Raw genomic sequence first — 56596 nt, forward strand, 5'->3', positions numbered from 1 at the left:
GCAGAGCGTACGACGCGCCAGCCGCCATGTCATGATCGAGGGCATCGACTGGTGGAGAAGTGTCGGGGCCAAAGGACCGCCACTCCGTCAGCCGGAGACAGCCCGTCAAGACCGTCGGTTCGAGAAGAAGATGACCATCCTGTCCGACAGATACATGCCTAAAGAGCCGTGTGGACAAATCGCAAAATGCGACTCGGAACAAAACAGGATCATTGTGGTGGACGCGGCCCGCGCATGCTGTCATGATTGGCAGGCATTTATCGTCCGAATCCATTGCCGAACTTCTGGGTCGCCCCATGTCCCGCGCCGAGCGTCTTCTCACCTTGGTCCAGGCCTTGCGCCGTCGTCGCCGTCCGGTCGCCGGGGCCGAGCTCGCGGCCGAGCTCGGAGTATCGCTACGCACGCTTTATCGCGACATTCAGGCGCTGATCGGCCAGGGCGCGCCGATCGACGGAGAAGCCGGCATCGGCTACGTGCTGAGGCCGGGCTTCATGCTGCCGCCGCTGATGTTCACCGAGGACGAGATCGAGGCATTGGTCTTCGGCGCGCGTCTCGCTGCGACGAGAGCCGACGAGCGGCTGGCTTCGTCCGCCGAGAACGCGCTCGCCAAGATCGCCGCGGTGCTGCCGCCCGACCTCGCCGACCGGATGGACGCCACCGGCCTGATCGTCGCTCCGGCCTGGAACGCCAATCGAGACGGGGTCGACCTGTCGCTGGTGCGCGCCGCCATCCGCAACGAGACCCGGCTCGAGTTCTCCTATGTCAACGAGAAGGGCCTCGCGTCCCGTCGCGTCGTCTGGCCGATCGCGGTCGCCTTCTTCGAGCGTGTGCGCGTTCTCACCGCCTGGTGCGAACTGAGGGCCGACTACCGCCACTTCCGTGTCGATCGCATGTCGGACGCCATCGACCTCGGCGTCCGCTATCCGCGCCGCCGTCGCGTTCTCCTCAAGGAGTGGCGGGAAATCGAGAGCGCCGAGCCCGCCTGGAGAGAGGTGGCCGACGCGGCCGACCCAGTGGCGGTGCCGCGCCGGAAGTCGGCCTGACAGCGCGCTTCAGTAGCCGTTGTAGCGCCCCGGCTTGTGATTGACGGCCAGAACGAGGTTGAGCACCACGGCGCCCAGCACCGACAACGCGACGTTTTTCCAGTCGAGCACGAGGAAGGACGTCGCGAGGATCATGAGATCGGTGGTCAGCTGGAACTTGCCGGCCCGCCAGCCCAGCTTTTCCTGAACGAAGGCGGCGAGGATGCCGATCCCGCCCAGGCTTGACTTGTGACGGAACAGCATCAGCATGCCGACGCCGGTCAGCGCGCCTCCGGTGATCGCGGAGAACCAGGGGGCGCTGTAGCCGATGGCGAAGGCGTCATGCATGAAGTAACTCTCGACGGCGAGCAGGGCCACGGCCGCGAAGGTCTTCAGCGTGAACTCCTTACCGAGCGTCACCCATCCGAAGGCGTAGAACGGCAAGTTCAGCAGGAAAATGACCGGGCCGATGCCGAACTGGGTGACATAGTGGATGAGAAAGGCGGCACCGGCGGTGCCGCCCGTGCCGAGATGAGCGTCACGGAAGAACTCGATTCCGACAGCGGCGAAGAACGTTCCCATGGCAATGGCCTGCACGTCGTCCCAAATCCCGTGCTTGCCGTCGTCGCTTCTGTCGATGCTCACCATATGAATGCCAGCCTTTCCCGAACCCGCCTCTCGCTCTCTGTCACATCCTCTCGGTCGTTGCCAGTGGCGTGACGGACGCGGAGCGCCGCGGCATGCCTGCCCCGGCCAGAATTGCGCAACCGCTGTGCAAATGCCGCGCCACTGGCGGCGAGATGCCGCCATTCTGACATTGCGGAACGCGGACCGCGGCTTATCCTTCCTCTCGCGCGCGTCTCTTCGACGGCGCAACGCTGCCGGCGGCAATGCCGACTCGAACAGGGGTGTCACCATGAAGATTTCGGCGCGCAACGTCCTTGAGGGCAAGGTTGTCAAGGTCACCAAGGGCGCCACGACCGCCCATGTCGTTCTGGAGGTCGTCGGCGGTGCCACGGTCACGGCGGCGATCACTAACGAAGCGGTCGACGATCTGGGCCTCAAGGTCGGCGATGCGGCGAAGGCGGTAGTCAAGGCATCGGACGTGCTCGTCGCCATCGACTGACCCACCGGCACTGCCGGCGGACTCACATGAGCCTTCGTGAGTCTCCATGACTCACCATAACCGGCGTACCGCCTGGCGCACCCTACGCCCGGCGGCGTCGCTTGCGGCCCAAAAGACCCGGCAACCGCGTCGGCCATGTGACGATGCGGTCCTGCCAGTCTTCCACAGGCCAGTCCTCCTCGCGCACCGTCTTGCCGCGAACCGACACGCCGGCCCGATGAACGCTGTCCGGATCTCCCGAGACGAGCGGGTGCCAGTCGTAGAGATCGCGCCCTTCGGCGACGAGACGATAGGCGCAGGTGGTGGGAAGCCAGGTGAGCGTGCGCACCTCATGCGGCGTCAGACGGACGCATTCCGGCACTTTCTCGGAGCGATGGGCATAATCGCGGCAGCGGCAACTTTCGCCGTCCAGCAGCGAACAGCCGATATCGGTGTACACGACGCGGCCGGTGTCCTCGTCCTCCAGCTTGTTGAGGCAGCAGCGAGCGCAGCCGTCGCACAGACTTTCCCACTCCGCGTCGGTCATTTCCTCGAGGCTTTTGGTGCGCCAGAAAGGCAGCTTGTCGTCGTTGCCGGTGTCGTCAGCCATCTTTTTCTCTGCGATCTGGTAACCGGGGCCGGAAAAGGTTAGTTTTCGGCTTCCGAACATTCCTAACGCTTGGGCTCTACCGTGCCGGAATTCAAGAGCAATCCGCGCTGGCGCCTCTGGCTTCTCCGAATCGATGCCTTCGTCGACTCGGCTGCCTGGAACGCCTCGAAAGGTTTCTCGCGGTTCTGGGGCGGCCTTGTCGACTATTCCGGCCTGATCCGCCTGCGTGGGTGGAAGCGCGCCTTCTTCGAGCTGGCGTCCGAGGGAACGACGCTCGGCGCCGCCGGTTCCATCGTCCTGCTGCTGTTCGCCATTCCGGCCTTCAAGGCGACGGAGGGCGATTGGCGCGCCCGCGGCGACTATGCCGTCACCTTCGAGGACAAGACGGGCGCCATCATTGGTCGGCGTGGCATGTTTCTCGATGACAGCGTTCCACTGTCGGCAATGCCGCCCTACCTCATCCAGGCGACGCTGGCCACCGAGGATCGACGCTTCTACGACCATTTCGGCATCGACCCGCTCGGCACCATGCGCGCCATCGTATCCAACGCCAAGGCCGGCGGCGTCGTCCAGGGCGGCTCGACCATCACCCAGCAGCTCGCCAAGAACCTTTTCCTTTCGAACGAGCGCACCCTCCAGCGCAAGGTCAACGAAGCCTATCTCGCCCTTTGGCTCGAAGCGCAGCTGTCCAAGGACGAGATCCTGAAGCTCTATCTCGACCGCGCCTACATGGGCGGCGGCACGCACGGCGTCGCGGCGGCTTCGGAGTATTATTTCGGCAAGTCGGTCAGGTCGCTGACGTTGGCGGAGGCGGCCATGCTGTCCGGCCTTTACAAGGCGCCCACCAAATACTCGCCCAACAACAACCTCGCCGCCGCGCGCGCCCGCGCCAACCAGGTCCTGTCCAATCTCGTCGAGGGCGGTTTCATGACGGAGGCGCAGGTTGCCTCGGCGCGCCGCAATCCGGCGACGCCGGTGCCCTCGGCAAGCGGCAACGCTCCGGACTGGTTCCTCGACTGGGCCTTCGAGGAGGTGAAGCGCATCGCCCCGCCGGGTGATCGGACCATCACCGTCCGAACGACGCTCGACCCTTCGGTCCAGAAGACCGCCGACGCCGCCATTGCCGAAAGCCTCCGGAAGTATGGTCAGCAATACAAGGTGAAGCAGGCCGCCACCGTCGTCCAGAGCCTGGACGGCGCCGTCCGGGCCATGGTCGGCGGCAGCGACTACGGCGAAAGCCTGTTCAACCGCGCCGTCTACGCGTTGCGCCAGCCAGGTTCGTCGTTCAAGCCCTTCGTCTATGCCACGGCCTTCATGAACGGCTACGCCCCGGAAGACATGATCTCCGACGCGCCGATCACCATCGGCAACTGGAGCCCGCGCAACTACGGCCGCTCCTATGCCGGCCGGATATCGCTCAGAACCGCCATCGCCAAGTCGATCAACACGGTTCCGGTGCGGCTCGCCGAGAGCCTGGGACGTGGCAAGATCGTCGATACCGCGCACAAGCTAGGTATCCGGACCGAGCTCAAGATCACGCGCGCCTTGCCGCTCGGCGTGGCCGAGGTCACAGCCCTCGACATGGCCGGCGCCTATTCGGGGTTCGCCACCGGCGGAATCAAGTCGACACCCTACGCCATCGAATGGACCAAGACGCGTGCCGGCGTGACCACCTATGATCGGGCGCGCGACGAGTCGCCGCCCGAACAGGTGTTGCCCGAGGAGATCGCCTACGAGATGAACAGCGTGCTGTCGACGGTGGTGAACGCCGGCACCGGGGGGCGCGCAAGGTTTCCCGGGCAAATGCAGGCCGGCAAGACCGGCACGACACAGGCCTATCGCGATGCCTGGTTCGTCGGCTACACCGGCTGGTACGCGGCCTCGGTGTGGTTCGGCAACGACGACTACACCTCGACCGCCAACATGACCGGCGGCAGCCTGCCGGCCATAACCTGGCACTCGATCATGGAACCTATCCACGCCGGCCTCGCCTTCAAGCCAATCCCCGGCGTCCCCGTGTCGGCCGACGTCCTAGCGTCGGTCGGAAAACCGGCCGAAGTGGCTGCGGCCGCGCCGACGGCAACCGTTTCGCCGCAAGCCCTGACGCCGGCGGCGGCGGCGGTGATCCGCGATGTCGGCGACAGCATGCGTGCCCGCGTTCCGGCGGCGAAGGCTCGGGAAGCGGCCCTCGTACCCGCTGCCGGCGACGAGTCGATCAGCCTCCGGACGCCATCGGACGCCGGACGATCGAACAGTCTTCTCGACGGCCTTTCGCTGCTCGGCGCGTCCGACGCCGCTCTCCCTCGCTGACCGGTCGCGCCAGTGTTTGCTACCATCCGCCTCATTCTGGTCACGCTTGCCGGCGTCTTTCTCGGCCTTGCTTCGGCCTGGTGGGCCGTGGCCAACATCCATTTCGATGGCGCCCAGACCATCGGGCAGTGGTCGATGCTGGAGGACGACGCCAAGGCCAACCCTTACGAAGCGGCAAGGGCGGCCCGGCGCGGTGGTGGTGGCCTCGGGCCGAGCGAGGGGATCGAGCTCATCACCGAGACCTCCGCCGACAACAAGCCTCTTCAGGCGGCGTGCGCCTATCTGGTCACCGGTCCGATGCCCCAGGGCGTGCTCTGGACGCTGACGGTCTCCGATCGCGACGGTCATTTGCCGGTCAATCCGGCCCGCCGCTTCGGCTTCACCTCGCTCGACGCCATGACGTTCGGTCCCGCGCGTCAGGTTCGCATATCGATCGGACAGGAGGTTCGGCCGGGCGACTTCGTGGCCACGACCGGGCTTTCAAGCCTGCGATTGACCCTTCGCCTCTATTCGCCGACGCTGGCCGCGCGCGCGCCAAGCCGCGACCAGTTGCCATCGGTCATGCCGCTCGGCTGCGATCAGAGGGGAGCGTCATGATCGATACCGGTCTTCGCTGGTTCGCGGCGACGCTCTGCATCGCCGGGCTGACCCATATCGCAGCCATCCTTCTCGCGCCCAGCCATTCCCGCGACATGGCGTTCACCGGCGTCGATTTCAGCAAGACGGACGGCACGCTCGTTCTCGTCGACAACCGCAATACGTCGGCCGATCTCGATCCGGCTTTCCTCAACGCCGTCTGCCGCTTCGATGACGAAACCGGACCGGTTCGCCTCACGGGCACCATGCCCGGCAGATACTGGTCCGTCGCGGCGATGTCGGAGGACGGTCGGATTCTTTCGACCCTGTCCCGAGAAGATTTGCGCGGCACCGACATGGATCTCCTCGTCGGCCGCACCGCCACGCTCGACGCCGTCAGGCAGTCGGCCGGCCTTGAGTCCATCGAGACGATGTCATTGCCGGTCGATCGCGGTTTCTTGCTGCTCCGCCTGTTTGCCGGCAGCCTCGACGATCGTGGCCGCGCCGAAGAAGCCCTCAAGGATCTTCGGTGCCGCCCCGCCCTTTCGGAGTGACTGCGGCGTTTACTTCTGCGGCACCGGCTCGTCGAACGGATCGGGTGCGTTCAACAGGCGAGAGTGTCGGTGCGGACCACTCGGAATCGCCGTCCGTATCGGCGGAGCTCCGACGCACTTCGAAAAGACCAGCGTGTCATAGGCGCGGTTGGCGGCGAACAGTTGATCGGAGGGCGCTTCCACCTGGAAGTGGTCGATGGCGTATCGATAGGATGCCGCCCGATAGCCCAGCGCCTGCCAGACCCATGAAATGGCCTCCTCATTCTCCCATACACGCGCCTCGGCCCCCTCATGGAGCCGGGCCTCGACGAGACGCTGACGCCTGAGGGCGCCGAGTCGCTCGACGTCGGCGCGGCGTACGCGGGCCGCGACCTGGCAGAAAGGCGGGATCAGGGCGGTATCGGAACCGGCGTCATCTATGACCCGCGTCCAGAGCGTCTCGGTCGACGTGCGGCCGTCCGAGAGCAGATAGCGATGATAGCGACCGCGATCGTAGGCCGGCTCCAGGAGCGGCAAGGCGATCTCCGGGAACATGGCGGCGGTCTCCGCCGATATCGAGGCGCCCCCCTTCAGGATCGGCAGGATACGCGTCCGCTCGCCTTCGACCAGGCTGTCGAGCCACCAGTCCCGCACATGCGGCGCCCGCACGAAAGCCCAAACACGATTGCGCAGCTCGATCTCGTCATCGGTCAGCGGGAAGCCGGACACCGGTTCCTTTCGCACATGCTCCGCAACCAGATTGCCGGCCGTCGGCAACAGCGTATCGTGCAGGAAAGAGGGCTCGGCACGCCCGAAGTCACCCGTCGGCCGGCCGCAGGCGGTGACCGCAAGCACAACCAGAGCCAGCGCACCGCCAGCCCTCATGTTACCCAACCGCGCGGCCAAAATGCTTCTCCGGTCAATTCGGCCGGAGTCTTCCGGATTCGCGCGGCGGGCGCAAGCCCACCCATTTCCGGACCTCCCAGCCGGATGCGGTTTCACTTGCCGGATTCACTCGAACGCGATGGATGTAATCCGCCCCTTCCAGAAGGGGTAGGTCTTGCCGCCCGCCGCGCGGGCAATCATGAACGCGTGGGGGATCATCATGCCCGCCACCGGCCGATAGTCGTCGCGGCTCACATGCTCGCCAGACCCATGGTAGGAGGTGGTCAGATCGCCGTCCTGCTCCGCATCGAACCCGGCAAGGCTGCCGTCCGGGCGGAACGTCGCAACCAACGCCGCTTCGAGGCCGAAACCGGAGACGATCGCGCGGGCGTGCGTATCGTCGATGCCTTCCCAGCGAACAGGGCCGCCCGGCAGCAACGCCATCGGGTAAAGCGGGCTTTCCAGAAGCCAACGGCGCAGCGAGGTGCGATTCAGCTCGTCGGTCGCGCTTTCGTCGACCACGGTCAGCGTCGAGGCGATCTTGGCGCGCATCTCCATTCGTCCATCGGCGAAAAAGTCATAGGCGCGCGCCCAAACCCCAGGCACGATGGGCGTCGTGGCGGCGAACAGAAGTGCCGGCGTCCTGACGGCGATCGTCTGGGAGGCCGTCGTCCGGGCAAAGTCCTCCGTGAGAGGCCGCCGGAAGTCCCCCTCCTCTGCGATGTTCACGACGCGATAGCCAAGCGTCGCGTCCGGAACTGCGAACTCGAGATAGCGCCTCACCGGCGCAGGCAGGGCTTGCATCGCGGCCGGGTCTACCGACGCCGGCTGGAAGGTCCGGGCTATTCGGCCGACGGTCACCCTGTGCCCCTCGATCTCGCGTTCGGTCAGGAAGGACGAGATGCCGACGATGGTCACGGCGCCCACGGCGACGGTGACAAAGGCTGCGAGCGCGAGAAAGCGAGGCCGGATCATCCTATTTCCCCTTTCTGTTCCAGTCGCTTGTCGGCTTTGACGCTCCCTGGGAAGACATCCGCCGACAAGAGGCGTACAGATATGTACGTCTTTACCGATCCGTATAGAAGTGTACGGTAAAAGTAAAGCCTGCGAGGAGAGACATGGACGACGGGACAAGGCGGAAGCGGGAAGTCGAAATCTACGAGGCGGCCTACGAGCTGTTGTCGCAGAACGGCTACGGCGGCGCGTCGATGCTGCGCATCGCAAAGGCGGCGAAAGCGTCCAACGAAACCCTTTATCGCTGGTATGGCGACAAGGACGGTCTGTTCAAAGCCATGGTGCGCGAAAACGCCGCGGAAACAAGGCGGCTGCTCGACGAGGCGTTGAGCAGCCGCACCGATCCATGGACGACGCTTGAGAGCGTTGCCCCGGTGTTCCTCCGCATGATCCTGGGGGAGAAGGCGATCCTGCTCAACCGCGCGGCCGCGGCCGATCCAAGCGGAGCCTTGGGAGCGGCCATTTCCGGAGGCGGCCGCAACGAAGTTATGCCCCTTCTGGACGAGCTCATGCGGCGGCTTTGTCTCGATACGGGCAGCAACCCGAAAGATGCCACCGACTGGTTCCTCAGCCTTTTGGTCGGCGATCTGCAGATCCGCCGCGTCATCCACGAGCGGACCGCACTGTCGGAACGGGACATCGACAACCGATGCAAGGCAGGTCTGGCGGCCTTCCGTCGCCTGCTCGGCAGTTCGCAGGCTTGAGGTTACTTCGCTCCGACGCCGGCCGGACGCTTTGGGCCGTCCGGCTTCCGGTCCGAGCCGCGCTTGGGCGATCGGTGGGATTTCATGGCGTCACGCTCATCGGCGAGGCGGGCAGGCAGAACAGTGACCTCACAGAAACCGCTCGTGGGCTTCCGACGCGCGCGCAGAACTGGCAGGCCGAATGCGATCACCTCACCCACGGCACCCTCCAGGGCCGGAACGGTTCACTGCGAACAGCATTGCTCGGGCGGCTTTAACGCCCGTGTACTTTCGCTCTTAAAACCATCTTTCAGCCCTCAGAGTTAACAAATGGTTTACGATTTCGGCGGCATTCTCATCACGTGCGCCGCCGACCGTCATTGCAGGGACCGGCGGGCGAGACAATTACGAGCGGGATGGGTTCGAAATGGCGTCGCCCCCCTTTTCAAGTGGCATTTTCGGCCTCGTCAAGGGCACCGATGGCGCACGCTCCCGCTCGCTTCTCAAGGAAGCCACCGAACTCTACGTGTCCGAACCCGTGCACACGCGTTCCGAGGTTGCGATGTACGAAGAACTGGTGGCGCAGCTCCTCAAGGTGACGGCGCTTCAGGACCGGGTTCGCATCGCGACGCTGCTCGCCGACTACGACGAGGTTCCCGCTTCCGTCATGCGGGCTCTGCTGCATGACATCTTCCCCGTCTCATCGGTGATGATCGAGAAGTCGAAGAGCATTTCCGAAGGCCAGTTGCTGGCGCTCGTCGCAACCACCTCGCCGAGCCATCTCGAGATGATCGCGGCCAGAAGGAACCTCCAGCCGGCCGTGGTGGAAGCCCTGCTTGGGCGTATGCGCGCCGACGGCCTCTCGGCGCTGGCCGCCAACCTGAGCATCAGCCTGCCGCCCAGCGCCGTCCGCCTGCTGGTGGACAACGCCCACGACAATCCCAGGCTGGCGCGACAGCTTGCCGCGCGCATGGATGACGTGCAGGACACGGACCTGATCGACCTGTTCCTCGACCTTGACGGTCGCGGTCGCCGCCGCGTCATCCAGGCATTGGAAATTGCCGCCCTCAGGGAGTTCGCCGCTCGCCGGCCGCTACCGCGCGTACCGATGCCCGATCCCGACAAGGTGGCGACGCTGGCGCGCGCCTGCCTGCAACGCAACACCGAGGCCATGTCGCGCATCCTGTCGGACTTCACCGGTCTCGAAGCCCCGTTTCTGGTTCGCCTGCTCGCCGATCCCGGCGGAGAACCGCTGTCGATCTGTCTGAAGGCCGCCGGCCTCGACAGCGGTATTGCCACCCGAGTCATCCTGTTCTCCGGCGTCGACGACACGCGCAACTACTTCAACGTCAAGCGCCTCGTCGATCTCTACGAGATGGTGTCGCTTCGCTCCGCTCTACTGCTTGTCGACCGTTGGCGCGGCGCACTCCCGTCCGCCAAGCGGACACCGGTCCATGTGCCGCAGACCCAGGCCGGCACCCCCGTCCGGTCGACCGCAACCGGGGCCGGCCGCGACCAGACCCCGGAGGCCATGCCTCAGGCCAGGCGCGATCGCGCCTGACGCAGGGAAGGCGTCATGCGCCTGCAAGTTGATCGGGTCGACTCCGATCTCCGTTCCGGCGGACCGTTCGAACTCGTTCGCCTCCCGGCTTCCCTGGGTTGGTAGCGGAATCCTGTCCGAAATGGAGCGTCGATTCGTCCGCCCCCCGTGCGGAAGGCCGTCTTCTCTCCAAGAGCGTCAGAGTCTCCGTTCCTCGCCTCCTATCCAGCCACAGGCAACTTTGATGTGCAGCAAGCGTCTTGTGTGGCTTTTCCTAGCATTCGCAGGGCATGAACTCGATTTGCATCGTATTGGTGTTACTCTTTTCCAAGTTCCACTTGTTTTCATTTTTGAAGCGCTGTAATGACATGTCCGACAGCAGATCATGGGTTTGTTGCAGCTTCACACGTAGAAATCTTCAAAAAATTCTCCGATGGTGGAGCAGTTAACGAGACGCAACAGAAATATCCGAATTCAAGCAGAACAGGTACAAAGATGAGCGAGATGGAAGACGACCTGACGATAATCGACCTTGCCGCGCATATCGTCGCCGCATATGTCGGCAACAATTCCGTTCCGGCCGCGGAACTGCCGAACCTGATCTATGACGTCGTGGGCGCTCTCAATCGCGTGCAGGGCGGTGCACCGCAGGAAGTCGAAGCCGAGCCGGTTCGTCCGGCCGTTCCGGTCAAGAAGTCGGTCACCAACGACTACATCATCTGCCTTGAAGACGGCAAGAAGTTCAAGTCGCTCAAGCGCCATCTGCGCACCCACTACAACATGTCGCCGGAAGAGTATCGCGAGAAGTGGAGCCTGCCGGCCGACTATCCGATGGTCGCCCCCAACTACGCGGCCGCCCGTTCGGATCTCGCCAAGAAGATGGGCCTCGGCCAGCAGCGCCGCCGCACCCGCTGATCGGCTTTCGCCTTACCAGTCATGACAAACCCGGCCGCGAGGCCGGGTTTTTCTTTGAGCGGTGCCGCTTCGATCCTGCCGAGGGGCGATGTCTCAGGCTCTGGCTTGCTCGGCAATCTTGCGCAGGCGCTCAACCATCGATCTCAGTCCGTTCGAGCGCTGCGGCGTCAGGTGCTCGCGCAGGTTCAGCTCATTGAAGATGGCTTCGGGATCGATGGACAGGACCTCCGAGGCCCGCTTGCCCGAGTAGGTGGCGTGCAGGATGGCGATCAGCCCCCGAACGATCAGCGCGTCGGAATCACCGATGAACGTCACGACAGGATCGGCCTTGTCGTCGGAGAGACTCGGCTTGAGCCACACCTGACTGACGCAACCGCGCACCTTGTGCTCTTCGTCATGATCGTCATCGGCGAGCGGTTCCAGCTCCTTGCCGAGCTCGATCACATAGCGGTAGCGATCCTCCCAATCGTCGAGAAGCGAGAAGTTGTCCCGAATTTCGTCGAGGGTCGTCGCCACGTCCGGTCTCCATGTCTGCCGTGCGGCTTCGGTATAGACCGCGATCACCCGTAAAGAAAGAGACCGCCGGACCTGAGGTCGCGGCGGTCGAGTTCCCGGCGGGCTTGCCGTCGGGCAGGGAAACATCGGCCACCGGTCTTGGCCGGAGTGGCCGTATCAAATGCCCTGCGGCGCCTTGCCCGGTCCGCGCCAGGCGGGGCTGAGGTCGGTGGCAGTGAGCGTTCCATGGTCGACATTCGCCCCGGCCGGATTGTCGGCGAGCGACTGATCGATGAATTCGTAGACCATGCGGGCGCCGGTCTGCGCCTTCAGCATGAACGTGGTGGCCACGCGTCCGCCGATCTCGCAAGCGGTCGGATTACGGCCGCAAAACCCGCTCATGTCGGAAATGGTCGCCTGGGCCGCACTCGCCGCTTCCAGCGCGCCGATCGGCTGCACTCTCGCGGCTTCGGCCTGCTGCTCGGCAGAATGGTCGACGGGAATGAGAAAGATGACAACGGACAGCCAGAATGCCGTCCTCAGGAGAAACATCATAATGCACTTCCCTGTTGTTCATCGCCCTTGGAGGGCGTCCGGATCTTTCGCGGCCGAAACCGTCGCTGTCCGTTCGATGTTCCCGGTTCTAGCAGGGACGTTTTAGGATCGAATTAGGCCGATCATTCAAATCGCAGGGAAATTCGACGAAAATTTGAGTCGAATTTTATCGATCGGCCGCTTTCGTCGAGCAGCACGAGAGATTCGTCAGCTTTATCGTGAACTTCCAAGCACAGCGTGCGCCTGTTCACCTGCGCTTAACCGTGAATTCGATCTTTCCGACCAAATCCCGTTTTGAGGGCGTCTCACCCCCTCGCGTCATGTCTCCCATCAACATTCCATAAAGGGGCGCATGGCACCGTGGCGTCAGAAAAGACAAATGGTCCGTCCCCGAAGCGTAGCCGGCACAGCCGGCAACTTTCGGAAACTCAGGACCAGCATGTCGGAGGTACCCCCGGGCGATTCCCGTGGCGGTGCCGGCCCGCCTGCGATGGGGATGCGTGTTGCGTAACTGTGAGTTCAGAGCCGCGCTGGAGCGCTCGTTTGATCACCTCGTGCACAGCTCGGTGGTCGACGATCCGGTCGAGGTCGACAGGCACAGAGGATTCATCGGCTCCCATCTGGTCAGCGGCTTCTCCGCCTTTGGCCTCATTCCGCCGGCACTCGCCGTCGACCCGTCCTCGGCCGGCTTCACGGCGACGGCCCTTTCCATTCTCGGGCTCGAGATTCTCGTCGCCCTATTCGTCTCCCGCACAGGCCGATTGGCTCTGGGCTACCTTCTGTCCGCCTCCATTCTGACCAGTCTGGCCGTCTGGGTTGCGCTCCATACCGGCGGCCTGGCCTCGTTCGCCGTGGTCTGGTTCGCCATCGCGCCCATCGAAGCGGCCCTCTCCGGCCGGCGGTCGACCGTCGCCGGCGCTGCGCTGATCAGTGGCGCGGGCTTCCTGCTCACGGCCGTTCTCACCCTCACCGGTGACGCCAGCCGTGCCTTCACCTTCGCCGGTGACGGCACGACCATGAACTTCCTCGCCTGCGTGGTTGCCCTCGGTTACGCCTCCGGCGTCGCCATCGGCATCGAGCGGCGCGAGCGGGCGACCTCGCTCTCCATCGCCCGTCAGGAGCAGCGCTATCGCCTGCTTGCCGAGGCGATGAGCGACCTCGTCACCTGCCACAATCCGTCCGGCGACGTGACCTTCGTATCGCCTGCCGCCATGCGCCTGCTGTCGGTGCGGCCAGCCGATCTGACCGCCGACGGCCTGTTCCGGCGCGTCCATATCGGCGACCGGCCGGCCTATCTTTCGGCCATCTCGGTGGCGCTTCACCAGGGCGCGGCGCGCGTGGAGTATCGTCTGCGCTGCGGCGACGAGATCGACTCCGAGGGCTGGATCTGGGTCGAGTCGCACATGCGCCACCTCGCCGACGAGCAAGGCGACGACGCGGTCGTGACGGTTACCCGCGACATTTCCGAGCGCAAGCAGCATGAAGCGGAACTCGAGACGCTGCGCGCCGACTCGGAGGCCGCCAACCTGGCCAAGACCCGCTTCCTCGCCAACATGAGCCACGAGCTCAGGACGCCGCTCAACGCCATCATCGGCTTCTCCGACATTCTCAATCAGGAGCTCTTCGGCAAGTTCGAGTTCGATCGGCATCGGGAATACTCCGGCCTCATCAAGGAGTCGGGCGAGCATCTCCTGCAGGTGGTCAACGACATTCTCGATCTGTCGAAGATCGAGTGCGGTTCCTTCGACGTGAACCCGGAAGCCTTCCGCGTCGGCCCGCTGGTCGATCGTTGCCGACAGATGATGGCCCCTCAGGCCGAGAAGGCCGGCATCCTGCTGATTTCGGACATCGAGCCCAACCTGCCGGAGCTGGTTGCCGACCCGCGCGCCTGCCGACAGATCGTGCTCAACCTCCTCTCCAACGCCGTGAAGTTCTCCAACCGCGGCGGTCAGGTCACCTGTTCGGTCCGCCGCCAGGGGCGTCGCATGGCGATTTCGGTGCGCGACAACGGCATCGGCATTGCCGAGAAGGATCTCAGTCGTGTCGGCAGTCCGTTCTTCCAGGCGGAGACCGGCTACGACCGCAAGCAGGCCGGCACAGGCCTCGGCCTCTCCGTCGTGAAAGGCCTCGTCGCGCTGCATGGCGGCCAGGTGATGATCGACTCCGACCTCGGCAAGGGCACCACCGTCACCGTCCTGCTGCCGATGCACCCGTCGCGCGATGGCGCCGAACCGATTTCCCGCGTTCTGGATGTCGACCAGATCCAGCGCGTGGCGCGGAGGGCCTGATTGATGGCAGGACGCAAGACCCAGGGAAAATCGGGACTTGTCGCCCTTCTGCTCCGGGGCGCCGTCGGGAATCCGATGGCCACCGCCGGCGGCTTGATGATGACGGCGACCGCCATTGCCATCCTGACCAATGCCCTCGCCCTGCAGCCGGGCGTCCATCCGGCGCCGCTGTTCGTCGGAACCCGTCCCGTTGCCCCGACGACGCCGGCCGCCACTCCGGCCCCGACGTTGCGCTCCTCCGACGGTTCCGCCGTCGGGGCCACCGATCACAGCCTGATCGCCGACATACAGAAGGGCCTCAAGGACTTCGGCTACTACAAGGGCGATGTCGACGGCCTCGCCGGTCCGCAAACCTCGCAGGCCATCCTGGCTTTCGAACGCGCCTTCCGTCTCACGCCAACCGGCGAACCGTCGAACAACGTGCTGCTGGCGATCCGGTCGGTGCGGCCGAAAACCAGCCTGAACGGCGAAAGCCCTGTCGCGAGCGATCCGCTGACCGTCGGATCGCTGCCGGCCAACGCCGGGGCGCCGGTGCCCCCACCGAAGCCCGACACCGCCGCGGCTCAGGCGGCACCCGCCGAGGCCCAGCCGGCAGAGATTTCGCTCGACGGCATTGGCGATCTCATAGCCTCGGTCGTTCCGCCCAAGGCCAATGCGAGCCCGGCCGCAACCGCCACGCCTGCGGCGGCGGCCGCCGATGCCAACCTCGCGCGTATCCAGCGCTCGCTGTCACAGCAGGGATTCGGGCCCGTCGCCATCGACGGCCTGATGTCGGCCGAGACCCGTGCGGCCATCAAGCGCTTCCAGGCCTATTACAACCTGCCGCAGACCGGCGCCATCGACGAAGCCTTCGTTTCCCAGCTCGTCAAGGTCGGCGGCCTCTAGAGCACCCGCCGATCAGGTTGAATCAACCTGATCGAAATGCGGCTGCTCCAGCAAACAAACCAAGAGTCTTCGCTTGGAGACCAGATGTTTCAATTTGGTCGGCGAAGGCTCTAGTCACGCGCTTGTCATCCTTCTTTGGCGGGGTGGGACCCGGCAGGTCTTGCCCTCGGCGCGAACCCGTGGTTTGAACGACAGGGTACGCTGTCGAGCATGGCCATGGCCCGCATCACATCCGACTTCTTCGTCTCGGCCTATGTTCGCCGTCGCAACGACGGCGGCTTCTTCACGGCGGTGGTCGGCAGGGGAGCCGCGGAAGCCGGAGCCATTTTCGTCAAGGTATCGCGCCTCGACGGCACTGCCGATCTCTATGGTCCGGCGCCCCAGGTCTATCTGGACGACGTCGACCCGGCGATGGCCGGAGGGCGCGTGTTCGAGCGGCTGCTTGCCGCAACGCCCGAGGCGGACGTCGATGCCCGTCTGCGATCCGAGCGGCGCTTCGATGGCGACTGCTGGATCGTCGAAACCGAGGACCGGCAGGGCACGTCGGATCTCGATATCATCGGAACCTGACCGTCCGGCCGTGTGTTTGCCTGTTGCCCCGCCGGCATCTTTGGGGATATCCCTCCAGCCGTTTTGCAGTTTTCGGAGCATCCATGACCGAGATGAAGCCCCCTTGCGCCGAGAAGCGGCCCGTCGTCACGACCGTTCACGGCGTCGATCTCGTCGATGATTACGCCTGGCTTCGCGCCGACAACTGGCAGGACGTCCTGCGCGATCCCGAGCTTCTCGATCCTGGCATCCGCGCTCATCTCGACGCAGAGAATGCCTTCTGCGATGCCTACATGGCCGACACCGTCTCGCTGCAGGAAAAGCTGGTCGCCGAGATGCGCGCTCGCATCCTGGAAGACGATTCCTCGGTGCCGCTTCCCGACGGTCCCTACGCCTATGCCAGCCGCTACCTCACCGGCGCGCAGCATCCTCGCCTCGTCCGCACGCTGCGCGACGGCGGGCCGGAGGAACTGTTGCTCGACGCCGACGAACTGGCGCGGGGCAAGGCCTATTTCAGCCTGGGCGGCGCCAGCCACAGTCCGGACCACAAGCTGCTCGCCTACAGCGTCGACGATACCGGCTCGGAGTTTCACGTCATCCGCATCCGCGATCTCGACGCCGACGTCGATCTCCCCGACGAGATTCCCAACACGGCCGGCGGCCTCGCCTGGGCGGCCGATTCCCGATCCTTCTTCTACACCTACATCAACGACCATCACCGCACCGAGAAGGTGTTGCGGCACGTGATCGGAACACCGGCCTCGGAGGATACGGTCGTCTATCTCGAAGAGGACTCCGGTTTCTTTTGCGGCGTCGACAAGACGCAGTCCGGTCGCTTCATCGTCATCGACTCGCACGACCACCAGACCTCGGAAGTGCGCCTGATCGACGCGACGGCGCCGGATAGCCCGCCCCGCCTGGTGACGGCGCGTGAAATCGAGGTCGAGTATTCGATCGAAGACGATGGCGACGACCGCGTCTACATCCTCACCAATGCCGACGGCGCCGAGGATTTCAAGATCGTCAACGCGCCGCTCAAGAGCCCGGGTCGAGACAACTGGGTCGATGTCGTCGCCCACGAACCGGGACGCCTCATCCTGTCGATGTCGATTTTCCAGGGGCGCATGGTACGTCTCGAACGGGTGGGTGGCCTGCCGCGCATCGTGATCCGCGAGCTTGCGAGCGGGCACGAGCACGCCATCGACTTCCCGGAAGAGGCCTACTCGCTCGGTCTGTCCGGCTCCTATGAGTTCGACACCAACATCGTCCGCTTCACCTACTCCTCGCCGACGACGCCGGCGCAGGTTTACGACTACGACATGGCAACCGGCGAACGATTCCTGAGGAAGACGCAGGAGGTTCCGTCCGGCCACGAGCCTTCCGACTACGTGACGCGCCGCGTCATGGCGCCGGCGGCCGATGACGAGAGCGTGCCGGTCACCCTGCTCTACCGTGCCGACACGCCTCTCGACGGTTCGGCGCCCTGCCTGCTCTATGGCTATGGCGCCTACGGCATAGCCATTCCCGCCTCGTTCTCGACCCGCATCCTGTCACTGGTGGATCGCGGCTTCGTTTACGCCATCGCCCACATCCGCGGCGGCAACGAGAAGGGACACCGCTGGTACCTGGCCGGCAAGCGCGAGAACAAGCCGAACACTTTCAAGGACTTCATCGCCACCGCCCGCTATCTCGCCGCCGAAGGCTTTACCTCGGAGGGACGCATCGTCGCCCATGGCGGTTCGGCCGGCGGCATGTTGATGGGCGCGGTCGCCAACATGGCGCCCTCGCTCTGGGGCGGCGTGCTGGCTGCGGTTCCCTTCGTCGACGTGCTCAACACCATGCTCGACGCCACGCTGCCGCTCACCCCGCCGGAGTGGCCCGAATGGGGCAACCCGCTCGAAAGCGTCGCCGACTTCCAGTTGATCGCCTCCTACAGTCCCTATGAGAACCTGATGACGCAGGCCTACCCGCCGATGTTCGTGCTGGCCGGCCTCACCGATCCCCGCGTCACCTACTGGGAGCCGGCGAAGTGGATCGCCCGTCTCCGGGCGCTGAAGACCGACGACAACCCGCAGGTCATGCACATCAACATGGACGCAGGTCACGGCGGCGCTTCCGGCCGCTTCGACGAACTGAAGGAAACGGCGCTCGAGTACGCCTTCGCCCTGAAGGTGATGGGCAAGGCTAACTAACTCGTTTTGCTAACCGAAACGCGCATGGGAGCCATGAATCGACTCGTGGCGCATTGCCGCCATCAGGAAAAGTTCCTATCTATCTCGCATGCACCACCGCTGAACGGCGATGCTCAGTTTTAGAACGCTCTTTTTTCCCGAGAGGAGACGACCATGGCTTTCGAGCTGAATGACCTTCCCTATGCCTACGACGCCCTTGGCCCGTACATGTCCCGCGAGACGCTCGAGTATCACCACGACAAGCATCACCTTGCCTACGTGAACAACGGCAACAACCTCATCAAGGGCACAGAGTGGGAAGGCAAGAGCGTTGAGGATGTGGTGAAGGGTTCGTTCGGAAAGAACCCCGCCCTCTTCAACAATGTCGCCCAGCACTACAACCACTTCTATTTCTGGCAGTGGATGAAGCCGAACGGCGGCGGTTCCATTCCCGGCGAGCTTCTCAAGAAGATCAACGAGGATCTCGGCGGTCTCGACAAGTTCCGCGCCGACTTCATCCAGGCCGGCATGACGCAGTTCGGCTCTGGCTGGGCCTGGCTGTCGCTCAAGGATGGCAAGCTTGCCATTTCCAAGACGCCGAACGGCGAGAACCCGCTGGTCGCCGGCGCCACGCCGCTGCTGGGCGTCGACGTGTGGGAGCACTCCTACTACATCGACTATCGCAATCTGCGGCAGAAGTATCTCGAAGCTTTCTTCGACAATCTGGTGAACTGGGAGTTCGTCGCCGAGCTCTACGCCAAGGCCGGCTGAACCAGTTGGCGCCTGCCTGGCGCCTGAAAACGATACGGATTTACTTGGGGCTCCGGCTTGGTCGGAGCCCTTTGTCTTTTTCAGCGATATCTGTTGTCCGACGCAGCGCTAGCCACTATCACTGTCGTTGTGGGTACCGGAGTGGTTCGCACCTCGGTTATTGTTTCCACTCGTGCAACGGTTGACGGGGCCCTATGCCAAAGCTGACGGATTACATCGCTCGAACGATCGTCATCGTCGACGACAGTCCCCGCTTCAGGCGCTTCGTGGCGGGCATGCTCAGCGAGTTCGGTTTCTACGACATTCACGAGTTCTCCGACACCGACACGGCCTTCGAGTTTCTGACCGGCCGGCACGTCGATCTCGTCATGTCGGATCTGGGCATGGAACCGATGGATGGCTTCGCCTTCGCCGACCGCATCCGCCACGGCGGAGCCGTCGTCAACCGCATGGTGCCGATTCTCCTGATGACCGGGCACGCCAGCCGGCAGAACGTCCAGAAGGCGGTGATGGCCGGCATCGACGAAATCGCGGTCAAGCCGATGTCGTCGAACTATCTCGTCGAACGCCTGCTCACCGTGTTCGGGCGGCCACGGGTCTACGTGAAGACGGGCTCCGGGTATTTCGGCCCCGATCGCCGGCGGCGCAACGATCCCAGCTACCGAGGCCCCGAGCGCCGCTCGGGCCAGCCGGCCGAGATCGTCTCGGAAGAGCGCTTGCTCGCCTTGCGCGAAGCCGCCTCCCTGCGGAATCGCGGCCTGCTGCCGGAAGCGCCGGCCAGTGTTCCGCTGCCAGAGAATCCCGGGTTCCTGGTCACCCACATCACCTTCCGCGAAAAGTCGAACGAAGCCGTCTACGGCGATCTCGTGGGCGCGCGCGCCAACCCGACCGTTCCCGTGGTGGTCAAACGTTCCAAGCGGCCGCGCGGGCCGTCTCAGCCGTCGCGAGGCAGCTGATCGTCAGCCGCCCCCGGGGGCGCAGACGGCGGACCATACCATGTAGGTGTACTCGCTCTGCATGTTGTAGAGCCAGTTGCGGCAGAGCTTTTCCGTCCTGAAGCAGTAGCGCTCGGCGACGTCCTCATACCTTTTCCAGCCGCTCTCCACTTCCTTGCGGCCGTGGAAATAGCCCTGCCAGAGCTTCGCTCCCGCCGCTCCTCCCGGACAGGCCAAGGGCTCCGTCGGTCTGGCGATGAAAGAGGCAGCCGTCGCCGAAGAGGCGGTGCCGAGCGCGACCGCCAGCCCCAGAATCGTTGCCGTCCGCATGCTTTCCTCCTCGCATTCCGAGCGGCAGACGCCGCATCCCCTTGAAATCCGCCGTCAAAGTGGCGTTTTCAAGGGGACGGCCAAGGAAAGTGCCCGTCGTTCAGGCGTGCGCGTAGGCCCAGTAGAGTTCGCGAGCACGCCGGGTGACCGGGCCAACCGAGAACTCGCGGGTCTCGAAACGCAGGATCGGGGTCACCTTGCCATAGTTTCCGGCCGCGAAGATCTCGTCGGCCGAGGCCAGGTCTTCGGTTTTCAGGATGCACTCGCGCACGTCGAAGCCGTCGTCGCGCAAGAGCTGGATGATGCGCGAACGCGTTATGCCCGCCAGGAACACGCCCGTGGCGACCGGCGTCATGACCACCCCGTCTTTGGCGATGAACAGGTTGGCGGTGCCGAGTTCGCAGACATTGCCGAGCACGTCGAGCAGCACGGCGTTATCGAAGCCCTTGGCCTTGGCCTCCAGCATGGCGCGGCCGTTGTTCGGATAGAGACAGCCGGCCTTGGCGTTGACCAGCGCCGTCTCGGGCAGCGGCCGGCGGTAGCGCGTGGTGGTGACGGCATAGCCCTCGTCGATCGACGGGATCGGCGCCTCATAGAGACTGAGGCAGAAGCGGGTCGACGCAGCTTCGGGAGGCACCCCCATGAAGCCGCCGTCTTCGGCCCAATACATCGGGCGGATGTAGAGCGCCGCGTCGCCGGAGAAGCGAGAGAAGCCCTCGCGCGCCAGCGCTTCGATTTCTTCGGCCGGGCGCAGGGCTTCGAGGCCCATGGCAAGCGCGCTACGGTTGACGCGCTGGCAGTGAAGGTCGAGATCGGGCGCCACACCCTCGAAATAGCGGGCGCCGTCGAACACCGACGAGGCGAGCCAGGACGAATGCGTCCTGACGCCCATGATCTGCACGTTGCCCTCGTGCCATTTGCCATCCAACCACGTCCAGGTCTGAGACCAAGCCACGATACTGTCCTTCCGTTTCTCGTTGCGTCCGATGCCCCGTCGTCGCCGAACGCGGCGGCGCGGCAACGGCCCGATGAAAACCCGCCCCTCTGCAGGCTTTTCCGCATGTCTGTTTTGCCGGTTTCCAGATAACCGATATATCCGATACCAGAGTTGCGAAAGCCGCTGGATTCACGAATCGACGGCTGAAAGCGGAGACAGCGGCATGTACCATCCGATCTTCCTGTTCGATGCCTACGGCACGCTGTTCGACGTCCACTCGGCCGTCCGTCGGCACGCCGCCGAGCTCGGGTCCGACGCACAGCGCCTGTCCGAGCTCTGGCGGACCAAGCAACTCGAGTATTCGTGGATCCGGTCGGCGACCGGCGCCTACAAGGATTTCTGGGCGCTGACCAAGGATGCGCTCGACGCGGCCTTCGCGGTCTACCCCCAGGTCGACCCCGGTCTGCGCGAAACGTTGCTCGAAGCCTATCGCAGCTGCGACTGTTTCCCCGAGGTGCCCGCCGTCCTGCGCGACCTCAAGATTGCCGGCACCCGCATCGCCATCCTGTCGAACGGCAGTCCGCTGATGCTCAACCGGGCGATCCGGGCCGCCGGCCTCGGCGACATCATCGACGACGTGCTGTCGGTGGATACGATCGGCTGCTACAAGCCGGACCCGCGGGTCTATGAGATGGCGACGACGCACTTTCGCGTGTTCCCGAGCGCCATCTCCTTCCAGTCGTCCAACCGCTGGGACGTGGCCGGTGGATCGCGATTCGGCTTCCGCACGGTCTGGATCAATCGCACCGGCGCGCCCGACGAGTATCAGGACATGCGCCCGGCGGCGGAGTTGCCCGACCTGACCGGCCTGACCAAGCTCTGAGAGGCATTTGCCCCGATGTTTCGGAAGCCGTAACCTCGTCTCGCTAGAGCAGTTCCAGCAAAAGTGGTACCGGTTTTGCGTCCGGAACTGCGTCTTAACAAAGAGATAGAGTTTTTCCGGCGAACCCAAGTTCACGGGAAAAACTCTAATGTCCGGGCCAAAGGTTCGGCGATTTGGACCTGCTCCATCGTCGCCCAGGGGAGGCAGACATGACCGAGCTTCACGCGCTCGCCGAAGCAATCGGCCTGGTGCGAAACTGGTGGGACGTGGCCGGCAAACCGCAGACGGTCAGCGACGAGGCGCTCGGCACCATCGCGACCGCGCTCGGCTATCCCGCCGACAGCGCGGCGGCCATAGCGCGGAGCCTGGAGCAGATCGAAGACGAGCGGAGGCGACCGCCCGCCCTGATTGTCGCCGACGCGAGGCAACCCATTCCTCTCCCCCTCAGTCTTGCGCGCGCCGACCTCGTTGCCGAAGACGGCACGAGCCAGGCGCTCCAGATCGAGGGCGGCCACCTGCCGCCGATCGTCGAACCCGGTTACTACCGTTTGACCATCGGTGCGCACGAGGTGGCGCTCGCCGTTGCCCCGCCTCGCTGTCATGGCATCGAGGCCGATCGCCGCGTCTGGGGACCGTCGGTCCAGATTCCGTCGTTGCGCGGCCGGGAGCCGCAGCCCTTCGGCCATTTCGGTCATCTCGACGACGCGGTGAAGCAGTTCGCCGAACGTGGCGCCGACGTGGTGATGATCAACCCGGTGCATGCCCTCTTTCCCGGCCATGGCATCGGCTTCAGCCCCTACTCTCCGTCGAGTCGGCTTTTCCTCAACGGCGCCATGGGTGATCCGGCGCTGGTCGGTCTGCCGCCCTTGCCGCCGGGCGAGGACGGCGAAGCCCTCATCGACTGGGAAGGCGCGCTGCCAAGGCGCCTTGCCCAGCTCCGGAAGGTGTTCGACACGCTGCCCCCCGACGTTCGGTCACGCGTCGTCGGGGACAGTCTCGCCGGCGGCGACGCACTGCGCCGCCATGCCATCTTCGATGCGCTCGACGTTCGTTTCCGGGCGCGCGGCCTCGACGGCTGGCGGGCGTGGCCTGCCCCGTTCCATGCCCCCGATGGTGCAGCCGTACGTCAGTTCGCGGCCGAGAATCCAGACGAGATCACCTTTCATCTGTTCGTTCAATGGCTGGCCCACGAGAGCCTTGCCGCCATACAGGGCCGTGCCAAGGCGGCGGGCATGGCGGTCGGGCTACTGGCCGACCTTGCCGTCGGCGTCCACACCGGTGGCAGCGACAGTTGGGGGCTCCGCGACCACCTTCTCGATGGTCTCACCATCGGAGCGCCGCCCGATCCGCTTGGTCCACTCGGGCAAAACTGGATGCTCACCACCTTCTCGCCGCGCGGGTTGAGGGAGAGCGGATATGCACCGTGGATCGCCACGCTCCGGTCAACCCTCAGCCGAGCCGGCGGCCTCAGGATCGACCACGCCTTCGGCCTGTCGCGTCTTTGGGTGATGCCGGAAGGACGGTCGTCGAGCGACGGCGCCTACCTCATTTATCCCTTCCACGACCTCACGCGCCTGGCTGCGCTCGAATCGCACCGGGCCAAGGCACTGATCGTCGCCGAGGATCTCGGCACCAAGCCGGGAGGCTTTGCCGAAGCGATCGACGCCACGGGCATGTTGGGGATGCGGGTCCTGTGGTTCGAGCGTGCGCTCGACCATGGCTTCATCGGCCCACAGGACTATCCGCCCGACAGTGTCGCCATGACCGGCACCCATGACACCGCCACCGTCGCCGGTTGGTGGGCCGGGCGCGACCTCGACTGGGCCGATGAGCTCGGCCGTCTTCCGGTCGATTCCAACCGCGAGCGCGAGGACGAACGACGAGCGTGGGATCGCGGGCTGTTGTGGGCCACATTCGGCGGCAGCGAGCCTCGTCCGGCTCCTGAGGAGACCGCCCCGGTGGTCGAAGCCGCGCTCCGCCACATCGGACGGGCACGCTCACGCATCGCCCTCGCGCCGCTCGAAGACATCCTGGCGCTCGAAGAGCAGCCCAACCTGCCCGGCACCATCAGCGAGCATCCCAACTGGCGCCGCCGCATGGAGGCGCCGCTGGAGGATCTGCTCGCTCGGCCCGAGACCGCCCAGCGGATCAACGCGCTGGCCACGGCGAGGACGGAGCCGCCGGCGGACAGTTGGTGAGGCGGGTATCGTACCGGATCCCCGCCCCGGTCTCGGCTTATTTCAGCAGGCTTCCCAACACGCCGCGCACCAGCGCTCGGCCGATCTGCGAACCGACCTGGCTCGATACCGAGCGCACCACCGACTTGATGGCCGCCTCCGTCACCGTTTGCCGGCGTCCATAACCATAGGTGTCGCGGCGGGCGGCCCGCTCGTCGCGCTCTTCGCGGCGTCGACGTTCGGCGGCGCTTTCGTACTCGTCCAGGCGCGGCCGGCGGGCTGGCTCGTCATCCCGGGTCTCCGACGTCGGTGCATTGGGCCGGCTGCGACTCCAGCCGAAATCGGGCACGCTGAAACCAGGGCTTTCACGCCTCGTACGTGGCGGATCGACCGGTTCGTGCCGCTTCTGGGAACCGTTGGCGCGCGCCTTCAGCACCTCGAAGGCGGACTCCCGGTCGACCGCCTCGTCATAGATGCCGCGGAGAGGGCTCGCCGCCATCAGAGCCGCTCGCTCCTCATCCTGGAGCGGCCCCAGCCGTGAAGACGGCGGCCTGATCAGCGTACGCTCGACGATCGACGGCACGGCCTTGCCCTCCAGCATGGAGACCAGGGCCTCGCCCTGCCCGAGCTCGGTGATCGCCGTGAAGGTGTCGAAGTCCGGATTGGGCCGGAAGGTTTCGGCCGCCACCTTCACCGCCTTCTGCTCGCGCGGGGTGTAGGCCCGTAGCGCGTGCTGCACGCGGTTGCCGAGTTGTGCGAGTACGCTCTCGGGAATATCCAGCGGATTCTGCGTGACGAAATAGATGCCGACGCCCTTGGAGCGGATCAGCTTGACCACTTGCTCCACCTTTTCGACCAGCGCCTTCGGCGCCTCGTCGAACAAGAGATGCGCCTCGTCGAAGAAGAAGACCAGCTTGGGCTTGTCGAGATCGCCGACCTCGGGCATCTCCTCGAACAGCTCCGAGAGCAGCCAGAGCAAAAAGGTAGCGTAGAGGCGCGGCGTCTGCATCAGCTTGTCGGCGGCCAGCACGTTGACGGCGCCTCGCCCATCGTCCGTCACCTGCATCAGGTCCGATATCTGCAAGCCGGGCTCGCCGAAGAAATTCTCGCCGCCCTGCTGCTCCAGCACCAGGAGCTGTCGCTGGATGGCCCCCACCGTCGCCTTGGCGACGTTGCCGTAGCTGGTGGCGACGGCATCGGCGTTTTCGGCAACGTAGACGAGCAGCGACCGCAGATCCTTGAGATCGAGCAACAGAAGACCTTCGTCGTCGGCCACCTTGAAAACGATGTTGAGCACTCCCTCCTGCGTCTCATTGAGATCCAGGAGACGCGACAAAAGAAGAGGGCCCATTTCGGACACCGTCGTCCGCACCGGGTGTCCTTTCTTGCCGAACAGGTCCCAGAAGACGGTCGGGGCCGCCCTGAGCTGGTACTCGTCTGTAAAGCCGATGGAGCGCGCCCTCTCCTCAAGGAAGTCCTTGGCTTCGCCGGGAGCGCCAAGCCCCGAGAGATCGCCCTTCACGTCGGCACAGAACACCGGCACGCCGGCATCCGACAGCCCCTCGGCCAGCACCTGCAACGTCACCGTCTTGCCGGTGCCGGTGGCGCCCGTGATGAGACCATGCCGGTTGGCGAGCTTCAGCGTCAGATATTCCGGCTTCGTGCCCGTTCCCAGATAGACCTTGCCCTCTTCCAGCATGCACGGCTCCTTCCCGATGCGCTCGGTACCCTGAACAGGCTTTTACCCGGCCCAAGGTCGCCCCTCAACGCCATCAATGGACGGAAGCGTCTTCCAGGCGAGAAACGAAAAGACCCGCCGGCGAACCAACGGGCCTTGATCATATCATCTAGCGCGAAACGATTTCAGCCGGCGAGCGAGATCTGTCCGTAGCGCAACGCCTCGACGACCGCCTGGGTCTTGTTGGTCGCGTCGAGCTTCTCGCCAGCATTCTGAAGGTGGGCGTGCACTGTCCGCTGGGAAATGTTGAGACTCTCTGCGATGTCCTGGGCCGTCATGCCGAGCGCCGTCAGCTCCAGAACCCGCCGCTCGCGAGCCGATAGGTCGCCGGGGCGAGAGTCCATGAGATAGCCGAGCGCCCTCAGGCGGCGGAACGCCTGATTGCAGAGGAAATCGAAGGCGACGAGGTCGAGCTCCGTCAGCGACAGAGCCTCGCCGAGACCGATGACCGCCGCCTGATAGGGCGGGATCGAGGTGATCGGCACCGCCACGATACGCGCCGACGCCTCGGGGCCGGCAGCGGCAACCAGGTCGGAGTGTCCGGAAATGCTGACGCCGTCGATGAGGCAAGGCCGATGGGCGACACGGCAACGCTCCAAAACCGGATCGCCCTTCGAAATCGTGATGAGCTGCCCGCGCTCGGAGCGGATATCCGGCCAGCGGATGTGGAGCACCAGCGGCTCCACCGGACGGCCCGGCATCGGCAGTCCGGAGATCAGCACATGACTGGCTCCATGGCCCAGAAGACGCCGCTCGATGACCTCGAATATCTTGTTCGCACTCGAGTATGTCCGGAGACCGACTGCGTCAGCGAGGATGTCGTCTGGTGTATTCATGGTTTCGACCCTACCTCTAGCCGCCCAAAAGGTCGTCAGTTCGGGGGATACGCTCGCAGCCTTTAGCTGCTTTTCGCATGAAAACGCATAAACACCCGAACAGGTTCCTTCTAGAGCACATTGGCAGCCAGATAAAGGCTTTACGAGCGAAAGCGGACAATATCACACGAATTGCTATGCCCTCGGCCGCAAGAAATGCCAGATACATCGATTTATCCTACCTATCGATGACACATAAACTTTCGTATAACTCAGATTTTAATGGAATTAAGATAGTTTTTCCGGAGTCTTCCTCAGTATCAACTTTCAAATTGAAATTTATCGATAGGTCACATTAAAAAAACAAAATGTATTATCCGAGAAACAAACCCCGCGTGAACCCGCATGTTCCAGTTTCAATTACCTGACTAGCAGCCTTCCATTGCAGCGCCCTCGAAAACACGCCTTCCGATTACGCCCATGCATTTTACCACCCAGAATTTTAGAAAGTCATGGGCCGGTAAAGCCTGCGGCGTAGAAAAACTTGCCCTCCGGCGCCTCTCGACATAGCGGGAGTCGCCCCAGCGTGTCTGCAGGTCGCACCACATCCATATGTTTGAAAAGGCCCGGCAATCGTCCCGACAATCCGCCCCGCAAGCTCGACATCTGCCTTTCAGGGCTCGTCTCGACGACGAAGAATGGCCTATAACGGAGCACCCCAATCGGAGGCCGTGATGACCATTCATGCCGTTCTATCCCGTGTCGATGCCGACTTTCCCCAAAGCCTTGATCGCCTGTTCGATTTCCTGCGCATTCCCTCGATTTCCGCCGACCCATCCTACAAGGACGACTGTGTCCGCGCCGCGAAGTGGCTGGTCAACGAACTGACCGCGCTTGGTTTTGACGCCTCCATCAGGCCTACGCCCCTGCATCCGATGGTGGTCGGTCACTACACCAAGGCCGGACCGGACAAGCCCCATGTTCTGTTCTACGCCCACTACGACGTCCAGCCGGTCGATCCGCTGGAGCTGTGGGATTCGCCGCCCTTCGAGCCGGTGGTGAAGACGCTCCCCGACGGCAGCGAGCGCATCCTTGCCCGCGGCGCGCAGGACGACAAGGGACAGTTGATGACGTTCCTGGAAGCCTGCCGCGCCTTGATCGCGGAAACGGGGGCGCTGCCGGTCAACGTCACCTTCTTCTCGGAGGGCGAAGAGGAGTCGGGGTCGCCGTCGATGATTCCATTCCTTGAAGCCAACAAGGAGGAGCTTTCCGTCGACGTCGCACTCGTCTGCGACACCGAAATGTGGAATCGCAAGACGCCGGCCGTCACCAGCATGCTGCGCGGACTGGTCGGCGAAGAGATCTCGCTCCGGTGCGCCAGTCACGACCTCCACTCGGGCGCGTTTGGCGGAGCGGCGCTCAATCCGCTGCACGTGCTGACGAAGGTTCTCGGCGATCTGCACGACGACAAGGGCCGCGTCACGGTGCCCGGGTTCTATGATGGCGTTGCCGACATTTCGCCGGAACTCCGGGCCAACTGGGACAACCTCGGCTTCGATGCCGCCGCCTTTCTGGGCGGCGCCGGCCTGACGGCGCCCGCCGGGGAGAAAGACCGGTCGGTGCTTGAGCAGATCTGGTCGCGCCCCACCTGCGAGATCAACGGTCTCGCCGGCGGTTATGCCGGGCCGGGCTTCAAGACGGTGCTGCCGGCGTCGGCGGAAGCCAAGGTGTCCTTCCGCCTCGTCGCCGGGCAGGACCCGGACAAGATCCGCACCGCCTTCCGTCAGTATGTGACGGATCGACTGCCGCCCGACGCCAAGGTCGAGTTCCGTGAGCATGGTGGCAGCCCCGCCGTTCACGTTGCGATCGACGGCGACGCCATGCGCAAGGCGCGCGCGGCGCTGGAAGCCGAATGGGGCCTGGCGCCGGCTCTTGTCGGCTCCGGCGGTTCAATCCCGGTGGTCGGACATTTCAAGTCGATCCTCGGCATGGACAGCCTGATGATCGGCTTCGGCCTCGACGACGATCGCATTCACTCGCCCAACGAGAAATACGAGGTGTCGAGCTATCATGGCGGCATCCGCTCGTGGGTCCGCGTCCTCAACGCCCTCGCCTCCTGAGGCCTGAAAGAGACGCCGGCAACGCGTCTGCCGGCGTCACCCAAGCACAGCTCCCAGGCCGTCACCTTCGATCCTTCTTTTCATCGGATGAGTGTTTGAACCGGCTCATTGCGCATTGACGAGGGAATTGCATAGCCTTATTGAGTGAAAAAAATCATTTGGAAGGCTGGACCCCTCAATGAAGATCACCTTGCGAACGGTCGCCGAGGCGGCTGGCGTTAGTGTGGCGACGGTCGATCGAGTCTTGAACAGACGCGATGGTGTGCGTTCGGTGACCATCGAGAAGGTGGAAAACGCCATCCGCCAGCTGGGGTATGCGCCATCGAGCCTGGCCGGTCGCGTGCAGCCGGCAACCAGCCATTTCGCCTTCGTTCTGCCACGCGGCCACAATCCGTTCTTCGAGGCGCTTGAAACAGCCATTCAACGCATGGGCGACTGGCTTCCCTACAAGGGAGCAAGTTTCGATATCCGCCATGTCGACGTCTTCGACGGCGAAGCCCTTGCCGAAGCGTTGAGGGAAATTCGGCAAGACGATTACGCGGGCATCGCCGTCGCCGCGCTCGATCACCCCGCCGTACGCGAGGCGATCAACGCATTGAAGTCCGACGGCGTCTCGGTGGTGACCTTGGTGTCGGACGTGCCGAGTTCTCGGCGCGACCGCTTCATCGGTATCGACAATACGGCCGCCGGCCGCACTGCCGGCTCGCTGATCGGTCGCTTCCTGCCCAACCATGCCGGCAAGGTGGCCTTGGTGGCCGGTTCGCTGGCATTGCGCGACCATGCCGAACGCCGGTTCGGCTTCGAGCAGGTGATCGCCCAGGACTTTCCCGAGGTTCACGTGATCGCCCTGCGCGAAGGGCGGGACGATCCGACCCGCGTTCACAAGCTGGTCGAGGACCTTCTGCGTCAGCACACCGATCTTGCCGGCATCTACAACGCCGGCGCCGGCAATGCCGGCGTCATCTCGGCGCTCGAAGCGAGCGGCCGGGCGCGCGAAATCGTCTACATCGCCCATGAACTGATCGAGGAGAACCGCGAAGCGCTGGTGAGAGGGACCATCGACGCGGTGATCAACCAGGATCCTGGCCATGAGGTGCGATCGGCGGCCCGCGTGCTCATGTCGCTGACGTCGGACTGGCAGATCATCGACGAGCAGGAGCGCATCCGCATCGACATTTTCCTGCGCGACAATCTCCTGTAGCGCCGGACCCGAAACAACACTGGGAGGAGCCCATGACCACCTATCTCGGCCTCGACATCGGCACGTCGTCGGTGAAAGCCGTTCTTGTCGGCGACGGCGAGAAGATCATCGCCACCGCCTCGGCCTCGCTCGAAGTGTCGCGCCCGCACGCCGGCTGGTCCGAGCAGGACGGCGACAGCTGGATCGCGGCGACGCAGAGCGCCATCGACCAGTTGAAGGCAAGCCATCCGAAGGAGCTCGCCGCCGTGGCCGGCATCGGCCTCTCCGGTCAGATGCACGGCGCGACGCTGCTCGATGCGGCCGACAAGCCGCTTCGTCCCGCCATCCTCTGGAACGACGTTCGCTCGGCCGTCGAATGCGGCGAGCTCGAGGCCCGTTGCCCGGACCTGCGCGCTATCGCCGGCAACATCGCCATGCCCGGCTTCACCGCCCCCAAGCTTGCCTGGGTAAAGAAGAACGAGCCCGAGATCTTCGCCAAAACCGCCAAGGTGTTGCTGCCGAAGGATTACGTTCGGCTCTGGCTGACCGGCGACTATGTGTCCGACATGTCGGATGCCGCCGGCACGCTCTGGCTCGATGTCGGCAAGCGCGCCTGGTCGAAGGAGTTGCTGGCTGCCACCGACCTCTCGCTCGACCACATGCCCCGCCTCGTCGAGGGCACCGAGTCCTCGGGCGCGCTGCGCGCCGAGCTGGTGTCGCGCTGGGGCATCGCCAAGGCGCCGGTGGTGGCCGGCGGCGGTGGCGACAATGCGGCGAGCGCCATCGGCATGGGCGCCGTCAAGCCCGGGGCCGCCTTCGCCTCGCTCGGCACCTCGGGCGTGCTGTTCGTTTCCAATGCCTCCTTCTCGCCCAACACCGAGGGCGCCGTTCATGCTTTCTGCCATGCCGTTCCCGGCACCTGGCACCAGATGGGCGTGATCCTGTCCGCGACCGACAGCCTGCAGTGGCTGTCGCATCTCCTGGAAACGCCGGCGCCTGAGCTGACCAAGGGCCTCGATCCGAAGCCGGCCAAGCCGTCGCCTGTCACCTTCCTGCCCTATCTCTCCGGTGAGCGCACGCCGCACAATGACGCTGCCGCCCGTGGCGTGTTCGTCGGGTTGAGCCACACCTCCGGCCGCGCCGAGCTGACACAGGCGGTGCTGGAAGGCGTCGCCTTCGCCTTCCGCGACTGCCTGCGCGTCCTCAACGACGCCGGTACCGACATCGATCGCGCCTTCGCGGTCGGCGGCGGCTCGCGCTCGGAAGCCTGGCTGCAGATCATGGCGGCGGTGCTCGACCGCCCGCTCGACATCACCGCCGAAGGCGACTACGGCGGCGGCTTCGGCGCCGCCCGCATGGGCCGCATTGCCGCCACCGGCGACGATCCCTTCGAGACGCTGACCCCGCCGCCGGTTGCCCGCACCGTCGAACCGGACAAGGCGCTCGTCGCCGCCTATGCCGATCGCTACGCCAAGTATCGCGCGCTCTACCCGGCCGTCCGCGACGCGCTGGCCTGACCTTTATCGCAAGAGAGTTCAAAAGAGAGGAAAGACATGACCCATCCGTTCTGGGGCAACATCAAGCCCGTCAAGTACGAAGGCCCCGAAAGCCGCAATCTGCTCGCCTTCCGTTACTACAACAAGGATCAGGTCGTTCTCGGCAAGCGCATGGAGGATCATCTGCGCTTCGCCGTCGCCTACTGGCACTCGTTCGCCTGGGGCGGCGGCGATCCGTTCGGCAACGGCACCTTCCTGCGTCCTTGGTTCAACGGCTCCGACGAACTGGAGCTGGCCAAGGTGAAGGCCGACGTCGCCTTCGACCTGTTCCAGTTGCTCGACGTGCCGTTCTACTGCTTCCATGACCGCGACGTGGCGCCGGAGGGCAAGACGCTCGCCGAGTCCAACAAGAATGTCCGCGTCATCGCCGACATCTTCGCCAAGAAGCAGGAAGAGACTGGCATCAACCTGTTGTGGGGCACGGCCAACCTGTTCTCCAACCGCCGCTTCATGGCCGGCGCCGCCTCCAACCCCGATCCGGACGTGTTCGCCTATTCGGCGGCGCAGGTGAAGAACGTCTTCGACATCACCAAGGAGCTCGGAGGCCAAAACTACGTGCTGTGGGGCGGTCGCGAGGGCTACGAGACGCTGCTCAACACCGACCTCAAGCAGGAGCAGGACCAGCTCGGTCGCTTCCTGACCATGGTCGTCGACTACAAGCACAAGATCGGCTTCAAGGGCGCCATCCTGATCGAGCCGAAGCCGAAGGAACCGACCAAGCACCAGTACGACTTCGACGTCGCCACGGTGTACTCCTTCCTGAAGGCCTATGGCCTCGAGAAGGAAGTCAAGGTCAACATCGAGCAGAACCACGCCATCCTGGCCGGCCACAGCTTCGAGCATGAACTGGCGCTGGCCAGCGCTCTCGGCATCTTCGGTTCGGTCGACCTCAACCGCGGCGACGACCGTCTCGGCTGGGACACCGACCAGTTCGGCATGAACGTGCCCGAGCTGACGCTGGCCATGCTGGAGATCATCAAGGCGGGCGGCTTCACCACCGGCGGCCTCAATTTCGACGCCAAGGTTCGTCGCCAGTCGCTCGACCCGGAAGATCTGGTGATCGCCCACGCCGCGTCGATGGACGCCGCCGCCAAGGCGCTGCTCAACGCCGCCGCCATCATCGAGGACGGCCGTCTCGCCAAGAACCTCGAAGCTCGCTACGCGGGCTGGAAGGGCGCCGAGGGCCAGGCCATTCTCGCCGGCAAGCGCTCGCTCGAAGACCTCGCGGACTATGTTGCCAAGAACAACATCAATCCCGAGCCGAAGAGCGGCAAGCAGGAACAGCTGGAAGCGATCGTCAACCAGTTCTGCTGATCGGCGCAGAGCTGTCGCAAAACAGAGGAGGCCGGGGAAACCCGGCCTCTTTCGTTATGGCGCTTTCACCTCGGCGCTCACCCCACCGGCGGCACCCAGATGATGCGCTGCAACGTGGCGCCGGCGAGCGTTTCGTCATCCGGCAGCGCGCCCGCCGCGATGTAACCGGGAATGGCGAAAACGAAGGTGACATTGGGGGCGCCGCGTGCCGTGCAGATCGGCATCGCCAGCCAGTTGCCCCGCCCCTCCCGGCAGGAGGCGCGATCGACGCGTGCCTCGCGGAACGTCATGCCGATGCGTTCGCCATTGGGGCCGACAAGGCTTTCGGAAACGCCATGAACGGCGCCGATCCGCCCGCCAGATCCCGGCAACACCTGCAACACCTGCAAGCCATCGCGGAACAGGGCAAGGGCCGCGACGCTCTCGCTCTGTTCGGTCGCCATGGTCACCGACGACACCGTATAGCCTGGCTCCAGCGCTTCGATCGCCTTCTTTGAGAAGGCGGTTCCCGGGGGCAGCCCCGGCACGCCGGCGGACGTGATGCGGAAGGTGGCGGCACGCGACGGCGGCGGGGCGAAGTCCGAGTCGGAGCCGAGGATGGAACAGCCCGCAAGGGCCGCCGACATCAGAACGCCGGACAGGCGCAGAAGGTCACGAACATGAGTCATACCTTTCGATAGCATAGCTATCTCACCGATTGAAGCGAGGGGGCGCCGCCGAGCGCAACCGTCCCGACCGTGAAATCCTGCAACCCTCCCAAGCGCCAGCCGCGGTCTATTTCATGTGGACCCATCCGGGCCGCCTACCTAGACTTCAGGCACGTGCCGAGGTCGAGCCAGGCGATGCCAGAGACGCCGCAGAAGACGGTGATTTCGCCACCCGCCCCGCAGCACCGGAACTTGTGAAGCAGGGATGTTCACATGAGAATTGCCGTGCTCGGCGCCGGCGTTATCGGCACCACCACTGCCTACTATCTTGCCAAGGCCGGCCACGACGTCACCGTCTATGACCGCCAGCCCGGTCCGGCTCTGGAAACCAGCTTTGCCAACGCCGGAGAGATTTCGCCCGGCTACTCGACGCCCTGGGCCGCGCCGGGCATTCCGCTCAAAGCCGTGAAATGGCTGCTTATGCGCCACGCGCCGCTCATCCTCCGGCCGACGCTCGACCCGCACCTCTTACCCTGGATGCTGTCGCTGCTCGGCAACTGCACGTCGGCCGCCTATGCCCGCAACAAGAGCCGGATGCTGCGGGTCGCCGGCTACTCTCGCGAATGCCTGATCGCGCTCCGCGAGGAGACGGGCATCGCCTACGACCACCGCTCGCAGGGCACGGTGCAGCTCTTCCGCCAGCAGAAGCAGCTCGATCATGCCGGCCGCGACACCGAAGTGCTCGCGGCCGACGGCGTGCCGTTCGAACTGCTCGATCGTGAAGGCGTCGCCCGGGCCGAGCCGGCGCTGGCGGCCGTGAAAGACGCCTTCGTCGGCGGCCTGCGCCTGCCGCTCGACGAGACGGGCGATTGTTTCCTGTTCACCAATGCGCTGGCCAAGATCGCCGAGGGACTGGGCGTCCGCTTCCGCTATGGCACCTCGATCTCGTGCATCGACGCGGAAGCCGGCGCGGTGCGCGGGGTGATCGCCTCCAGCGGACGCATAGAGGCCGATCACTACGTGCTGGCGCTCGGCTCCTGGTCGGCGCCGCTCGGTCGGGATATCGGTCTCAGGTTGCCGGTCTATCCGGTGAAGGGTTATTCGTTGACTGCTGCGATCACCGACGAGACGCGTGCGCCCATCTCCACCGTACTCGACGAGACCTACAAGGTCGCCCTGACCCGTCTCGGAAACAGACTGCGCGTCGGCGGCATGGCGGAGATCGGCGGTTACAGCACCGACCTGCCGCCCACCCGGCGCGATACGCTCGAACATGTCGCCGGCGGCCTGTTCCCCTGCGGCGACCTCAAGGCAGCCACTTACTGGTCGGGCCTCAGGCCGATGACGCCGGACGGGACGCCGATCATCGGCGCCACGCGATACGCCAATCTCTCGCTCAATACGGGCCACGGCACGCTCGGCTGGACGATGGCCTGCGGTTCGGCCCGTGCGCTTTCGGACCTGATCTCGGGCCGCAAGCCGGAGATCGAAACGAACGACCTGTCCATCGACCGATATTGAGCGCTGCCACCGTCAACGTGATCAGAAGTTCTCCCCATGCCCATCGGAGAGATTGAAGCCGCCTCGCCGATTGGCTAGCACTGCGTGTGGAATGCCCAGCAGCACTCGGGGGGAATCACATGTTACTGGCCTGCGGCGACGCGCTGATCGATTTCGTGCCTGTGAAGTCTGCAGACGGCAGGGACGCCTATGTACCAGCCGTCGGAGGTTCCTGTCTCAACATCGCGGTTGCCATGTCGCGCCTCGGTGCACTCACGGGCTTCGTCGGCGGCATCTCCAACGACCTGTTCGGGACGATGATCGCCGACCATCTGGCTGCCTCCGGCGCGTCGCTTCGCTACGTTCGGCGCTCGGACGACGAAACCACGCTGGCCTTCGTCCGCTTCGTCAACAACGAGCCGCACTACGCCTTCTACGACGAGACGACCGCCGCCCGCCTTTGGACTTACCAACCGGGCAGCATCCCCTTCCCAGCCATCGAGGCGCTGCACGTCGGCTCGACCACGCTGATCAACGAACCGGTGGCGTCAGAGTATCTTGCGCTGTTCAAGGCGGCGAAGGGCAAGACGACGCTGTCCTTCGATCCCAACTGCCGGCCGACGCTGACGCACGACAAGGCGGCCTACACCGCGCGCATGGCCGAGTTCGCCCGGACGGCCGACATCGTCCGCATGTCCGACATGGACTTCGACTTCTTGTTCGGCGGCAACGACTTCGACGGCAAGGCCAAGGACATCCTGGCCGGCGGGGCGGCTCTATTCATCGTCACGCGTGGCGGTGATGGCGTCATTGCCTGGCACAAGACCGCAGGTCGGGTTGAGGTTCCAGCGCCCGCGACCAAGGTGATCGACACCATCGGCGCCGGTGACACGTTCCAGGGTTCGTTCCTTGTGGCGCTGAAGGAGGCGAACCGGATCGCACGGCCGTCGCTGGAGGCGATCACCCGCGACGAACTCGCCGCCGCCCTCGCCTTCGGCACCCGCTGCGCGGCCATCACCTGTTCGCGCGCCGGTGCCAATCCGCCTTGGCGGGCCGAACTGCAAGGATAGTCGTTTGGAACGAGGGCCCTACGCACCGCGAGCTTGCGAACTTCGGCAAATCTTAACCTGTGACTGCGAACATTCCCACGATAGGTGGGACATGTGCGATGTCGGTTGAACAGAGAAACGGGGTCAGACGGAGGACGCTCAGAGCGGCGAAGGTCGTCTATGGCGACTATCGCTATATCGTCGATTGCGTCGTGCGAGACACCAGCTCGGGCGGCATGCGCATCCGTTGCGACCATGCCCGCGAGATTCCGCAGGACTTCTTCATTTTCGACCCGACGGAACAATCCCTGCGCCGTGCCGAAGTGATGTGGCGGCGCGAAAACGAGCTCGGGCTGCAGTTCACCGGCGAGCCGGTCTACATCCACGAAAGCCACGATCCCCGACATGCGCGCTTCCGCTTCATGTGAGGGCGCAGCCCAGGGTCAGTGCGTGTTGGCTGACGAGTCCGAAGTATAGACCTTCGCCCAGTCGTGCAGCGCATCGCCAACGGTGCGCAGCGCCTTGCCGGCTTCCGACAGCTCGTACTCGACGCGCGGCGGCGCTTGCTCGTAATCGTGACGAACGACAAGACCGGACTTCTCAAGATCGCGCAGTTGCGCCGCCAGCATGTGCTGGGTCACACCGGGAATGCCCCTCCTCAGCTCGTTGAAGCGCTTCGGCCCCTCGGCAAGGAGGCACATGATCTCGCCCTTCCACTTGCCGGTAATGGCCTTGAGACCGCGCTGGACAACCGCGAGGTACTCCTGCAGCTCGACCGAGCAGTTGAGCCGGCCGGACTCCGTCGGCCCGGTCCCGAGGTCGAAAGACATCGCACTCTCCAAATGACGTCCAAAAAGTATACCGTTGTTCCCTGAGATAGGATCATCGCCCCCGCCGCGAAAGCGCAAACCGCTTGCGGTCCCATCACAACACCGTGCTTGGAGCTCAGCTCAGACCAACCACCCGTCCCTCGGCATCGAGGCCGATGCGATGGGCGGCCGGCACGCGCGGCAGGCCAGGCATGGTCATGATCGCTCCGCATATCGCAACGACGAACTCGGCTCCGGCTGCGAGCCGCACGTCACGCACCGGCAGGATATGGCCGGTCGGGGCTCCCTTGCGTTGCGGATCGGCACTGAAGGACGACTGCGTCTTGGCGATGCAGACGGGCAGGTTTCCGAACCCGCGCTCGCCGTACTCGGCCAGCTTGCGCGCCGCCCGGGCATCGTACTCCACCGCAGCGGCGCCATAGATCTCGCGCGCCACCGTCTCGATCTTGGCAGGGAGCGGCAACTCGTCGGGATAGAGCAGACCGAACGGCTGGCGGCGCGGCGCATCGAGCACCTCCAGGACCGCCCGCGCCAGATCCTCCGCGCCCCGGCCACCGTCGGCGAAATGGGTGGCGAGGGCCACCGGCGCCCCGGCTTCGGCGCACAGCGCGCTGAGACGGGCGACTTCGGCGTCGGTATCGCTACCGAAGCGGTTGATGGCGACGACAACGTCGAGGCCGAACTTGCGCAGGTTGTCGAGATGGCGCAACAGGTTGGCAAAGCCCGCTTCCATGGCAGCGACGTTCTCGACGCCCAGATCTTCCCTGGCGACGCCGCCGTGCATCTTCAACGCGCGGATGGTCGCAACGAGCACCGCCGCGTCCGGCTGAAGGCCGGTCTTGCGGCACTTGATGTCCAGAAACTTCTCCGCGCCGAGATCGGCGCCGAAGCCGGCTTCGGTGACCACGATATCGGACAGACCAAGCGCCGTTTCGGTCGCGATCACCGAGTTGCAACCGTGAGCGATATTGGCGAAGGGGCCGCCATGGACGAAGGCCGGCGTTCCCTCCAGCGTCTGCACGAGGTTGGGCTGCAAGGCATCCTTCAGCAACACGGCCATCGCGCCGCCGGCGCTGACGAGGTCGGCCGTCGCGTAGGAACGAGCATCGAGCTCGCCGACGACGATGCGTTTCAGGCGACGCTCGAGATCGGCGAGATCCGTCGCCAGACAGAAGATCGCCATCACCTCCGAGGCGACGGTGATGTCGAAGCCGTCCTCGCGGGGGAAGCCGTTGGCACTGCCGCCGAGGCCGTTGATCTGGTGGCGCAGCATGCGGTCGTTCATGTCGAGGACACGCCGCCAGGTCATGCGCCGCCCGTCGAGGCGCGGTTCGCTGCCCCAGTAGATGTGATTGTCGATCATCGCCGACAGGAGATTGTGGGCCGACGTGATGGCATGGAAGTCACCCGTGAAATGAAGGTTGATCGCCTCCATCGGCACCACCTGGGCGTAACCACCACCGGCCGCCCCGCCCTTCACGCCGAAACACGGACCGAGAGAGGGCTCGCGAAGGCAGATGCTCGTCTTGCGCCCGAGTCGGGAAAGTGCATCGCCCAATCCGACCGTGGTGGTCGTCTTGCCCTCGCCAGCCGCCGTCGGGGTGATGGCAGTCACCAGAACCAGCTTGCCGCGCGGACGTCGGCGCGCCTCGGAGACGAAGCCGTGCTCGATCTTGGCAATGTGTCGGCCGTAGGGAATGAGCGCATCGCCGGGGATATCAAGACGATCCGCCACCTCCCCGATCGGCTTGAGGCGGGCGGCGCGAGCAATCTCGATATCGTCAAACATAGGCGCACTCGTGGTTTTCGGCGAGAGACGGTCGCTCCTCCGCCCAGCCGCCAGTAAGTGAAAAGATGTAGCCGGATCCGACTTTTCTGTTGTCTCCGCCGGACATCTCGTCTTTTCTGGGCCGCGAGATGGCCATTGCCCCTCGCACTCCCTGACGGAGCCCTCGTTGACTTCTTCCGATCGACTTCATTCCGACCGCACCCTCGTACGTGGTCGCGTGCTGAGCTTCAAGCGGCGCCCGCAGGGGGCCGGAGATACCGACGCCTACACCTATTTCGAAGACGGCATCGTCGTCATCAAGGACGGCAGAATAACGGAGGTGGCCGACGCCGGACAGATTGGGCCAAGCGATGGCGAGGGCGCCGTCCTGCACGATTTCTCCGGCAAGCTGATCCTGCCGGGCTTCATCGACACCCATATCCATTTCCCGCAAACGCAGGTGATCGCATCCTATGGCGAGCGACTGCTCGAATGGCTGACGAAGTACACCTTCCCGGCCGAGTCGCGCTATGGCGATCCGGTGTTCGCAGCGGCACAGGCGCGCTTCTTCATCGACGAGTTACTCCGGAACGGCACCACGACGGCGGTTTGCTACGGCTCGGTCCACAAGGGGTCTGCCGAAGCCCTTCTGGCCGAAAGTGAACGGCGAGGCACGGCCATGTTCGTCGGCAAAACGGCGATGGACCGCAATGCGCCGCCGGACGTGCTCGACAGCGCCCAATCGGCCTATGACGACACCGCGGCCCTGATTGCCGCCTGGCACGGTCGCGGCCGGCAGAAAGTGGTGATCACGCCGCGATTCGCCATCACCTCGACCCCCGAGCAGCTGGAAGCTCTGGGCAGCCTCGCCCAAGCCCACCCGGACTGCCTCGTCCAGACCCACCTGTCGGAAAACGCGGAGGAAATCGATACGGTCAGGCGCCTCTTTCCCGACCGTGCCGACTATCTCGACGTCTACGACCACTACGGACTCGTTGCCCCCAAGAGCCTGATGGGCCACGCGATTCACCTCACACCACGGGAGATCCGGCGCATGTCGGACAGTGGCGCCGTCGCGGTGTTCTGCCCGACCTCGAACCTGTTCATCGGCTCCGGATTGTTCGACTACAAGGGCCTCGAAGGCGGCGAGCATCCCGTTCGCATAGCGCTCGCCACCGACGTCGGCGGCGGCACCAGCTACTCGATGCTGGCGACGGCGGCCGAGGCTTACAAGGTAATGCAACTCAAGGGGCAGAAGCTGTCGGCCATCGAAGCCTTCCACCTGATGACCCGTGGCAATGCCGAGGCGATCGGCGAGCCCGAACTTGGCCGTATCGCCGCCGGCGCCCACGCCGATCTGGTGGTACTCGACACCGCCGCGACGCCGGCGATGGCGCATCGTCTTGCCGCCGGCGACTGCAATCTCGAGGAAGAGCTGTTCGTGCTCATGACGCTCGGTGGCGAGCGGAATGTGTGCGAAGTGTTCGTCGGTGGCCGACCGCAAGGCTTGCAAAAGCCCGTCGCCTGACCCTCGCCCGCAGAGTGTCAGGTGGCGTCAAACCCTTGGTTGTTTTTTCGACCCCTATAAAGAATATCTTGCCACGGGATGACGGCACAAGCTAGCATCGATGAAATCGATTGCTGAGGATGGAGTTCGCCCGGGTGTCGGAAGCCGCGCAATCCGCAGGGAGGTGCGGGTGTGTGGCTTTTTCCGGTCAGGACTCAGCGTATAGCAACGTTTCGATTTTCCCACACCGAAGTGGGAAGCTGTGACGGCAACGAACAAGATCACCGGCCAGACAAACATAAGGTCGGGCATGGGAGGGCAACTTGGCGTGTGATCTGCCGTATTCGATTCAGCTGCATTCCGCGCGGCTATTTCCGCCCGCGACGGATCACTTTCCGCACCTTGCCGCACTCGGCTACACCAACGTCGAGCCAACGGACGCCTTCTATGACGACCCCTCGGCATTGCGCGAAACGCTGGACGAAAGCGACCTCACCGCATTGAGCGGTCACTTCCCGCTGCATCTGCTCGAGGGCGCCCCGGATGCGGCCTGCCGCATCGCGGATATCCTGGGCATGCGCCTTATCGTCTGCCCCTTCCTGCCGGTCGAGTCGCGACCAGCCGTCACCGATGACTGGCGACGCTTTGGCGACCGTCTGGCGACGATCGCCCGCCTGCTGCGTTCGCGCGGCTTCGACTTTGCCTGGCACAATCACGACTACGAGTTCCGGCCACTCAGAGATGGATCCATGCCGATCCAGCACATCGCCGCCGATCCGGCCGTGCACCTTCAGGTCGACGTCGCCTGGGTGGCGCTCGCCGGCATAGATCCCCAGCCATGGCTGGAGGGCTACGCCGGCCGCATCGCCGCCGTTCATGTCAAGGATATCGCACCCCGCGGAAGCCGCGTCGAAGAGGATGGTTGGGCGGACGTCGGCTCCGGCATCATGCCCTGGCCCAAGCTTTGGAAAGCCGCCGTCGCCGCCGGCGCCTCGCTACTGGTTGCAGAACATGACAACCCCAGCGACTTCGACCGCTTCGCCCGCCGCAGCATCGAGGCCATGCGCGCCTTCGCCGAGATGACCAAGCCCGAATCGTCGCTTGCGGCAAGGTAGCGGGTGATCGCAGTGAACGGTTTGCCCTCGCACGCCCGGCGTAGCGACTTGCATACACGGCAAAGCATGTTGCCGGCGAACCGGAGTCGCACGAGCATCCGATAGGCGCTATCGTCAACGAGCTGAATTTGCGGGAAGAATGGTCGGAGTGGCGTGATTTGAACACGCGACCCCCTGCTCCCGAAGCAGGTGCGCTACCAGGCTGCGCTACACTCCGTAACCGTCGGTGGGGCGGTGTATAGCGTCCCCTCCCCGCCTCCGCAAGCCCCAAAATCACACTTGTGGATCGGGGATTCTGCTCCCGCTGACACACACAGCGAAACGCCCGGAAAGCTGGGCATCAAAGCTCAAGAGCTCCTCATTCAGTGATGCCGGCGTTGTTGCAGTCCGCCGACGTTGCGGCTATATCGAGCGGACTGCGGCCGAGGCCGCCGGATGGGGTGTCGCCAAGTGGTAAGGCAGCGGATTTTGATTCCGCCATTCGTAGGTTCGAATCCTGCCACCCCAGCCAAAATCTCCCCCATCGAAACCAGAATTTATCCAATAAAAACAACACACTAATTGACTTACCGCTTACGCATCTTGGATGGTTTTCAATTTTGTGAGATAGAAATTGGGATAGTTTCTGGGATAGGCGTTTTGGGAAATGACCATCGGGAAAGCCCCTTTTGAGAGATTGTGGCTTCGTGATGGAATATTTTTCTATCGCCGTTGGACACCAAAAGCTGTCGCCCACCTCGATACACGCAGAATCGTCAGGGCTTCACTTGGAACGGGCGATAGAGTCGAAGCAGCTCGGAAGGCGGTGGAGTTCGAGGACCGCCTTGAACAGCTCTGGGCGGCATTACTCGCGGGTGAAGGCGAAGACGCCTGGGCGCACTACAACGCCGCCGTGGAGCGAGCACGGCTTGAGGGGTTCTCATATCGCCCCTCGTCAGATCTGGCGGTAGGCGCATCCGAAGAGATCGTTCGGCGGGTGCAATCGCTGATTGATCGACCGGCCGACAAATCAGCACGGAAAGCATTGTTGGGCGGAGCGGATCGACCACAAGTCATGCTGTCCGACGTGGTCGACGAATACGCCCGGCTGATGGCTGCCGAGCATATCGGCAAGCGCCCGGAACAAATCCGGCGCTGGACGAATGCGCGGCGCCTCTCCATCAAGAACTTCATTGCCATGGTAGGTGATAAACCGATCACGGAAGTGACGCGTGATGACGCCAGGTTGTTCCAAGGCTGGTGGGCCGACCGCGTGAAGGCCGCCAATGGAGCCGGCGCCAACGCCGCGAACCAACAAATCGGGCAAGTGGCGGCAATGGTGGCCCGTGTCGCCGACGAACTTCGCGTCAACATCGGAGCTCCCTTCGCCGGCCTCACCATCCTTCAGATCAAATCGAGACGAAAGAGCTTCACGCGAGAATGGGTCGAAGGTCGGCTGCTTGCACCCGGCGCCCTCGCTGGGCTTAACAGGGATGCCCGGCTCGCATTCTACCTTGCCGTGGAAACAGGAATGGGGCCGGAAGAGATCTGCTCGCTCCGGCCGGAGGATATCCACGCTTTCGACGATGTGCCCTATGTTCACGTGGCAAGCCGAATGGGCGCCACACAGAAAACCGAGTATCGCGACCGGGTGATCCCGCTGGTTGGCGTGTCGTTAATGGCAGCACGGTTCGCCCCGAATGGGATTGAGCGCTACTTTGAGAAGAACGCCTCCCTGTCCACGGCCATTAACAAGTTCCTGCGGGAAAACAACCTGCTGCCAAGCACAGGGCACAGCCTCTATTCGCTTCGGCATAGCTTCCAGGATCGTCTCAACGACGCTCAGGCTCCAGAGAGAATGCAGGCCGACCTAATGGGTCATAAGTTTGATCGAGAAAAATACGGCCGAGGCCACACGTTGGCCGCAACGCATAAGGTCCTCAATAGAATGGCATATCACTTCGACGAGCTGGTACTGCCTCATAATCCCTAGACCTTATTGTGGCTTGGCCGCCTAGTGACACGATGTCAGACGGTGAGCAAACTTCATCCGCAGGGCACACCCTATAGATAACTGGTTCTCATCTACTCTTGGTTGCATCTTTACGCCAAGTTAACCAACAAGCGCCACATTGCTGTGTTTGAATTTCAGGAAATATACGCAACACAAAAGAGGCAACAGTGATGCCAATACTCCACACGATCGGCTACGAGGGTAGCGATATCGCCTCTTTTTTGGAGACCATTCGCGAGCTAGGTATCGAACTCCTCATCGATATCCGGGAAGTCCCTATTTCAAGGAAAAAAGGCTTCTCAAAACGGGCTCTGGCGACTCAACTAGAAGCCTGCAATATTGAATATATACACCTTAGAGGCTTGGGAGACCCCAAAGAGGGGAGAATGGCAGCGCGAAGCGGTGAGTATGACCGATTTCGTCAGATCTTCTCGGAACACATGAAGACGCCGACAGCCGAAACGGATCTGTCCGTCGCGATTGCACTTGCCGAGACAAAGGTTAGCTGCCTGCTTTGCTTTGAACGGGATCATCACCACTGTCATCGGTGTTTGGTAGCGGATGAAATGGGCGCACGTGGCGATTTCCGTATTGTTCACGCCGGAGTAAGACAAGCCAGTTTCGACCGCACACGGAGTTACGTTTGCGATGGCGGATCAACCGGAGACCTCTGGCAGTACGCGGGCAATGATATTGGTTAAAGCGTCGCCCCACGCAGGTGAACGCCACGGTGAGACCGTATGTTGTGCTGGCGTGGACATGCATGGAAATTGGCTGCGTCTTTACCCAGTATCGTTCCGACATCTAGAAGATGCCCAGCAGTTCGGGAGATGGGACCTTATAGAGTTCAACTGGCGCCTTCCAAGAGACGACGATCGAACCGAGAGCAGACGTGTGGAAGGAGACAGCATTGTTCTCTTGGGTAAGGTTTCGCCAGAAGAACGCCAAAAACTAATTGATAATTCTATAGTCGATAGTTTGCGGATTCAGAGAGAGAAGGGGCGCAGTCTAGCCCTTCTTCGCGCCGAGATTGAGGACTTCTGGTACGAAAAACGACCCGATGATGAGGTCACCGCTGAAGGGAATAAATTTGAACTAGTTCGATCGCAAGGCGATCTATTTTCAAAGCAAACCTTGGCAACATATAAGCCTTGCCCGTATCGCTTTAAGTACACATTCCGCGATCAAGAAGGAACACACGAGGGAACCTGTCAAGACTGGGAAATCGGGGCGACTTACTTCAAATGGTCTCGGACCTATGGCGAGACAGAAGCACTAGATAGAATTGTCACGAAGTTTGGTACTGAGCTACCTCAGAAAGGGATGTTCCTTGCCATGGGTACTCATTCAAGACGCCCAGATCAGTGACTAATAGTTGGAATGATACAACATAAGTCCAGCAATCAATCATCTCTTTTGCTGTAGACTAAACTGACGTTTTTACTTGTACCTCCTTCGGCTTTGGCGGCTAGCCAACCGAAAGGTTCCACCCTGGGGCTGACATCGCCACGCGGCGCAATAGAACTAACACCAAGCGTGAGCTCAGAACTGCCTAGTCCTTGAGGACAAAATCTGATTCCGATCCAGCGCTTGAGGTCGATGCAGGCGCGTTAATGTCAGTGCCAATTGTTGACGCGAAAGCACGTTCGGCCTCGAACTCCCGCCGGTTCGAAAGCACCAGCCGGGACGCCATAAAGACTTGTCCGCTATTCTCACTCTCAACCATGCCGTCATCTAGGACCACCGGTGACAGGCAATCGGCAAACTTGTTGAGCTTGCGGAACGCCCCCTCGCGCGGGTGACAGTAGAGTACCGCGCTAGGCGACATCGCGAAGACAAGGTAGGCACCGGGCACCCAAAACGGCGACCGCAGCCATTGACGATTGTCCGGGCTGCGGAACGCGACCGGATTATCAGAGGTCACGAACGGTGTCGCACATTTGTTGCGGGCAAAGATCCAGATTGAACGCCTGAACCTTTTAGCGAGCCGCTCAACTACATCCAAGTTCCATATGAGTTCTGTGTGCAGCTCTTGTACATCTATCGGCTCGCCGCCCTGGGCGCGAACCAACGCCGACAGTAGTTCGCGCGTGTCGCGCGTGCGCAGAACCTGGACTGCGAGAAAGCGTGCAACGATCCAACGATTGATGCTTGGAATTGGCACCTTGTCGAGCGGGGCCATCTGAGGCAACCATTTAAGCCACTGATCGGTAATCAGCGAGACCTCTCCTTCCATCTCCGACAGTTGCTTCTCCATTGCCAAGGGGTCATGGCCGTCAGCCTCATATTGAGTTAGGCGGTAGAATTGCTTCTCGGCGGCAACCCCTTTTGGCGGAGTCCGAAAGATGCGGTCACTTAGCTTATCCCACGCCCACAGCATACTTCGTTCGTCAACAAACCGTCGAAGATGGAACTGCGGGACATAGTGGTGGAGCTTGGGTGCGGTCACCGATTAACGCCAGAAGTTGTCATCACGCTTCCCATCCCCGACTTAGCTAGTTCCTGCATATTCCACCAAACCACAAGGTTAGTGAGCTCCTGGGATGGACGACATAGTTCCCTGAGAGACCATCGGGCTCTATCCGCCCCCTTTTAAAGGTTGAGCCTCTAGACAAGAGATCTGGTGAGGTCGCCTGTTACCAACTGCAGCACTTCCTGCGCCTTGCGATTGAGAAGTTCCGCCTCTTCATAACGACCTTGCGCATTGAGGTTGGAGGCGACGTTGTTGTAGCTCAACGCCGTATCCAGATGGGCCTCGCCGAGCGCCAAGCGCCTCAACTCAAGCGCCTTGCGGAAGAGCGGCTCCGCCTCCTCGTAGCGACCTTGATCATCAAGATTGGACGCGACGTTGTTGTAGCTCGACGCCACGGCGGGATGGGCCTCGCCGAGCGCCGCGTGCCTCAACTCAAGCGCCTTGCGGAAGAGCGGCTCCGCCTCCTCGTAGCGACCTTGCGCATTGAGGTTGGACGCGACGTTGTTGTAGCTCGACGCCACGGCGGGATGGGCCTCGCCGAGCGCCGAGCGCCTCAACTCAAGCGCCTTGCGGAAGAGCGGCTCCGCCTCCTCGTAGCGACCTTGATCATCAAGATTGGACGCGACGTTGTTGTAGCTCAACGCCGTGGAGGGGTGCCCCTCGCCGAGCACTGCACACTTCAACTCAAGCGCCTTGCGGAAGAGCGGCTCCGCTTCCTCGTAGAGCCCCCGCCCATTGAGAATAAAGGCGAGGTTGTTGTAGCTCGAAGCCGTGTCCGGATGGGCCTCGCCGAGAGCCGACCGTCTCAACTCAAGCGCCTTGCGGGAGAGCGGCTCCGCCTCATCGTAGCGCCCCTGCCCACCGAGGTTGGAGGCGAGGTTGTTGTAGCTCGACGCCGTATCCGGATGGATCTCTCCGAGCGCTGCACGCAATAGCTCAAGCGCCTTGCGGTAGTACGGCTCCGCCTCCTCATAGCGACCTTGATCATCAAGATTGGACGCGACGTTGTTGTAGCTCAACGCCGTGGAGGGGTGGCCCTCGCCGAGCACCGCACACCTCAACTCAAGCGTCTTGCGCAAGAGTGGCTCAGCCTCCTCGTAGCGACCTTGCGAATCGAGGTTGTAGGCGACGTTGTTGTAGCTCGAAGCTGTCGTGGGATGGCCCTCGCCGAACACCATACGCCTCAACTCAAGCGCCTTGCGATAGAGCGGCTCCGCCTCCTGGTAACGACCTTGCGAATTGAGATTGGAGGCGACGTTGTTGTAGCTGGTCGCGGTATCGGGATGGGCCTCGCCAAGCGCCGCACGCATCAACTCAAGCGCCTTGCCGAAGAGTGGTTCCGCCTCCTCGTAGCGACCTTGCGCATTGAGGTTTGAGGCGACGTTGTTGTAGCTCGAAGCCGTGGAGGGGTGGGCCTCGCCGAGCGACGCACGACTCAGCTCAAGTGCCTTGCGATAGAGCGGTTCTGCCTCCTCGTAGCGACCTTGCGCATTGAGAATGTAAGCGAAGTTGTTGTAGCTCGACGCCGTGGAGGGATGGACCTCGCCGAGCGCCGCACGCCTCAACTCAAGCGCCTTGCGCAAGAGAGGCTCCGCCTCCTCGTAGCGACCTTGCGCAATGAGGTTGGAGGCGACGTTGTTGTAGCACTTCGCTATATCCGGATGGGCGTCGCCGAGCGCCTCACAAAGTAATTGGCACTGTTCAGTATAAAAGGCGACGGCTTTCCCATAATCGAATTTCACCGCAGCCAACTCGGCGCGCTTCCCAAGAATGTTGGCACGGTTTTGCTTGTCGAACTTAACGGTCTCTTCGCGATCTACAATAACTTGCTTGTAGCGTCGATCAGCTTCGGCGAGGGATGCGTCAGCCCTCTCTAGAGAGAAGGCATCCCCAGAGGTCAAGGCCACGTCCGCCTCATCCAAAAGCGAGGCAATCTCAGGGGCTTCATTGGCGATCGACCGCAGGTCACCGACGCTGTCTCGCAACTCGGTCAAGCGTTGGTATGACTGCTCTAGGGAAACGGTCACTTGCTCCCGCGGAACTCGCTTTTGCAGGATATATGACAATAGTGAAATGAGATCGGTTTCAGTCGCCTGTAGCTTTTGCTGCAGAAATGAAATTTCTGGATAGGCTCGCCTGATCTCATCGACACCGCTCTCGATATTTTCTAGCTTCACCAGAGTGGTTCCGGCTGCTCTAGCAAGCTCGAACATGAGCAACGGCTCAAGCTGGCGGTAATAGGCCGCATCCTCCACGGCGGCTGTAATTCCCGCAGTCACGACATCCTTCGCGAAGCGATACGAAACTAAAGACGAGTGGGTTTCGCTGAAAAGATCGGGATTCCGTTCCCCTAGCCCTGACATGATGATGGCCACTGCACGCCCCGGAAACCCCTCGGGGCTAATGGCAGATTTTGCCAGGGCGGCGCGATCAATGATCAGCGTTTCTAGAGAATCGTTTAGAGCATCATTTGCGGCTAGTAGGTCGGACTGAACTGCAAAATTGCCGTCACCGCCAGAAATGAGATGGCTGTACTGGGCCAATATCTCCTTTTGGATTCGGGCTCGCACTCGCTTGCACTCTGGCCCGAATTTCTCCCTTCGTCCTAAAACAAAACCAATCAGGGCAGCCGCTCCAACAGACGCTTCGATGGCGCCTGATGGTGGGGCACCGAGCGCAACAGCTGCCGACCCCACACAAACCGCCGCGACCTTATCCAGCCCAGTCTCAAAAAAGCTCATGACACGATCTCGCCATCGGCTTCGCGAGATCAAAGCTAAAAGACTCAACCAAAACTGGAAAGCGTAAAGTTACTCTGTGAGTTACCCTAAGCGTATCGTTTTCAGGCGCCTAATCCTGCACCCCCAGCTTCCAATTTTGCCTGCTCCGCCCTCTTCCTTGCCGCCAGCCTTCTCGCCCTCCCAAGCGCGTCCTGCTTGGCCTGTGCAGCCTCCACCTCCCTCTCAAGTCGTTCGAAAATCGGCACATACAATGCCGCTTCCTCGTCGTCGCAGTACGACATGATGACGGCGAGGCCGTCGCGGGCTTCGATCAGTTCGGTGAGGGAGACGCTCATGCTGCCTCCCGGAAATAGCCGTCGCGGGTGAAGCGGTCGCGAAGGTGGCGGGCTTGTTTGGCGGCGGACTTGGAGATGGCCAGATCGTCGAGGGCGTCTTCGAGCATGGGGGCGAAGAGCAGATAGGCGCGGTGCATCGCCGAGCCCTCGACGAGTATCAGCTGGCCGCTGTCGTGCAGATCGCGAATGATGATCATCAACGCGAGCGCCCATTTTGCCGCGGAGGCGCCCCGCCACTCGTCGAACAGGGTATCGGCAAGGCGATCAATGCGGCGCGCCAGTTTGGCCGCCCTCGGCGCCTGGGTCAACGACATCCCGGACATGCCGGGCCTTCGCCTCAAGGTCGAATCCATCGACGGCTTCACGGCTCGCAAGGCGCAGGCGAGCGCGGTGCGCGACATCCCGCTCGGCCGCCGCGTCGCGGCGCTGTCGCCGGAGGATGCCGACCTCGTCGAAACCGAGGTGCTCCTCGCCATCCTTCACGATTGGGACGGCCTCGACGAGGACGACGGCGGCGCCATTGCCTACTCGCCGACCAAGGCGCGCGAACTCTTGACCGATCCGGACTTTGAGCCGCTCCGGAGCGCCGTTCGCATGGCGGCGGCGATCGTCAAGGAGGTCGGCAAGCTCGGCACCGAGGACGCGGTAAAAAACTGAGTGACGCGCTCGCCTGGCATCTCGAATGGGGCGGGCGCGAAGAGTTCCTGATCGAGCTCGCCGAGGACAAGATCGAAGCCGGAGAGCCGCCGCCGAAGGCTCTCCTCGAAAGGCCGGAGATCGCGCCGGGGCTTCAACTCTACCTCGACGCCTTCATGGATCTCGATCAGGACCGGCCGACCGGCTTTGGCGGCATCGGGGCCATTCCCTTCACATCCATCGACACTTACGCCCGGCGCATCGGGCTCGACGCGCCGGACGACTTCCGCCTGTTCATGACGCTGATCCGCCGCATGGACGCCGTCTTGCTCGACGACTTCCGCCGTCGCCATCCTCCGGAGAAATGACCAATGGTTGCTCTGTCGCAGATCCGGCGGCTGACGGTCGAAGCGCGCTCGGATGGCGTCGACAAGGTCGCCCGCGATCTTCAGACGGTCGCCGACGGACAGCGCGCCGTCGCCGAAACCGGCGCCCTTATGGCGGCGAACGAGGACAAGGTGAGCCGGTCGACGCTGTCGGTCGAGCGGCAGCTTTAGCGCCTTCAGGGGCGCGTCGACCCGCTGTTCCGGGCGACGCGGGAACTTGATTCCAGCATGCGCCTCCTCGATCGCGCCATGGCGCAAGGATCGATCACCGAAGCCGAACACGCCCGCGTGCTCGGCCTCGTCCAGACGCAGTACGAGCGGACGGCGCTCGCGGCCAAGAACCGGGCGACGATCGAGGCGAGCGCCCGCTCGGCGACCGGATCGGCTCTGGTCACTGGCGCCGGCCGCTCGGTCGACTATCGGAACCTGTCGTTCCAGATCAACGACATCATCACCATGGGGATGATGGGGGCGAACCCGAGCCAGATCATCGCCTCGCAGAGCGGCCAGATCTTCCAGTCGCTCCAGATGGCCAAGGGCGGCGTCGTTGGCGGTCTCCGGGAGATCGGCTCGGACCTCGTCTCGCTGGTCGGCCGGTTCCCGTTGGTGACGGCGGGCGCGCTCGCCGCCGGTGCGGCCATGACGGCCTTCTATGCCGCGACCCGCAACGGCATGCCGACTGCCGAGCAGGCCCTGGAGCGTCACGCCGAACTCATCAAGAAGATCGGTGATCAGTACCGGCAGTCGGGCGCGGCGCTCGACGACATGACGCTGAACGCGCCCGATGGCGTCCTCGCCGCCTACGCCAAACAGAACGAAGTCGTTCTCCGTGCCCGCTACAACGAGGCGGCGCGCGATCTTGCCATGGCAAACCGGCCCATGACGGGTATCGCGGCGGCGAACGACGTGATGCACAGGAGCGCCCTGGCGGCGCCGGTGGACGCGCTGATGGCCTCGGTTCGGGCTGGCAAGCCCGACGTCCTGGCCTTCCAGCGGGCGATATCGGAGATCTACCTCAACCCCGAGACGCCGGTGCGCGTTCGCAACCTCGCCATGGAACTCCTCAAGAGTTCCGAAAGCGCCTCTCAACTCGCCCTCATGCTGCCGCAGGCGGCGCAGGCGATTGATGCCGCCTCGCGGCGCGCCGACGTTCTCGCGGCGAAGATGCAGGCCTTCCCCGAGGCGCTGAAGGCGCTCGCCGATCTCGGCCGCGCTGATACCACGGCCTACGCTGCGATCGACCAGCGGGCCGCCCTGGCGATGGCGAACGCGACCAATCGCGATGAGCGCGAGGACGTCTCGGCCGCGCGCGCGGCGGCGATCGGCGAACTCAACCGGCAACTTGAAGTCACCCGTCAGCTCGACGAACTCGGAACCCGCGCCGTTCTCGCCCGAACCGTCGCCGAGAAAGCCGAGATTGCCGCCATGCAGGCGCGCCTTCAGGCGATCCGGCAATATGGCGCCGCCGGTGCCGATCTGCCGGAGACCCGGCAGGCGGAGGCCAGCGCGCGGGCACAGGTCGCGGCCGACGCGCTGTCGTCGGCCCGGCGGACGCTCGAAGGCGCTCAGACGTCGGCGGCACAGGTCGGCCTCGTCGGACTGCCGGCACAGATCGCCGCCATCAATGCGCGGTATGCCGAGACCATCCGGGACGCCACCGGCGCCGCCGAGGCGGTCGAACGGCTGGAGCGGGCGCGGCGGTTGGAGATCGAGACGGCGACGCGTTCGGCGACAGTTCAGCCGTTGCAGGAAGCTGCCCGCTCGGCCGACGAGCTTGAGCGGTCGCTGGCGCTGTCGCAGGCCACCTTCGGCCGCTCGGTCGGCGAGACCGCCGGTCTCAACGAACAGATGCGCCTCTATAACCAGTATGTCCGGGCCGGGGTGGAGATCACGCCGCAGCTCGCCAGCCAGATCGCCGCCGCCGGCAATCGCTATGGAGATCTCGCCGGCAAGATCGATCAGGTGAACAAGGCGCAATCGGACGCCATCGGCCGCATGGACGGCTTCCGCTCGGCGAGCAAGTCGGCAATCGCCAGCCTGATCAATGGCGACTGGTCGAGCGCGCTGTCGAGCTTCAGTAGCTTCTTTGTCGATCAGATCTCGACGCAGTTGACGCAAGGCCTCCTAGGTCGTGATGGCGAGGCCGGAGGCGGGTTGTTCGGCGGTTCGGTAATGGGGCTCCTCGGCGGCGGCGCGCGCGGCGCCTCGGCGAGCAATCCCGTCTATGTGACCTTCGGCGGCGGCGGCCTATCCTCGCTGTTCGGCGGTAAGGGGACGGCAGATGACCTCTGGTCGCAAGTGCTGCCGTCGCGCGCCGCCAACACCAACGGCTTCGGCATCATCGGTGGCACCGACGCTCTCTCGATCTATCGCAAGGCACTCGCGGAGATCGAGAGCGGCGGCAACTACGGCGCGCTCGGCCCTCTAACCCGAAACGGCGATCGGGCCTATGGCGCCTATCAGGTGATGGGCGCCAACGTTCCGAGCTGGACCAAGGCGACGCTCGGCTACTCGATGACGCCGCAACAGTTCCTCGGCAACCCGCAAGCGCAAGACGCCGTCTTCAACCGCTACTTCGGCTCCTATCTGTCGAAGTTCGGCAACGCCAACGACGCGGCGTCGATGTGGTTCACCGGCCGGCCGCTGGCCTCTGGCGCTGGGCTTGCCGATATCACCGGCACCACAGGCAGCGTCTACGTCGACCGGTTCAACCAAGCACTCGGGCGGGCGACGAGCGGTCTGGAAGGCTTCGCTTCCAAGGCGACGAACGGCGGCAACCAGCTCGGGCAAGGCGGGAACTATCCGGCAAGCCTGCCGCTCACCCCGTCGCAAGCGGCCATGATGCCAGCCGGCGTGTCGCCCTATGGTACCGGCTGGGCGAACCAGCAGTTATCGGGACTGTCGGGCGTGTTCGAGCAGTTGACCGGCGGGCTCGGTAGCCTCGTCGACAACTTCCTTCCGGGCTTCGGCAACGTTCTTTCGATGCTGCTCAACGGCCTAGGGAGTGGCGGCGGCTCCGGCTTGTTCGGGCTGTTCGGTGGGTTGTTCGGCGGCGGTTGGGGGCTGTCTGGTCAGGGCGCCGCCTTCGGTCTCTACGCCAATGGCGGCGTGCCTCCTGACGGGATCTTCTGCCGGGCCTCTATCGCTTCCGGGTGCAATCGGTCGCCTCGCTCGGCGGTCTGCGCTCGCAATGGCTGGAAACCCCCGCGCTGTTGATCTCCAGCGTCAACGCGCCACCTGATGATGTCGACGGCTTCGGCATTGCCGTGCTCGGCGATCTCTCCACGCTGTCATGGCGGGCGGTCGCCTCGCTCAACCTGTCGCACTACCTGGTGCGCTATACCCCGGCCACGGCTGGCGCGACATGGGGGAGCGCGGCGGTGCTGTTGCCGCATGTGACCAGCACAAGCGCCCAAGTGCCGACTCGGCCGGGAACCTATCTCATCAAGGCGGTGAGCACGCAGGGTGTCGAAAGCCTGGCGGCAGCGCTGATTGTCTCGACGGTGGAAGGAGCGACACGCAACGTCGTCGATGTGATCACTGAGGATCCCGCCTGGACGGGGCACCACGACGGCACCTATGCCGCAGGCGGCGCCTTGCGGCTCGACAGCGTCGACACGCTGGCTGACTGGTCGACGCTCGGCGCGGTGATGAGCATCGCCCTCGGCATCAATGGCATCCGCCCCTCGGGCATCTACACGAGCGAAACCGTCCTGGATCTCGGCGAGGTCTACACCTCGCGCGTCACCCCGGAGATCATTGCCTATGGCGACAACCTCGCCAACACGATCGGGTCATGGGCGCGCCTCGGCGACGTCGAGAGCCTGTCCGGCGCGGGCTCGACCCTCTGGGGGGCGGCGATGGAGATCCGCACCACCAACGACGATCCCGAGGCCGACCCCGTCTGGAGTGAGTGGCGGCAAGCGGCGACTGGCGACATGGTCGCCCGCGCCTACCGTACGCGGCTGGTGCTGACGAGCGGCGCCCCATCCATCACGCCGGTGGTGAGCCGGGCGCGGCTCCTGGTCGACATGCCCGACCGCATCGTCAGCGGCAATGATCTCGCCGTGCCGATCGAAGGCCTGAGGGTGGAGTTCGCGCCGCCCTACAAGCGCCTGACCGGGTTGTCGGTGTCAGCGCAGGGCATGGCGACGGGCGACTACTACGAACTGACCGACAAAGGGGAAGGCGGCTTCTCGATCGCCTTCCGGGACGCCAGCGGCGCGGCCGTGGCGCGAACCTTCGACTATGTGGCTGCCGGCTACGGGCGGGCAGCTTAGAACCTGAGGTGATCAATGACACAATATGGCTATGAGCCGCTGTCGCCCGACGACAGCGGATCGACCCTACTTGAGCGGGTCAACGGCGTGGTGCCGGCGCTCGTGACCAACCACAAGGGACCGGCGCGGCCCGGCTACATCCAGCCGGGCATGATGTGGATCGACGACTCCGGCTCGGAGTGGCTGCTCAACCTCTATGACGGCGCGGGCGATGTGGCGATTGCTGCGATCGACCCGGAGACCCATCAGGCCTTGAGCCAATGGGTGCCGGAGACGCGAACGATCGCCAGCGGCCTCGGCGTCAGGATCAACGGCGGCGAGAGCGCGACCTTAGCCGGGACCGTCACGGTGGGGCTCGACCTCGCTACCCCGGCGGAGACCGTTGCCGGCGAGATCGGCAACAAGCCGGCCGCACCGGATGGCGTTCACGCTGCCATCGCGGCGGCGCTTGCGGGCATTCCGACTGGTGGGGCGAGGATAAAGAGGATCGTCCAGATCGCCGCGTCGTGCAATTACACACCGTCGCCGGGCACAACGATGGCCTTTGTGGTTTTGCAGGGTGCTGGGGGTGGCGGCGCTGGGGGCTATGCTGGAAATTCAGCAACTCCGGGCGGGGGCGGTGCCGGAGCCTTCGCGATTGCTCTCTTAAATGTCGTAGCCGGAACCAGCTATCCAGTGATCGTCGGAGCAGGTGGCGGGGGCGGCCCTGTTAACACGGGGGCGAATGGGAACCCCGGCGGCGCAACTACAATCACTGTCGATGGTGTCGTCTACTCGGCCGGAGGTGGCGCAGCTGGTGTCCAGAATGGCGCCGGCGCGGGAGGCGTGCCATCGGGTTCATTCCTGGAGGCAAGAGCGGGCCTCGGAGGTTTCACTACATCGGCGGGGGGGCAAGCGTTGACCTGGATGGGCGGGGCGCGGCGCGGAGATGGTGGCAGCGGAGGCGGTGTAAACGCAGGATGGGCCGGCCTCTCTGGATACGTCACCATTGTGGAGATCGGCGCATGAAGACCGCTCACATCGTCGCCAACGGCATTGTCGTCAATTCCATCATCGTGGCCGATGACGCCAATCCGGCCGACTTCGGGGCCATCCTAGGGCCCGAAGACGCCGGCATCGGGTGGGCATTTGATGGCGAGACCTGGGCGCCGCCGATCGGCCCAACCATCCCGCTCGAAGATCTCCGCGGTTCGGCGAAGGCCGCCGTGGACGCCTCCGCCGAGACTTATCGCCTGACCTACATCACGCCGGGTGCCGGGCAAGCCATGGCCTATCAGCAGAAGCTCACGGAAGCGAAAGCCTATCTCGCCGACGCCAGCCTGACGGCCGCCGAGTGCCCGCACATCTTCGCCGAGGTCGGTATCACCGGTGCGACCGCCGAGGCCGTCGCCCAGGTGGTGACCGACATGCATGCGGCGTGGCAGGTGAAAAGCGCCGAGATCGAGCGCCTTCGTCTCGCAGCGAAAGCGGCGATCGACGCGGCGGAGACCGCCGAGGCCATCAACGCGGCGGCGGCGATCGTCTGGCCGGAATAGCCCGCCCCAACACCACCGAATGACCGATGCCCGCCCTTCGAGGCGGGTTTTTTGTTGCCTGAAAGGACGCAACATGACTGCTATCACGACCGAATTCGACCGCGCGCTCGCCAAGGAACTCATCCTTGAGGGCGGCTTCGTGAACCACCCCAAAGACCCCGGCCGCGCCACCATGAAGGGCATCACTCAGGCCGTCTATGACACCTACCGGACGTCGGTCGGCGCCGGCCGGCAGAGTGTCCGTTGCATCTCCGATGACGAAGTGAGGGCAATCTATCGAAGCCGCTACTGGAACCTCATCAAGGGCGACAGCCTGCCGCCGGGGGTTGGCTTCATTGTCTTCGACGGTGCGGTCCACTCCGGCCCGGCGCAATCGGTGAAGTGGCTCCAGCGCGCGCTCGACCTCGATCGTGTCGACGGCCTGATCGGCCCGCAGACGCTGCAAGCCGTAGCCGCCGTCAATGACCACGATGCGCTGATCGAGCGCATTCTGAAGCTTCGTGACGCCTTCCTGAAGGCGCTCAAGACGTGGTCGACCTTCGGCAAGGGCTGGACCAACCGCCTCCGGCAGGTGCTCGCCGTGGGGCAGGCGTGGGCGCGCGGCTCGGTCGGCCCGGACGTGGTCTATGACGCGGCCGGCGCTGCCAAGGCGCTTCCATCCGACGCCAAGGCGGCGCCCTCGGCGGCACTGGCGGACGCGGTTACCGGCGGCGGCGCGATCGGCGGAAGCGCCATCGTCGGCACGCTCCAGACGGCACAGGAACAGCTCGCCCCACTTGCCGCCGGCAGCGCGACCATCAGCAACATCGTCGCCGGCATCGTCGTGATCTCGGCCGTGCTGACGATCGGCGGCGCCGTCTACGGCTGGTGGGCGCGTCGGCGCCGGACGGAACTTGCCGAGGCGCTGGC

The 56596-nt window shown here is 63.8% G+C and carries 53 protein-coding genes and 2 tRNA genes (1 of these 55 only partly in view); 37 read left to right on the top strand and 18 right to left on the bottom strand.

Features of this window, described 5'->3' with window-relative positions:
• Positions 1-296 precede the first annotated feature (296 nt).
• Positions 297-1043: a YafY family protein gene (locus tag M4J39_RS20040; protein ID WP_251730260.1), complete on the top strand. Its 747-nt coding sequence runs from the start codon at positions 297-299 to the stop codon at positions 1041-1043.
• A gap of 9 nt (positions 1044-1052) precedes the next feature.
• Here the strand turns inward: M4J39_RS20040 and M4J39_RS20045 are convergent, their stop codons facing one another.
• The gene (locus tag M4J39_RS20045) at positions 1053-1670 is read right to left on the bottom strand and encodes a YitT family protein (protein WP_251730261.1); all 618 of its coding nucleotides are present in this window, start codon (positions 1668-1670) and stop codon (positions 1053-1055) included.
• 268 nt (positions 1671-1938) lie between these two features.
• Between M4J39_RS20045 and M4J39_RS20050 the strand changes: the two genes are divergently transcribed.
• Positions 1939-2148, top strand: coding sequence for a molybdopterin-binding protein (locus M4J39_RS20050; protein ID WP_251730262.1), 210 nt, complete (start codon positions 1939-1941; stop codon positions 2146-2148).
• Positions 2149-2230: 82 nt separating this feature from the next.
• Here M4J39_RS20050 and M4J39_RS20055 read toward each other — a convergent pair whose 3' ends face one another.
• Positions 2231-2737, bottom strand: coding sequence for a YcgN family cysteine cluster protein (locus M4J39_RS20055; protein WP_251730263.1), 507 nt, complete (start codon positions 2735-2737; stop codon positions 2231-2233).
• An 81-nt stretch (positions 2738-2818) separates the two neighbouring features.
• On the opposite strand from M4J39_RS20055, the gene M4J39_RS20060 reads away from it, so the two are divergent.
• The 3 genes from M4J39_RS20060 to M4J39_RS20070 are packed head-to-tail and all read left to right on the top strand — an operon-like array spanning position 2819 to position 6177.
• Positions 2819-5047: a PBP1A family penicillin-binding protein gene (locus M4J39_RS20060; RefSeq protein ID WP_251730264.1), complete on the top strand. Its 2229-nt coding sequence runs from the start codon at positions 2819-2821 to the stop codon at positions 5045-5047.
• A 12-nt stretch (positions 5048-5059) separates the two neighbouring features.
• Positions 5060-5644, top strand: coding sequence for a DUF1214 domain-containing protein (locus M4J39_RS20065; protein WP_251730265.1), 585 nt, complete (start codon positions 5060-5062; stop codon positions 5642-5644).
• Entirely contained in the window at positions 5641-6177 is a 537-nt protein-coding gene (locus M4J39_RS20070) for a hypothetical protein (RefSeq protein ID WP_251730266.1), read from the top strand. Before M4J39_RS20065 ends, M4J39_RS20070 begins: the two co-directional genes overlap by 4 nt.
• 9 nt (positions 6178-6186) lie before the next feature.
• On the opposite strand, the gene M4J39_RS20075 is transcribed toward M4J39_RS20070, so the two are convergent.
• Entirely contained in the window at positions 6187-7041 is an 855-nt protein-coding gene (locus M4J39_RS20075; protein WP_251730267.1) for a hypothetical protein, read from the bottom strand.
• Between the two features lie 126 nt (positions 7042-7167).
• Positions 7168-8016, bottom strand: a complete 849-nt coding sequence (locus M4J39_RS20080) for a DUF6544 family protein (protein WP_251730268.1) — start codon at positions 8014-8016, stop codon at positions 7168-7170.
• 143 nt (positions 8017-8159) lie between these two features.
• Between M4J39_RS20080 and M4J39_RS20085 the strand changes: the two genes are divergently transcribed.
• The 3 genes from M4J39_RS20085 to M4J39_RS20095 all read left to right on the top strand — a co-directional run bounded on the left by M4J39_RS20085 (position 8160) and on the right by M4J39_RS20095 (position 11193).
• Positions 8160-8759, top strand: a complete 600-nt coding sequence (locus M4J39_RS20085) for a TetR/AcrR family transcriptional regulator (protein ID WP_251730269.1) — start codon at positions 8160-8162, stop codon at positions 8757-8759.
• Positions 8760-9165: 406 nt separating this feature from the next.
• On the top strand, positions 9166-10299 hold the full coding sequence (locus tag M4J39_RS20090) for a DUF2336 domain-containing protein (RefSeq protein ID WP_251730270.1): 1134 nt from the start codon (positions 9166-9168) through the stop codon (positions 10297-10299).
• A 474-nt stretch (positions 10300-10773) separates the two neighbouring features.
• Positions 10774-11193 carry a MucR family transcriptional regulator gene (locus M4J39_RS20095; protein WP_251730271.1) on the top strand — a complete coding sequence of 140 codons (420 nt, stop codon included), beginning with the start codon at positions 10774-10776 and terminating at the stop codon, positions 11191-11193.
• Between the two features lie 93 nt (positions 11194-11286).
• Here M4J39_RS20095 and M4J39_RS20100 read toward each other — a convergent pair whose 3' ends face one another.
• Together M4J39_RS20100 and M4J39_RS20105 are read right to left on the bottom strand one after the other, a co-directional pair.
• Positions 11287-11709 (bottom strand): SufE family protein, encoded by a 423-nt coding sequence (locus M4J39_RS20100; RefSeq protein WP_251730272.1) that lies wholly within the window; start codon positions 11707-11709, stop codon positions 11287-11289.
• A gap of 156 nt (positions 11710-11865) precedes the next feature.
• Entirely contained in the window at positions 11866-12243 is a 378-nt protein-coding gene (locus tag M4J39_RS20105) for a DUF5330 domain-containing protein (RefSeq protein ID WP_251730273.1), read from the bottom strand.
• Positions 12244-12746: 503 nt separating this feature from the next.
• Here M4J39_RS20105 and M4J39_RS20110 point away from each other — a divergent pair.
• The 6 genes from M4J39_RS20110 to M4J39_RS20135 all read left to right on the top strand — a co-directional run bounded on the left by M4J39_RS20110 (position 12747) and on the right by M4J39_RS20135 (position 19863).
• Complete coding sequence (locus M4J39_RS20110) at positions 12747-14531, top strand: HAMP domain-containing sensor histidine kinase (RefSeq protein ID WP_251730274.1); 1785 nt, start codon at positions 12747-12749, stop codon at positions 14529-14531.
• Between the two features lie 3 nt (positions 14532-14534).
• Positions 14535-15416 (top strand): peptidoglycan-binding domain-containing protein, encoded by an 882-nt coding sequence (locus tag M4J39_RS20115; RefSeq protein WP_251730275.1) that lies wholly within the window; start codon positions 14535-14537, stop codon positions 15414-15416.
• A gap of 216 nt (positions 15417-15632) precedes the next feature.
• On the top strand, positions 15633-15986 hold the full coding sequence (locus M4J39_RS20120; RefSeq protein WP_251730276.1) for a DUF1491 family protein: 354 nt from the start codon (positions 15633-15635) through the stop codon (positions 15984-15986).
• Between the two features lie 83 nt (positions 15987-16069).
• Positions 16070-18157: a S9 family peptidase gene (locus M4J39_RS20125; protein ID WP_251730277.1), complete on the top strand. Its 2088-nt coding sequence runs from the start codon at positions 16070-16072 to the stop codon at positions 18155-18157.
• 153 nt (positions 18158-18310) lie between these two features.
• Positions 18311-18907: a superoxide dismutase gene (locus M4J39_RS20130; RefSeq protein WP_251730278.1), complete on the top strand. Its 597-nt coding sequence runs from the start codon at positions 18311-18313 to the stop codon at positions 18905-18907.
• A gap of 194 nt (positions 18908-19101) precedes the next feature.
• The gene (locus M4J39_RS20135; protein WP_251730279.1) at positions 19102-19863 is read left to right on the top strand and encodes a response regulator; all 762 of its coding nucleotides are present in this window, start codon (positions 19102-19104) and stop codon (positions 19861-19863) included.
• A 3-nt stretch (positions 19864-19866) separates the two neighbouring features.
• Here M4J39_RS20135 and M4J39_RS20140 read toward each other — a convergent pair whose 3' ends face one another.
• Positions 19867-20172, bottom strand: a complete 306-nt coding sequence (locus M4J39_RS20140; RefSeq protein WP_251730280.1) for a hypothetical protein — start codon at positions 20170-20172, stop codon at positions 19867-19869.
• Positions 20173-20272: 100 nt separating this feature from the next.
• Positions 20273-21130 carry a branched-chain amino acid aminotransferase gene (locus M4J39_RS20145; protein ID WP_251730342.1) on the bottom strand — a complete coding sequence of 286 codons (858 nt, stop codon included), beginning with the start codon at positions 21128-21130 and terminating at the stop codon, positions 20273-20275.
• Positions 21131-21332: 202 nt separating this feature from the next.
• Between M4J39_RS20145 and M4J39_RS20150 the strand changes: the two genes are divergently transcribed.
• Entirely contained in the window at positions 21333-21992 is a 660-nt protein-coding gene (locus tag M4J39_RS20150; protein ID WP_251730281.1) for a haloacid dehalogenase type II, read from the top strand.
• A gap of 209 nt (positions 21993-22201) precedes the next feature.
• The gene (gene malQ / locus M4J39_RS20155; protein ID WP_251730282.1) at positions 22202-24190 is read left to right on the top strand and encodes a 4-alpha-glucanotransferase; all 1989 of its coding nucleotides are present in this window, start codon (positions 22202-22204) and stop codon (positions 24188-24190) included.
• A 37-nt stretch (positions 24191-24227) separates the two neighbouring features.
• Here malQ and M4J39_RS20160 read toward each other — a convergent pair whose 3' ends face one another.
• Both M4J39_RS20160 and M4J39_RS20165 read right to left on the bottom strand, forming a co-directional pair.
• The gene (locus M4J39_RS20160) at positions 24228-25868 is read right to left on the bottom strand and encodes a helicase HerA-like domain-containing protein (protein WP_251730283.1); all 1641 of its coding nucleotides are present in this window, start codon (positions 25866-25868) and stop codon (positions 24228-24230) included.
• A gap of 164 nt (positions 25869-26032) precedes the next feature.
• On the bottom strand, positions 26033-26743 hold the full coding sequence (locus M4J39_RS20165) for a helix-turn-helix transcriptional regulator (RefSeq protein WP_251730284.1): 711 nt from the start codon (positions 26741-26743) through the stop codon (positions 26033-26035).
• A 710-nt stretch (positions 26744-27453) separates the two neighbouring features.
• Here M4J39_RS20165 and M4J39_RS20170 point away from each other — a divergent pair.
• From M4J39_RS20170 to xylA, 4 genes are all read left to right on the top strand, one after another.
• A complete protein-coding gene (locus M4J39_RS20170) occupies positions 27454-28842 on the top strand; it encodes a M20/M25/M40 family metallo-hydrolase (RefSeq protein ID WP_371875487.1) in 1389 nt (462 codons plus the stop codon).
• A 178-nt stretch (positions 28843-29020) separates the two neighbouring features.
• The gene (locus tag M4J39_RS20175; protein WP_251730286.1) at positions 29021-30043 is read left to right on the top strand and encodes a LacI family DNA-binding transcriptional regulator; all 1023 of its coding nucleotides are present in this window, start codon (positions 29021-29023) and stop codon (positions 30041-30043) included.
• A 32-nt stretch (positions 30044-30075) separates the two neighbouring features.
• Positions 30076-31539, top strand: a complete 1464-nt coding sequence (xylB, locus tag M4J39_RS20180) for a xylulokinase (RefSeq protein WP_251730287.1) — start codon at positions 30076-30078, stop codon at positions 31537-31539.
• Between the two features lie 36 nt (positions 31540-31575).
• Entirely contained in the window at positions 31576-32892 is a 1317-nt protein-coding gene (gene xylA / locus M4J39_RS20185; protein WP_251730288.1) for a xylose isomerase, read from the top strand.
• Positions 32893-32969: 77 nt separating this feature from the next.
• Here xylA and M4J39_RS20190 read toward each other — a convergent pair whose 3' ends face one another.
• The gene (locus tag M4J39_RS20190) at positions 32970-33560 is read right to left on the bottom strand and encodes a DUF1131 family protein (RefSeq protein WP_251730289.1); all 591 of its coding nucleotides are present in this window, start codon (positions 33558-33560) and stop codon (positions 32970-32972) included.
• Positions 33561-33812: 252 nt separating this feature from the next.
• Here M4J39_RS20190 and M4J39_RS20195 point away from each other — a divergent pair, with 252 nt between their 5' ends.
• The 3 genes from M4J39_RS20195 to M4J39_RS20205 all read left to right on the top strand — a co-directional run bounded on the left by M4J39_RS20195 (position 33813) and on the right by M4J39_RS20205 (position 36516).
• Positions 33813-35060, top strand: coding sequence for a D-amino acid dehydrogenase (locus tag M4J39_RS20195; RefSeq protein ID WP_251730290.1), 1248 nt, complete (start codon positions 33813-33815; stop codon positions 35058-35060).
• A gap of 119 nt (positions 35061-35179) precedes the next feature.
• Complete coding sequence (locus M4J39_RS20200; protein WP_251730291.1) at positions 35180-36109, top strand: carbohydrate kinase; 930 nt, start codon at positions 35180-35182, stop codon at positions 36107-36109.
• 98 nt (positions 36110-36207) lie between these two features.
• On the top strand, positions 36208-36516 hold the full coding sequence (locus M4J39_RS20205) for a PilZ domain-containing protein (RefSeq protein WP_251730292.1): 309 nt from the start codon (positions 36208-36210) through the stop codon (positions 36514-36516).
• Between the two features lie 15 nt (positions 36517-36531).
• Here the strand turns inward: M4J39_RS20205 and M4J39_RS20210 are convergent, their stop codons facing one another.
• Both M4J39_RS20210 and M4J39_RS20215 read right to left on the bottom strand, forming a co-directional pair.
• Positions 36532-36918 (bottom strand): helix-turn-helix domain-containing protein, encoded by a 387-nt coding sequence (locus M4J39_RS20210; RefSeq protein WP_251730293.1) that lies wholly within the window; start codon positions 36916-36918, stop codon positions 36532-36534.
• Positions 36919-37033: 115 nt separating this feature from the next.
• Positions 37034-38707, bottom strand: a complete 1674-nt coding sequence (locus M4J39_RS20215; protein ID WP_251730294.1) for a formate--tetrahydrofolate ligase — start codon at positions 38705-38707, stop codon at positions 37034-37036.
• 166 nt (positions 38708-38873) lie between these two features.
• Between M4J39_RS20215 and guaD the strand changes: the two genes are divergently transcribed.
• Positions 38874-40214: a guanine deaminase gene (guaD, locus tag M4J39_RS20220; RefSeq protein ID WP_251730295.1), complete on the top strand. Its 1341-nt coding sequence runs from the start codon at positions 38874-38876 to the stop codon at positions 40212-40214.
• 302 nt (positions 40215-40516) lie between these two features.
• Positions 40517-41308 carry a sugar phosphate isomerase/epimerase gene (locus tag M4J39_RS20225; RefSeq protein WP_251730296.1) on the top strand — a complete coding sequence of 264 codons (792 nt, stop codon included), beginning with the start codon at positions 40517-40519 and terminating at the stop codon, positions 41306-41308.
• A gap of 140 nt (positions 41309-41448) precedes the next feature.
• On the opposite strand, the gene M4J39_RS20230 is transcribed toward M4J39_RS20225, so the two are convergent.
• Positions 41449-41525: transfer RNA gene (locus M4J39_RS20230), tRNA-Pro, on the bottom strand.
• Positions 41526-41744: 219 nt separating this feature from the next.
• Between M4J39_RS20230 and M4J39_RS20235 the strand changes: the two genes are divergently transcribed.
• The 4 genes from M4J39_RS20235 to M4J39_RS20250 all read left to right on the top strand — a co-directional run bounded on the left by M4J39_RS20235 (position 41745) and on the right by M4J39_RS20250 (position 44669).
• Positions 41745-41819, top strand: a tRNA-Gln gene (locus M4J39_RS20235).
• Positions 41820-41954: 135 nt separating this feature from the next.
• Entirely contained in the window at positions 41955-43280 is a 1326-nt protein-coding gene (locus M4J39_RS20240) for a DUF6538 domain-containing protein (protein WP_251730297.1), read from the top strand.
• Positions 43281-43471: 191 nt separating this feature from the next.
• Positions 43472-44002: a DUF488 family protein gene (locus M4J39_RS20245; protein WP_251730298.1), complete on the top strand. Its 531-nt coding sequence runs from the start codon at positions 43472-43474 to the stop codon at positions 44000-44002.
• A 217-nt stretch (positions 44003-44219) separates the two neighbouring features.
• Positions 44220-44669, top strand: a complete 450-nt coding sequence (locus M4J39_RS20250) for a hypothetical protein (protein WP_251730299.1) — start codon at positions 44220-44222, stop codon at positions 44667-44669.
• Between the two features lie 184 nt (positions 44670-44853).
• On the opposite strand, the gene M4J39_RS20255 is transcribed toward M4J39_RS20250, so the two are convergent.
• The 4 genes from M4J39_RS20255 to M4J39_RS20270 form a co-directional block, all read right to left on the bottom strand.
• Positions 44854-45750, bottom strand: a complete 897-nt coding sequence (locus M4J39_RS20255) for a DUF4238 domain-containing protein (protein ID WP_251730300.1) — start codon at positions 45748-45750, stop codon at positions 44854-44856.
• Between the two features lie 158 nt (positions 45751-45908).
• Positions 45909-48515: a tetratricopeptide repeat protein gene (locus M4J39_RS20260; RefSeq protein WP_251730301.1), complete on the bottom strand. Its 2607-nt coding sequence runs from the start codon at positions 48513-48515 to the stop codon at positions 45909-45911.
• Between the two features lie 101 nt (positions 48516-48616).
• On the bottom strand, positions 48617-48850 hold the full coding sequence (locus M4J39_RS20265) for a hypothetical protein (protein WP_251730302.1): 234 nt from the start codon (positions 48848-48850) through the stop codon (positions 48617-48619).
• Complete coding sequence (locus tag M4J39_RS20270; protein ID WP_251730303.1) at positions 48847-49173, bottom strand: hypothetical protein; 327 nt, start codon at positions 49171-49173, stop codon at positions 48847-48849. Before M4J39_RS20270 ends, M4J39_RS20265 begins: the two co-directional genes overlap by 4 nt.
• Here M4J39_RS20270 and M4J39_RS20275 point away from each other — a divergent pair.
• From M4J39_RS20275 to M4J39_RS20310, 8 genes are all read left to right on the top strand, one after another.
• Entirely contained in the window at positions 49172-49507 is a 336-nt protein-coding gene (locus M4J39_RS20275; RefSeq protein WP_251730304.1) for a hypothetical protein, read from the top strand. The genes M4J39_RS20270 and M4J39_RS20275 overlap by 2 nt on opposite strands.
• A 155-nt stretch (positions 49508-49662) precedes the next feature.
• The gene (locus M4J39_RS20280) at positions 49663-49854 is read left to right on the top strand and encodes a hypothetical protein (RefSeq protein WP_251730305.1); all 192 of its coding nucleotides are present in this window, start codon (positions 49663-49665) and stop codon (positions 49852-49854) included.
• Between the two features lie 3 nt (positions 49855-49857).
• Entirely contained in the window at positions 49858-50043 is a 186-nt protein-coding gene (locus tag M4J39_RS20285; RefSeq protein WP_251730306.1) for a hypothetical protein, read from the top strand.
• Positions 50044-50100: 57 nt separating this feature from the next.
• Positions 50101-53088, top strand: coding sequence for a phage tail length tape measure family protein (locus M4J39_RS20290; RefSeq protein WP_251730307.1), 2988 nt, complete (start codon positions 50101-50103; stop codon positions 53086-53088).
• The gene (locus tag M4J39_RS20295) at positions 53085-54152 is read left to right on the top strand and encodes a hypothetical protein (RefSeq protein WP_251730308.1); all 1068 of its coding nucleotides are present in this window, start codon (positions 53085-53087) and stop codon (positions 54150-54152) included. Before M4J39_RS20290 ends, M4J39_RS20295 begins: the two co-directional genes overlap by 4 nt.
• Positions 54153-54167: 15 nt before the next feature.
• Entirely contained in the window at positions 54168-55160 is a 993-nt protein-coding gene (locus tag M4J39_RS20300) for a hypothetical protein (RefSeq protein WP_251730309.1), read from the top strand.
• On the top strand, positions 55157-55687 hold the full coding sequence (locus tag M4J39_RS20305; RefSeq protein WP_251730310.1) for a hypothetical protein: 531 nt from the start codon (positions 55157-55159) through the stop codon (positions 55685-55687). Before M4J39_RS20300 ends, M4J39_RS20305 begins: the two co-directional genes overlap by 4 nt.
• 73 nt (positions 55688-55760) lie before the next feature.
• Positions 55761-56596, top strand: partial view of a glycoside hydrolase family 108 protein gene (locus tag M4J39_RS20310; protein WP_251730311.1) — the 5' portion only. 4 nt of this gene lie beyond the right edge of the window; the window shows 836 of its 840 coding nt (coding positions 1-836); the start codon lies at positions 55761-55763; the stop codon falls past the right edge of the window.

It is taken from the genome of Pleomorphomonas sp. NRK KF1 (genome assembly GCF_023721755.1).
In the GTDB taxonomy this organism is placed as follows: domain Bacteria; phylum Pseudomonadota; class Alphaproteobacteria; order Rhizobiales; family Pleomorphomonadaceae; genus Pleomorphomonas.

What these genes read in the sequence shown, in the direction of transcription:
- M4J39_RS20105 (WP_251730273.1), bottom strand. Translation starts at nt 12,243, where the DNA reads ATGATGTTTCTCCTGAGGACGGCATTCTGGCTGTCCGTTGTCATCTTT.
- malQ (WP_251730282.1), top strand. Translation starts at nt 22,202, where the DNA reads ATGACCGAGCTTCACGCGCTCGCCGAAGCAATCGGCCTGGTGCGAAAC.
- M4J39_RS20165 (WP_251730284.1), bottom strand. Translation starts at nt 26,743, where the DNA reads ATGAATACACCAGACGACATCCTCGCTGACGCAGTCGGTCTCCGGACA.
- M4J39_RS20115 (WP_251730275.1), top strand. Translation starts at nt 14,535, where the DNA reads ATGGCAGGACGCAAGACCCAGGGAAAATCGGGACTTGTCGCCCTTCTG.
- M4J39_RS20240 (WP_251730297.1), top strand. Translation starts at nt 41,955, where the DNA reads ATGACCATCGGGAAAGCCCCTTTTGAGAGATTGTGGCTTCGTGATGGA.
- M4J39_RS20160 (WP_251730283.1), bottom strand. Translation starts at nt 25,868, where the DNA reads ATGCTGGAAGAGGGCAAGGTCTATCTGGGAACGGGCACGAAGCCGGAA.
- M4J39_RS20075 (WP_251730267.1), bottom strand. Translation starts at nt 7,041, where the DNA reads ATGAGGGCTGGCGGTGCGCTGGCTCTGGTTGTGCTTGCGGTCACCGCC.
- M4J39_RS20175 (WP_251730286.1), top strand. Translation starts at nt 29,021, where the DNA reads ATGAAGATCACCTTGCGAACGGTCGCCGAGGCGGCTGGCGTTAGTGTG.
- M4J39_RS20135 (WP_251730279.1), top strand. Translation starts at nt 19,102, where the DNA reads ATGCCAAAGCTGACGGATTACATCGCTCGAACGATCGTCATCGTCGAC.
- M4J39_RS20265 (WP_251730302.1), bottom strand. Translation starts at nt 48,850, where the DNA reads ATGAGCGTCTCCCTCACCGAACTGATCGAAGCCCGCGACGGCCTCGCC.
- M4J39_RS20270 (WP_251730303.1), bottom strand. Translation starts at nt 49,173, where the DNA reads ATGTCCGGGATGTCGTTGACCCAGGCGCCGAGGGCGGCCAAACTGGCG.
- M4J39_RS20195 (WP_251730290.1), top strand. Translation starts at nt 33,813, where the DNA reads ATGAGAATTGCCGTGCTCGGCGCCGGCGTTATCGGCACCACCACTGCC.
- M4J39_RS20210 (WP_251730293.1), bottom strand. Translation starts at nt 36,918, where the DNA reads ATGTCTTTCGACCTCGGGACCGGGCCGACGGAGTCCGGCCGGCTCAAC.
- M4J39_RS20140 (WP_251730280.1), bottom strand. Translation starts at nt 20,172, where the DNA reads ATGCGGACGGCAACGATTCTGGGGCTGGCGGTCGCGCTCGGCACCGCC.
- M4J39_RS20150 (WP_251730281.1), top strand. Translation starts at nt 21,333, where the DNA reads ATGTACCATCCGATCTTCCTGTTCGATGCCTACGGCACGCTGTTCGAC.
- M4J39_RS20290 (WP_251730307.1), top strand. Translation starts at nt 50,101, where the DNA reads ATGCGCCTCCTCGATCGCGCCATGGCGCAAGGATCGATCACCGAAGCC.
- M4J39_RS20050 (WP_251730262.1), top strand. Translation starts at nt 1,939, where the DNA reads ATGAAGATTTCGGCGCGCAACGTCCTTGAGGGCAAGGTTGTCAAGGTC.
- M4J39_RS20045 (WP_251730261.1), bottom strand. Translation starts at nt 1,670, where the DNA reads ATGGTGAGCATCGACAGAAGCGACGACGGCAAGCACGGGATTTGGGAC.
- M4J39_RS20300 (WP_251730309.1), top strand. Translation starts at nt 54,168, where the DNA reads ATGACACAATATGGCTATGAGCCGCTGTCGCCCGACGACAGCGGATCG.
- M4J39_RS20245 (WP_251730298.1), top strand. Translation starts at nt 43,472, where the DNA reads ATGCCAATACTCCACACGATCGGCTACGAGGGTAGCGATATCGCCTCT.
- M4J39_RS20130 (WP_251730278.1), top strand. Translation starts at nt 18,311, where the DNA reads ATGGCTTTCGAGCTGAATGACCTTCCCTATGCCTACGACGCCCTTGGC.
- M4J39_RS20200 (WP_251730291.1), top strand. Translation starts at nt 35,180, where the DNA reads ATGTTACTGGCCTGCGGCGACGCGCTGATCGATTTCGTGCCTGTGAAG.
- M4J39_RS20275 (WP_251730304.1), top strand. Translation starts at nt 49,172, where the DNA reads ATGCCGGGCCTTCGCCTCAAGGTCGAATCCATCGACGGCTTCACGGCT.
- M4J39_RS20120 (WP_251730276.1), top strand. Translation starts at nt 15,633, where the DNA reads ATGGCCCGCATCACATCCGACTTCTTCGTCTCGGCCTATGTTCGCCGT.
- M4J39_RS20205 (WP_251730292.1), top strand. Translation starts at nt 36,208, where the DNA reads ATGTCGGTTGAACAGAGAAACGGGGTCAGACGGAGGACGCTCAGAGCG.
- M4J39_RS20055 (WP_251730263.1), bottom strand. Translation starts at nt 2,737, where the DNA reads ATGGCTGACGACACCGGCAACGACGACAAGCTGCCTTTCTGGCGCACC.
- M4J39_RS20190 (WP_251730289.1), bottom strand. Translation starts at nt 33,560, where the DNA reads ATGACTCATGTTCGTGACCTTCTGCGCCTGTCCGGCGTTCTGATGTCG.
- M4J39_RS20095 (WP_251730271.1), top strand. Translation starts at nt 10,774, where the DNA reads ATGAGCGAGATGGAAGACGACCTGACGATAATCGACCTTGCCGCGCAT.
- M4J39_RS20125 (WP_251730277.1), top strand. Translation starts at nt 16,070, where the DNA reads ATGACCGAGATGAAGCCCCCTTGCGCCGAGAAGCGGCCCGTCGTCACG.
- xylA (WP_251730288.1), top strand. Translation starts at nt 31,576, where the DNA reads ATGACCCATCCGTTCTGGGGCAACATCAAGCCCGTCAAGTACGAAGGC.
- M4J39_RS20285 (WP_251730306.1), top strand. Translation starts at nt 49,858, where the DNA reads ATGGTTGCTCTGTCGCAGATCCGGCGGCTGACGGTCGAAGCGCGCTCG.
- M4J39_RS20260 (WP_251730301.1), bottom strand. Translation starts at nt 48,515, where the DNA reads ATGAGCTTTTTTGAGACTGGGCTGGATAAGGTCGCGGCGGTTTGTGTG.
- xylB (WP_251730287.1), top strand. Translation starts at nt 30,076, where the DNA reads ATGACCACCTATCTCGGCCTCGACATCGGCACGTCGTCGGTGAAAGCC.
- M4J39_RS20040 (WP_251730260.1), top strand. Translation starts at nt 297, where the DNA reads ATGTCCCGCGCCGAGCGTCTTCTCACCTTGGTCCAGGCCTTGCGCCGT.
- M4J39_RS20215 (WP_251730294.1), bottom strand. Translation starts at nt 38,707, where the DNA reads ATGTTTGACGATATCGAGATTGCTCGCGCCGCCCGCCTCAAGCCGATC.
- M4J39_RS20280 (WP_251730305.1), top strand. Translation starts at nt 49,663, where the DNA reads ATGGATCTCGATCAGGACCGGCCGACCGGCTTTGGCGGCATCGGGGCC.
- M4J39_RS20070 (WP_251730266.1), top strand. Translation starts at nt 5,641, where the DNA reads ATGATCGATACCGGTCTTCGCTGGTTCGCGGCGACGCTCTGCATCGCC.
- M4J39_RS20090 (WP_251730270.1), top strand. Translation starts at nt 9,166, where the DNA reads ATGGCGTCGCCCCCCTTTTCAAGTGGCATTTTCGGCCTCGTCAAGGGC.
- M4J39_RS20305 (WP_251730310.1), top strand. Translation starts at nt 55,157, where the DNA reads ATGAAGACCGCTCACATCGTCGCCAACGGCATTGTCGTCAATTCCATC.
- M4J39_RS20080 (WP_251730268.1), bottom strand. Translation starts at nt 8,016, where the DNA reads ATGATCCGGCCTCGCTTTCTCGCGCTCGCAGCCTTTGTCACCGTCGCC.
- M4J39_RS20085 (WP_251730269.1), top strand. Translation starts at nt 8,160, where the DNA reads ATGGACGACGGGACAAGGCGGAAGCGGGAAGTCGAAATCTACGAGGCG.